Source organism: Paractinoplanes ferrugineus (assembly GCF_016862195.1).
Taxonomy (GTDB): Bacteria; Actinomycetota; Actinomycetes; order Mycobacteriales; family Micromonosporaceae; genus Actinoplanes; species Actinoplanes ferrugineus.
In genome coordinates this window covers 110185-167855 of sequence record NZ_BOMM01000049.1, presented here as the reverse complement: position 1 = coordinate 167855, position 57671 = coordinate 110185, and the positions used below count along the sequence as shown (strand labels likewise).

General features: G+C 65.2%; 51 protein-coding genes (2 of these 51 only partly in view). 15 read left to right on the top strand and 36 right to left on the bottom strand.

Features of this window, described 5'->3' with window-relative positions; genetic code table 11:
* The 3 genes from Afe05nite_RS26925 to Afe05nite_RS26915 all read right to left on the bottom strand — a co-directional run.
* Nucleotides 1–248, bottom strand: the 5' portion of a protein-coding gene (locus Afe05nite_RS26925) for a hypothetical protein (protein ID WP_203819997.1). It extends 193 nt beyond the left edge of the window; 248 of the gene's 441 nt are visible here — the first part of the coding sequence; it begins with the start codon at nt 246–248; its stop codon lies off the left edge, out of view.
* Between the two features lie 399 nt (nt 249–647).
* Nucleotides 648–956, bottom strand: a complete 309-nt coding sequence (locus tag Afe05nite_RS44655) for a DUF6444 domain-containing protein (protein WP_438868927.1) — start codon at nt 954–956, stop codon at nt 648–650.
* Between the two features lie 35 nt (nt 957–991).
* A complete protein-coding gene (locus Afe05nite_RS26915) occupies nt 992–3319 on the bottom strand; it encodes a tetratricopeptide repeat protein (protein ID WP_203819995.1) in 2328 nt (775 codons plus the stop codon).
* A 106-nt stretch (nt 3320–3425) separates the two neighbouring features.
* Between Afe05nite_RS26915 and Afe05nite_RS26910 the strand changes: the two genes are divergently transcribed.
* On the top strand, nt 3426–3797 hold the full coding sequence (locus tag Afe05nite_RS26910) for a hypothetical protein (protein ID WP_203819994.1): 372 nt from the start codon (nt 3426–3428) through the stop codon (nt 3795–3797).
* A gap of 624 nt (nt 3798–4421) precedes the next feature.
* Here Afe05nite_RS26910 and Afe05nite_RS26905 read toward each other — a convergent pair.
* Nucleotides 4422–4616, bottom strand: a complete 195-nt coding sequence (locus tag Afe05nite_RS26905) for a hypothetical protein (RefSeq protein WP_203819993.1) — start codon at nt 4614–4616, stop codon at nt 4422–4424.
* Nucleotides 4617–4852: 236 nt separating this feature from the next.
* On the opposite strand from Afe05nite_RS26905, the gene Afe05nite_RS26900 reads away from it, so the two are divergent.
* From Afe05nite_RS26900 to Afe05nite_RS26875, 6 genes are all read left to right on the top strand, one after another.
* Nucleotides 4853–5233: a hypothetical protein gene (locus tag Afe05nite_RS26900; protein ID WP_203819992.1), complete on the top strand. Its 381-nt coding sequence runs from the start codon at nt 4853–4855 to the stop codon at nt 5231–5233.
* A gap of 180 nt (nt 5234–5413) precedes the next feature.
* Nucleotides 5414–5746, top strand: a complete 333-nt coding sequence (locus Afe05nite_RS26895; RefSeq protein ID WP_239118217.1) for an ADP-ribosylation/crystallin J1 — start codon at nt 5414–5416, stop codon at nt 5744–5746.
* Between the two features lie 175 nt (nt 5747–5921).
* Nucleotides 5922–6296 carry a hypothetical protein gene (locus Afe05nite_RS26890; RefSeq protein ID WP_203819990.1) on the top strand — a complete coding sequence of 125 codons (375 nt, stop codon included), beginning with the start codon at nt 5922–5924 and terminating at the stop codon, nt 6294–6296.
* Nucleotides 6297–8124: 1828 nt separating this feature from the next.
* Complete coding sequence (locus Afe05nite_RS26885) at nt 8125–8505, top strand: hypothetical protein (RefSeq protein WP_203819989.1); 381 nt, start codon at nt 8125–8127, stop codon at nt 8503–8505.
* A 91-nt stretch (nt 8506–8596) separates the two neighbouring features.
* On the top strand, nt 8597–10048 hold the full coding sequence (locus Afe05nite_RS26880; protein WP_203819988.1) for an ATP-binding protein: 1452 nt from the start codon (nt 8597–8599) through the stop codon (nt 10046–10048).
* The gene (locus Afe05nite_RS26875) at nt 10045–12036 is read left to right on the top strand and encodes a Druantia anti-phage system protein DruA (protein ID WP_203819987.1); all 1992 of its coding nucleotides are present in this window, start codon (nt 10045–10047) and stop codon (nt 12034–12036) included. Before Afe05nite_RS26880 ends, Afe05nite_RS26875 begins: the two co-directional genes overlap by 4 nt.
* A 75-nt stretch (nt 12037–12111) precedes the next feature.
* Here the strand turns inward: Afe05nite_RS26875 and Afe05nite_RS26870 are convergent, their stop codons facing one another.
* The 19 genes from Afe05nite_RS26870 to Afe05nite_RS26780 all read right to left on the bottom strand — a co-directional run bounded on the left by Afe05nite_RS26870 (nt 12112) and on the right by Afe05nite_RS26780 (nt 38408).
* Nucleotides 12112–17679, bottom strand: coding sequence for a DEAD/DEAH box helicase (locus Afe05nite_RS26870; protein ID WP_203819986.1), 5568 nt, complete (start codon nt 17677–17679; stop codon nt 12112–12114).
* Nucleotides 17639–18736 carry a hypothetical protein gene (locus tag Afe05nite_RS26865; protein ID WP_203819985.1) on the bottom strand — a complete coding sequence of 366 codons (1098 nt, stop codon included), beginning with the start codon at nt 18734–18736 and terminating at the stop codon, nt 17639–17641. Before Afe05nite_RS26865 ends, Afe05nite_RS26870 begins: the two co-directional genes overlap by 41 nt.
* Nucleotides 18737–18750: 14 nt before the next feature.
* On the bottom strand, nt 18751–21474 hold the full coding sequence (locus Afe05nite_RS26860; RefSeq protein WP_203819984.1) for a hypothetical protein: 2724 nt from the start codon (nt 21472–21474) through the stop codon (nt 18751–18753).
* Nucleotides 21475–21698: 224 nt separating this feature from the next.
* Entirely contained in the window at nt 21699–23129 is a 1431-nt protein-coding gene (locus Afe05nite_RS26855) for a hypothetical protein (RefSeq protein WP_203819983.1), read from the bottom strand.
* On the bottom strand, nt 23126–23725 hold the full coding sequence (locus Afe05nite_RS26850) for a hypothetical protein (RefSeq protein ID WP_203819982.1): 600 nt from the start codon (nt 23723–23725) through the stop codon (nt 23126–23128). Before Afe05nite_RS26850 ends, Afe05nite_RS26855 begins: the two co-directional genes overlap by 4 nt.
* 279 nt (nt 23726–24004) lie before the next feature.
* The gene (locus Afe05nite_RS26845) at nt 24005–24661 is read right to left on the bottom strand and encodes an L-threonylcarbamoyladenylate synthase (RefSeq protein ID WP_203819981.1); all 657 of its coding nucleotides are present in this window, start codon (nt 24659–24661) and stop codon (nt 24005–24007) included.
* The gene (locus tag Afe05nite_RS26840) at nt 24661–25854 is read right to left on the bottom strand and encodes a hypothetical protein (RefSeq protein ID WP_203819980.1); all 1194 of its coding nucleotides are present in this window, start codon (nt 25852–25854) and stop codon (nt 24661–24663) included. Before Afe05nite_RS26840 ends, Afe05nite_RS26845 begins: the two co-directional genes overlap by 1 nt.
* Nucleotides 25855–25903: 49 nt before the next feature.
* A complete protein-coding gene (locus Afe05nite_RS26835; RefSeq protein ID WP_203819979.1) occupies nt 25904–26659 on the bottom strand; it encodes a phytanoyl-CoA dioxygenase family protein in 756 nt (251 codons plus the stop codon).
* Nucleotides 26660–26680: 21 nt separating this feature from the next.
* Nucleotides 26681–27466 (bottom strand): creatininase family protein, encoded by a 786-nt coding sequence (locus Afe05nite_RS26830; protein WP_203819978.1) that lies wholly within the window; start codon nt 27464–27466, stop codon nt 26681–26683.
* Nucleotides 27463–28254: a class I SAM-dependent methyltransferase gene (locus Afe05nite_RS26825; protein WP_203819977.1), complete on the bottom strand. Its 792-nt coding sequence runs from the start codon at nt 28252–28254 to the stop codon at nt 27463–27465. Before Afe05nite_RS26825 ends, Afe05nite_RS26830 begins: the two co-directional genes overlap by 4 nt.
* Nucleotides 28251–29387, bottom strand: a complete 1137-nt coding sequence (locus Afe05nite_RS26820; protein WP_203819976.1) for an HAD family hydrolase — start codon at nt 29385–29387, stop codon at nt 28251–28253. Before Afe05nite_RS26820 ends, Afe05nite_RS26825 begins: the two co-directional genes overlap by 4 nt.
* Nucleotides 29387–30433 carry an enolase C-terminal domain-like protein gene (locus tag Afe05nite_RS26815; protein WP_203819975.1) on the bottom strand — a complete coding sequence of 349 codons (1047 nt, stop codon included), beginning with the start codon at nt 30431–30433 and terminating at the stop codon, nt 29387–29389. The genes Afe05nite_RS26820 and Afe05nite_RS26815 overlap by 1 nt, the downstream gene beginning before the upstream one ends.
* On the bottom strand, nt 30430–32478 hold the full coding sequence (locus Afe05nite_RS26810) for a phosphoketolase family protein (protein WP_203819974.1): 2049 nt from the start codon (nt 32476–32478) through the stop codon (nt 30430–30432). The genes Afe05nite_RS26815 and Afe05nite_RS26810 overlap by 4 nt, the downstream gene beginning before the upstream one ends.
* Nucleotides 32475–33599, bottom strand: a complete 1125-nt coding sequence (locus Afe05nite_RS26805; RefSeq protein WP_203819973.1) for a hypothetical protein — start codon at nt 33597–33599, stop codon at nt 32475–32477. The genes Afe05nite_RS26810 and Afe05nite_RS26805 overlap by 4 nt, the downstream gene beginning before the upstream one ends.
* A 159-nt stretch (nt 33600–33758) precedes the next feature.
* Complete coding sequence (locus Afe05nite_RS26800) at nt 33759–34607, bottom strand: SAM-dependent methyltransferase (RefSeq protein WP_239118216.1); 849 nt, start codon at nt 34605–34607, stop codon at nt 33759–33761.
* 92 nt (nt 34608–34699) lie between these two features.
* A complete protein-coding gene (locus tag Afe05nite_RS26795) occupies nt 34700–35452 on the bottom strand; it encodes a GOLPH3/VPS74 family protein (protein ID WP_203819972.1) in 753 nt (250 codons plus the stop codon).
* Nucleotides 35453–35484: 32 nt separating this feature from the next.
* Nucleotides 35485–36513 carry an acetamidase/formamidase family protein gene (locus Afe05nite_RS26790; RefSeq protein WP_438868918.1) on the bottom strand — a complete coding sequence of 343 codons (1029 nt, stop codon included), beginning with the start codon at nt 36511–36513 and terminating at the stop codon, nt 35485–35487.
* Nucleotides 36510–37922: an APC family permease gene (locus Afe05nite_RS26785; RefSeq protein ID WP_203819970.1), complete on the bottom strand. Its 1413-nt coding sequence runs from the start codon at nt 37920–37922 to the stop codon at nt 36510–36512. Before Afe05nite_RS26785 ends, Afe05nite_RS26790 begins: the two co-directional genes overlap by 4 nt.
* A 153-nt stretch (nt 37923–38075) precedes the next feature.
* Nucleotides 38076–38408, bottom strand: a complete 333-nt coding sequence (locus tag Afe05nite_RS26780; protein WP_203819969.1) for a hypothetical protein — start codon at nt 38406–38408, stop codon at nt 38076–38078.
* A gap of 639 nt (nt 38409–39047) precedes the next feature.
* Here Afe05nite_RS26780 and Afe05nite_RS26775 point away from each other — a divergent pair.
* The 6 genes from Afe05nite_RS26775 (at nt 39048) to Afe05nite_RS26750 (ending at nt 44738) form a co-directional block, all read left to right on the top strand.
* A complete protein-coding gene (locus tag Afe05nite_RS26775; protein ID WP_203819968.1) occupies nt 39048–39929 on the top strand; it encodes a helix-turn-helix domain-containing protein in 882 nt (293 codons plus the stop codon).
* Nucleotides 39926–40126 (top strand): DUF397 domain-containing protein, encoded by a 201-nt coding sequence (locus Afe05nite_RS26770; RefSeq protein WP_203819967.1) that lies wholly within the window; start codon nt 39926–39928, stop codon nt 40124–40126. Before Afe05nite_RS26775 ends, Afe05nite_RS26770 begins: the two co-directional genes overlap by 4 nt.
* 54 nt (nt 40127–40180) lie before the next feature.
* Nucleotides 40181–41689 (top strand): XRE family transcriptional regulator, encoded by a 1509-nt coding sequence (locus Afe05nite_RS26765; protein WP_203819966.1) that lies wholly within the window; start codon nt 40181–40183, stop codon nt 41687–41689.
* A gap of 51 nt (nt 41690–41740) precedes the next feature.
* Nucleotides 41741–42808, top strand: coding sequence for an asparaginase (locus Afe05nite_RS26760; protein ID WP_203819965.1), 1068 nt, complete (start codon nt 41741–41743; stop codon nt 42806–42808).
* On the top strand, nt 42801–43271 hold the full coding sequence (locus Afe05nite_RS26755) for a PPC domain-containing DNA-binding protein (RefSeq protein ID WP_203819964.1): 471 nt from the start codon (nt 42801–42803) through the stop codon (nt 43269–43271). The genes Afe05nite_RS26760 and Afe05nite_RS26755 overlap by 8 nt, the downstream gene beginning before the upstream one ends.
* Before the next feature lie 180 nt (nt 43272–43451).
* Nucleotides 43452–44738, top strand: a complete 1287-nt coding sequence (locus tag Afe05nite_RS26750; RefSeq protein ID WP_239118215.1) for an NsdA family TPR-like regulatory protein — start codon at nt 43452–43454, stop codon at nt 44736–44738.
* Between the two features lie 21 nt (nt 44739–44759).
* Here the strand turns inward: Afe05nite_RS26750 and Afe05nite_RS26745 are convergent, their stop codons facing one another.
* A complete protein-coding gene (locus tag Afe05nite_RS26745; protein WP_203819963.1) occupies nt 44760–45476 on the bottom strand; it encodes an HAD family hydrolase in 717 nt (238 codons plus the stop codon).
* A gap of 117 nt (nt 45477–45593) precedes the next feature.
* Here Afe05nite_RS26745 and Afe05nite_RS26740 point away from each other — a divergent pair, with 117 nt between their 5' ends.
* Nucleotides 45594–47045 carry an NsdA family TPR-like regulatory protein gene (locus tag Afe05nite_RS26740; RefSeq protein WP_203819962.1) on the top strand — a complete coding sequence of 484 codons (1452 nt, stop codon included), beginning with the start codon at nt 45594–45596 and terminating at the stop codon, nt 47043–47045.
* Here the strand turns inward: Afe05nite_RS26740 and Afe05nite_RS26735 are convergent.
* From Afe05nite_RS26735 to Afe05nite_RS26685, 11 genes are all read right to left on the bottom strand, one after another.
* Entirely contained in the window at nt 47042–47914 is an 873-nt protein-coding gene (locus Afe05nite_RS26735) for a phosphotransferase enzyme family protein (RefSeq protein ID WP_203819961.1), read from the bottom strand. The two genes, Afe05nite_RS26740 and Afe05nite_RS26735, sit on opposite strands and share 4 nt — an antisense overlap.
* Before the next feature lie 220 nt (nt 47915–48134).
* Entirely contained in the window at nt 48135–48497 is a 363-nt protein-coding gene (locus Afe05nite_RS26730; RefSeq protein WP_203819960.1) for a hypothetical protein, read from the bottom strand.
* Nucleotides 48487–49494, bottom strand: a complete 1008-nt coding sequence (locus tag Afe05nite_RS26725; RefSeq protein WP_203819959.1) for a DUF4192 domain-containing protein — start codon at nt 49492–49494, stop codon at nt 48487–48489. The genes Afe05nite_RS26730 and Afe05nite_RS26725 overlap by 11 nt, the downstream gene beginning before the upstream one ends.
* A 228-nt stretch (nt 49495–49722) precedes the next feature.
* Nucleotides 49723–51015, bottom strand: coding sequence for a hypothetical protein (locus tag Afe05nite_RS26720; protein WP_203819958.1), 1293 nt, complete (start codon nt 51013–51015; stop codon nt 49723–49725).
* Nucleotides 51012–51725, bottom strand: coding sequence for a diguanylate cyclase domain-containing protein (locus Afe05nite_RS26715; protein ID WP_203819957.1), 714 nt, complete (start codon nt 51723–51725; stop codon nt 51012–51014). The genes Afe05nite_RS26720 and Afe05nite_RS26715 overlap by 4 nt, the downstream gene beginning before the upstream one ends.
* A 134-nt stretch (nt 51726–51859) precedes the next feature.
* Nucleotides 51860–52456: a hypothetical protein gene (locus Afe05nite_RS26710; RefSeq protein ID WP_203819956.1), complete on the bottom strand. Its 597-nt coding sequence runs from the start codon at nt 52454–52456 to the stop codon at nt 51860–51862.
* On the bottom strand, nt 52449–52871 hold the full coding sequence (locus tag Afe05nite_RS26705) for a hypothetical protein (protein WP_203819955.1): 423 nt from the start codon (nt 52869–52871) through the stop codon (nt 52449–52451). Before Afe05nite_RS26705 ends, Afe05nite_RS26710 begins: the two co-directional genes overlap by 8 nt.
* A gap of 32 nt (nt 52872–52903) precedes the next feature.
* Entirely contained in the window at nt 52904–53524 is a 621-nt protein-coding gene (locus tag Afe05nite_RS26700; protein ID WP_203819954.1) for an RNA polymerase sigma factor, read from the bottom strand.
* Nucleotides 53525–53653: 129 nt separating this feature from the next.
* The gene (locus tag Afe05nite_RS26695; RefSeq protein WP_203819953.1) at nt 53654–54115 is read right to left on the bottom strand and encodes a hypothetical protein; all 462 of its coding nucleotides are present in this window, start codon (nt 54113–54115) and stop codon (nt 53654–53656) included.
* Between the two features lie 767 nt (nt 54116–54882).
* Nucleotides 54883–55728, bottom strand: a complete 846-nt coding sequence (locus Afe05nite_RS26690; protein WP_203819952.1) for a TRM11 family SAM-dependent methyltransferase — start codon at nt 55726–55728, stop codon at nt 54883–54885.
* Nucleotides 55721–56260 (bottom strand): protein-tyrosine phosphatase family protein, encoded by a 540-nt coding sequence (locus tag Afe05nite_RS26685; protein WP_239118214.1) that lies wholly within the window; start codon nt 56258–56260, stop codon nt 55721–55723. The genes Afe05nite_RS26690 and Afe05nite_RS26685 overlap by 8 nt, the downstream gene beginning before the upstream one ends.
* A 304-nt stretch (nt 56261–56564) precedes the next feature.
* Between Afe05nite_RS26685 and Afe05nite_RS26680 the strand changes: the two genes are divergently transcribed.
* On the top strand, nt 56565–57341 hold the full coding sequence (locus tag Afe05nite_RS26680; RefSeq protein WP_203819951.1) for a hypothetical protein: 777 nt from the start codon (nt 56565–56567) through the stop codon (nt 57339–57341).
* A gap of 91 nt (nt 57342–57432) precedes the next feature.
* Here Afe05nite_RS26680 and Afe05nite_RS26675 read toward each other — a convergent pair whose 3' ends face one another.
* Nucleotides 57433–57671 carry the end of an NYN domain-containing protein gene (locus Afe05nite_RS26675; RefSeq protein WP_239118213.1) on the bottom strand. 586 nt of this gene lie beyond the right edge of the window, so only the last 239 of its 825 coding nucleotides appear in the window; its start codon lies off the right edge, out of view; it ends in the stop codon at nt 57433–57435.

The following is a 57671-nucleotide window of genomic DNA, read 5'->3' as shown; positions in this document are numbered from 1 at the left end:
CAGTACCGACCGGTGACACCGGCGCCGAGGTAGCCGACGTACGCTGAGTAACCGACCGAGGCGAGGCTGGTGCTGCCGGTCCGGGTGCCGACCTTGTCCATGTCGAAGGGCGTGGCGTTGCCGACGACGGCGCTGGGTACGGGCGCCGCCTCGGCGGCCGGTGAGAACGCGATGACGCTGACCGCGCCGAGGGCCGCGAGACCCAGCACGGCAGCGGTCATGGGCTTGCCTTTGACGATCGTCGTCATGATTCCTCCTGAGGTGTGTGGACTGTCTGGACGCATTCTGGCCGTCGCCGCGACTGGCCACCGGCGATCCTGGACAGCGTTGGACAGCACTGAACACGGCCGGCCGGCGTACCGGGTGCGTTCCGTCGGTCCGGGATCAGCCGCGCTGATTGAGAAGTCCGCCCAGGCGGAAGCCTGGCGGCCCTACACCTGCACCGCCAGGCCAGCGAAGCCGTACCGCTCGAAATCGCGGTTCGGGTTACGCTGCCTGCGAGTATTCGCCAATTAGTCCATTGAGGATTTCCTGCGGTGGACCCGGGCGCGTCCAGGTCGACGACGGCTGGAACGGTGTCCGCGGCGTTAGGTGGGCGCTGACGGCGGCGCGGCCGCCGTGGTGTGGTGCCCGCAGCCTGCGCACACCTACGGAAGATGCCGCATCACCACGTCCGGATCCGCGAAGCGTTCCAGGGTGACACCGTCCTGGCCTTTCGGCCGTCCCGGACCCCGGCCGGAACGCCCCCGCAGCGACTTCGGCGCCGGTTTGGCCAGCTCGTCCGACGGGGGAGGCTTCGACGAGTTCGACGACGACTGCTTCAACCGGGCTTCAAGATCCGCGATCCGGGCGAAAGCCCGCTCCAGCAGGGCAGTCAACTCCGCGACCTTCGCGGCCAGGTCGTCATACGACGGCGACGGCGAGGCGGAAACGATTGACCAACCACCAACCTCCACAACAGACAGCCGAGCCGCCCGACCCACCTATCCAGTCACGAGGTCCTTTCCTGGGTGTCTGACGTTCGTCGTAGACCGTCGAGCTTCGTGCGGATCTGCACTGCCTCCGGGTGTTGTGGCGCCGCCAGCAGCGTCAGCGCGTCCCGCCAGGCCGCGCCGGCGGCATCGTGGTCGCCGGTGGCCAGCAACGTGTCGCCCAGGTGTTCGAGGGTGAGCGCTTGATAGTGCCGCTCACCATTCGAGCGGAACAATGCGAGCGCCTTGGCATAACACTCCAAGGCTTCACGGTGCTGTCCCAAGTTATGGTGCACGTAGCCGAGGCTGTCCCACGCGGTGGCCTGATTGGTGGGATGCGCGTGCTTCTGCAACAGCGCGACGGCTTGTCGACAGTTGACCAACGCCTCCGTGAAGTCGCCGACCAGCGCCTGATACCAACCGACCGAATTGAACGCGTAGGCCACCCGCATCACGTCGTCGGTGCCCTGTAACAGGTCCCGGCTGCGCACGGCATGGTGCAGCGCCTGCCGGTAATTGCCCTGACGTTCGAAGGTCATGCACAGGTGGCGGTGGCACCGGGCCTCGCCGCCGACGTCGCCGACGGCGCGGCACAAGTCGATGGCCAACTCGGCGTGGTACACGCTCCGCTCGTGATCGCCGGTCCACGCGTGAGCGAAGATCAGGTTACGGTGAAACCACGCCTGCCAGGCGACGTCACCCAGCCGCTCGCTCGCGTACAGCCCCACCCGGAGTGTCTCCGCCCACGGCGCCCACAGCGCACGCAGGTTCTGGTACGCAGTGGCCGCCGCAGCCAGATGGCACGCACTCGTGTCGAACTGGTACCGCACAGCGATGCGCACGGTCGCGAGCAGGATCGGATACTCGGCGGTGAACCAGGCGAGCGCCTCGGCACGGTCGGCCAGCGGCTCGGGCCGCACCCCCGGAGCGGCACCCGGCGGATCGTCCACGTCCCTGGCCGGGTTCACCAGCGAAGCGGCAGCGTGCGCCGTGACGCAGTAGTGGTCGACCATGCGGCGTACGGCCATGGCACCGTCATCGGCGGCGGCCAGTTCGCCGGCGTAGGCGCGCAGCAGATCGTGGCAGGTGAAGCGGCCCGGGGTGTGCTCGGTGAGCAGGTTGGCGCGGGTCAGCCCCACCAACAGCGCGCGCGTCTGCGCCGGGGTGGCCGCGAGCATGCTGGCCGCTGCGGCGACGCCGAGGTCGGGAGCGGGGTGCAACCCGACGAGCCGGAACAACCGGGCCGCCTGATCGGGCAGTGCCCGGTACGACCAGGAGAAGACAGTACGCACATCGGAGGCGGCGTCATCGGCGCCGAGCGCGTCGAGCCGTCGACCGGCCTCCCCCAGTTCCGCTGCCAGGTCGACCAGTGACAACTCGTCGATGGCCGCGCGGGCGGCGGCGACGGCCAGCGCCAGCGGCAGCCGGCAACACCGTTCGATGATATCTGTTACCGCTTCGGGTTCGGCCGCCACCGGACCGCTGCCCAGCCGTCGCGCCAGCATCGTCCTGGCTTCCGCCGGGGACAGGAGGTCCAGTTTCACCGACCGGGCGCCGTTGGTGGCGACCAGACCCGCCAACTGGTTGCGGCTGGTGATCACCACGACGCTGCCCGGCATGCCGGGCAGCAGTGGTCGCACCTGGGCGGCGTCGTGTGCGTTGTCCAGCAGGAGCAGCACCCGCCGGCTCGCCAGCGTACTGCGGTAGAGCGCGATCAGTTCCTCGGACCCGACCGGAAGCCGCGCGGCCTGCTCGCCGAGCGCGGTCAGGAAGCCGCGCGCCACCGCGGCCGGTGACAATGGCGAGGCGTTCGTGTCGAAGCCGCGCAGGTCCGCGTACAGCTGGCCGTCCGGGAACTGGTCCGCCACCCGGTGAGCCCAGTAGACGGCCAGTGCGGTCTTGCCCACCCCGGCCGTGCCGCTGACGGCAGCGATGCGCGCACCCGGCGCCCCCAACAGCTCATCCAGCCGCGCTAGCTGATCGTCGCGGCCGGTGAAGTCGTACACCACGGCCGGCAGTTGACAAGGGACGTCGCGGGGCGGGCCGGCGGGCGCCGCGCCGGCCGCCGCCCGACGTTCGGCGACGCCATCTCGGGCGGTGGCCAGCGCGCCCTGCTCGGCGGGGGTCGCGCCCAGCAGCCGGACCAAGGTATCGAACCTGATCGTGGAGGGAAGAAACGTCCCGGAGAAATAGCCGCCGATAGCACCGACGGACCAGCCGGTCTTGACCGCAATCTCCCGATAGGTCAGCTCCGGACGGCACTGCTCACGGGCCTCCCGGCGGCGCAGCTGCCGCAATACCCGCGCAACGTCCTCCAATGACACGATGCCGGAAAGACCGTCGTCCATTGACTCATTCTCACACAGCAGCGCCATCGAAGGCCGTCATTCTGTTGACGAGCCCTGAATATCCGGTCGGCGACGTCCCGTCCGAGTGGACGGCAACGGTGAGGCTATGAGCGTACGGCTGTTTCCCGGCGTGACCAGCGGTGTCCGAAATGCGGGGCGGCCACCAGACTACGAGACGCCCGGCCTGGCGTTCAACCGGCTGCGCCGCAACAAGCCCCAGGCCGCGCATATCCACCGCTACATCCAGCTGCCGCCCGAATTATGGACCTCGGGCTGGATGGCCGTGCTCAGCCCGGCCGCGATCGCGATGCTCATCGTCCTGCGCGTCCAGGTCGGTGCGAAGGACCCCGACACCGAGGAACACATACTATGTGTTCGCCGTCACACGCCAGTTCTGGTACACGACGAGTGTGGTCCCAATATGGCGACTCGGCCAGGGCGTGCGCACGGTAGGATACCGAGACCGAAACGTGGATAAAGGTGCGCAAGAGACGTATCTGAGTACGTCCCAGGCCAACCGTGACGCGGCTGCCAACTGGGCCCTGAGTCACGTCGGCGAAAAGTACTCTTACAACTTCGCCACCAACCGGCGCACCAGTTGTTACGGTAAGACACTCGCCAGCGGGGCCGACGACAATACGGTCAGATTGTGGGGAGTCAATGGGCCTTCTTCAGCCCAGATGATTCAGCATATCTGCGCGAGCGTCGGGCATGACATCGGGTCCAACGATTCGACCACGTATTCGCTTGGTGAAAACACTGCTCCGATTTGCATCTCGTAGCGCGCATCTCTAGACAACTTGAGAACGCGCGTTAAAGTTAATAAAAAAAACCGAAAGTGAGCTACTGATATTCAAGCTGAGTGGACGCATTATCTTGGCAGATGAATGCGCTGGCGAGGCCGCAGTAGCGCCCCCGGTCGCCGGACGCACCGAGGCTTTCTATCGCCCGCTGGTGCGGGGGTCCGAACCGCCTTGGCGTTCGACCGTCTGATGCGTCACCCACGCAGCGCCGGGCACAGGTCGCAGCACGAGGTGATGGCGCACTGCCAATAATCCCGCGCTACCCGACTACGCGAGATTGCTTGATTGACGGAGCGTCATCAGGGCTCGGGCGTGGGCATCGCTGACGGCACCAATACGGTCCAGTGCCCGTTGCCGAGACCCGTGTCGGTGTGCCATTCACCGACCGAGATGATCGCTGCTCGGGTGCCATCGGCGTAGTCGACCGTGACACGGCTGTCGTCATTCGGAGCCGGCCCCAGGGAGGTCAGCTTGTTCCTCGACGGCGAGATCACTGGTCACTTCGGTATGTCTTCCGGCCTCGTGCAGACCGCACCAGCGGCCGAGCGACTGACCGCCTGGTGGAAAGCCACCGCCGGTAGCGCTCAAGCACGTCGGTCTGATTAGTTGCTCGCCTCGCGGCGAATCCGGAAAGCGCTGGGGCGCAGGTCAACGACCGGCACGCGGCAAGGAGCCGCCCAGCTCCGCCACGCGGTTTGGGAGCGCTCCCGGAACGGGTAAGCGGCCCCGCATGATCATGGCGCTCCTGTTGGACCTCGCCAACATTCTAGGCGGGCTGCTGCTCGCCACCGCCCTGCTGCGTCAAGTGCCGCGCGTCGGCCACGGCTTCGAACGGTTCGCCGCCCAGGTCGCGCCGTGGGGCTGGATCGTCGGGGTCGTGGCCCTAGTGGCGGGCGGCTATTACCTGCTGGTCCACCTCTTCTCTGGGCCGCACGTCTTCCACTTCGAGGTGGTCGGTATCGGCGTCGGCGTGGCCCTGCTGTGGCACCGGCTGACCGGCCGAGCGCCCTCCGCCGACCGCCCGGCACGCCCCGGCGTGGGTCTGCTGCTGGCCGTCTTCGGCGTCATCGCCGTCGTGGTGGGCATCCAGGGCCTGTTCACCCCAGACTGACCGGCCCCGTCGCCGTCCGGCCGGTCGTCCGGAAGACGCGCAGCGTGACCCCTCGCCAGCCGCTGCGAGCGCTATCAGCGGCAGATCCGGGCGGGGGTCTGATCTGGGCCGCCGGGTGGGAAATCGGTGGCTGGCGGCCACGTGCCGGACGATCATAAAGCTGTGGAGAACCTCGAGACGGTGAGCTTGTGGAGGCCGACAGGTCCGGAGGAACTGGCGTTGGTGGAGAAGTCGAACTGGCGTGCCTGGCCGCCACGGCTTCCGGACCAGCCGATCTTCTACCCGGTGCTGAACGAGGAGTACGCCTCCATGATTGCCCGGGACTGGAACGTCCCCGCCTCCGGTGCGGGATACGTGACCAGGTTCGAGGTCCGGCGCTCGTTCCTCGATCGATACGACGTCCATCAGGTCGGCGGACGAACCATCCTCGAGTACTGGATCCCCGCCGACGACCTGGCGGAACTCAACGCCAACATCGTCGGCACCATCACGGTTGTCGGCGAGTACCGCTGACATCACCGAAGCCGACCCCACCGTCGCGCGTCCGACTGCGACGCAGGACACCCAGACAGCACGCGGGGTGCCGACAGGTAGTACACAGTGACGCGCGATGGGTGCGGCAAAAGAGTAATTGATCTTGAGGGGTCCCGTGTACCTGTCGGGCGACATCCAACACTACGTTCGGCAAATGCGACCACCGGATCAGCGAGCCGACGAGCCTTACGAAAGTCGAGACCAGGAACTCGGAGACGCCCTTCGTTCCTGGACTCAGGCGAACGCGTCATTGCTGTCCATCGCGCTCGAAGGCCTTCTCGATTCGGCAGGCATGGACCCTACGTGGCTGCTGCGCATGTCGAGCGAGTCGCTCGATGCCGAGGTCTGCCTGTTTTACGGACCGCGTGTCGACGTTGCGGCCTTCCTGCCGAAGCAGCCGGCCGACAGGATGTTCGTCGGGAGCGAGGACGGCGTTACCCAACAGCGGCTCGTCGAGATCCTCGACGAGCTCGTACGGGTCAACGGCGGGGAGGTCATGCCCACGCGGCTTCGCTCGCCGCAACTTTGACAGACACCCAACCGCATACGATCGGCGGCATTGCGAACACTCCGGCTGGTGCCGGACCGCTGGCCTCGTACTCTTGATTGCGCCGGCGGGCGTTGTACCCGCAACCGCTCGCCGGCCCTCCGCCAGAGCCATTGCTCGCGACGCGCCGAGCGCGGACGGCGGCATGAGCGGATGTAGGAATTTCGTTCGCCGAACAGAACTATTGGTTGGCACGGGCAGCGGCCCTGGTCGACCCCGCCGGCAGCCGAGCAGGACCCGTCTTGTGCGGCCTTGGCAGCTTCGCCGCTCTGAATGCGCTGGCTGGCTGCGGTCTCGCAGAGGGCCGGCCACCACATTTGGTTACTGAAAGTAACTGCCTCTCAATGTGGCTCCGCATCTGTTTTAGGGAAGCGGGCGGGGTATCGCAGGTGCGGCCGTGGTTGGTCTGGGTGGCGATCGTTGGTGCTCGGATGGTGCTCGGGCGCCGTCGGGCTGGCTGGACGGCGTCACGCGCGGTGGATTCTGCGTCTCAGCTTCATGCCATCAGAGGTCAACTCATCGGTTGCCGTAGGGGGCCGCAAGTCTTCATCGAGCTGGTGGGGATGGTGCTCGGACGTCGGCTTACTAACTGGATTTGCCGGGCCTTTTCTGGACTTTCGCCTGCGTGTGCGTCCGTAACCGTGCCTGACCTGGGCTGGACCCACCGGCTGCGGCTGGACTGGCATCCCCCGTTTGGACTAGACGTTGCGTTCTGGACTGCCCTCACGACCACTAGTCATCTGACTACGGATCAGAAGCTCGATCGGGTCAGCTCAGACCGGCCTCCCCCGACTGCAAGTGGTAGCCGGTAACGCCGTCTCGGGGTATGCGTCGCGGCGATCTGAGTCTCCGGCCCACAGGCGCTTCCCAGCCTGAGCCGACCGAGCACAGGTGTTCGGTGCACCGGCGGCACGGGCAGCCGCAGCGCAGCAACGCCACTCCAATCAACCTCTCCGCGTCCTCGAAGCACAGGAGCGGCCACGCCCATCGCCAGGAGTCCAGCGTCCGACCCACCGGCTGGCGGAGCCTCGCGGAAACACCCGACCAGCCCGCTCGGCCGGACGCAACCATCGCACCCCGCGGCGGACATGATCTTGTGCTCCCATGGTAAGCACCAACATGGGAACGGCCCGTTACCCTCACTGCGGTAACGAGCCGTCGACCTGCGCGAACTTTGGTGGACCATAGTTGGCAGAATAAGAACCGCATACCCGCAGCTCAGGGCCCGATTGTGACGCTATCGGCTGTCCGTCGGCGGATACCCTGACCGGCCAGTGCATACCGCCCGTCGTAGCGCCGCCACGCTGAACCGATTCATCAGCACCGGCGCTGCAGCCCCTAGTCGTCCGACCACTACTGTTGAATCGCGATGGTCACCGCGTGCAGTCGGCCCTCTGCCACCGTTGGCGCGGTTCTCGGCTTTGGGTCATCGCAAAAGCGCATAAGGCGCTTAATTTGCGAACCGCATACGACCACGACGAACCCTTCACCCAGTAAGCGTGGCGCCAACGGGAATCGAACCCGTCCGCGTGAACCGGACGAATCTCTGAAGTTCTGCGCTTCGCGTTGTCGAACCACATCGGGCGACGGCCGGCGGCCGGCTCGGGGCGGGGACCGGCCGGAGTTGGGAACCGGGTGCTACGGCGGAAGACAGCCGCCGAACAGTCGAGCGGATCTGACGTGTTGTCCACAGAAAAACAGCGCGGAGGCGGGTCACATCATTGTCGGGCGACTAGGAGAAGGCAGCTGACGTCCGCCCCCAGCCCGACCGGGATGCCAACCCAGCTGGCGACGGCGAGATAATGCCTTCGTGACTGCCGCTCAGACTGTTGATGAGATTCAGGCGATTCTGGACCGCCTCCGGGGTGAGGTGATCGCGACCCTCCAGGTGCTCGGGATCAACTCGTTGAAGTCGACCTCGCCCCTCCCAGAGGCCGTCGTCGGCGATGCAGTCGAGAGGGCGTCAGTCGAAAGCCGGCTCGTCTCCATCTCTACCAGCCTCCACGTCATCGTCTTCGACCTCCAGCGGACGGGCAAGTTGGTCTGGTTGGAAAACGCTCAGCCGTACGTGATGGTTGCAGGTGCCTCGCGCCCCACAGTCCGCCTCCTACTCGCCAGCGGGCAGGGACTCGACCTGACCGAACCGGCCAAGACGAAGCGAGTCACAGTGACCGTAACGACTCGGGCGTGAGGCTGCGATCCAGCGCAGATGCCCCGTGTTCTGGAACCTCTCGAGCAGCTACTCTGAGGCCAGAGGGTTTCGCGTCAACGCACGGAGGATCATGAGCCGACAACATCACCCAGTCGACGATCTCGTGGTCTCCTCGAACTTCATCCGGGCAGTCCGGGAGTCTGGGTATCTGAGTCTGTCCACGGCGCTCGCTGAACTGGTCGACAACTCCTTGCAGGCGGAGGCGACGAACATCGCCATCAGCATCGGGTGGTCCACCGATGCCCTACCGGAGATCGTTGTCGAGGACAACGGCGTCGGTATGTCCAAGGACGAACTGGAAACCTGCCTGCGGTTCGGGGGATCGTCCCGGTTCGACGCTCGGCAGTCGTTTGGACGGTTCGGGATGGGACTGCCGGCGGCCAGCCTCAGTCAAGCACGACGTGTCGAGGTGACAACCTGGCGTGACGGTGCAGCCGAGCAATGGGTCGCGCTCGACGTCGACGCAATTGCTGCAGGATCCAGCCCAAACCTAACCGCCCGGCGCGGATCGTCCACGAGCATCAGTACGTCAGGCTGCCGCGTTCGTTGGATGCAGTGTGATCGGATTGAGTACCGTCGTCTGGCATGGCTGGAGCGCTCCCTGCACCGCGCCCTAGGCCGAATCTACCGGCGGTTTCTCACTTCTGGTATTGCTATGACGATCAACGGATCGCAGGTGGAGCCCGTCGACCCGATGCTGCTCAGCACGAAGGTCGAGCGCGCAACCGCGCGGCTCGAGTTTCAGCCGCTGGAGATCGAGTTGGAGACGAGTACCGGTGAGACATCCGCAGTGACCGTGCGGTTCGCGATGCTCCCCGTAAATCGATGGCATGGTTTGGACAACGCTACCAAGCGCCGTATCGGCATCGTCGGCCAAGGCGGCGTCTCAATCCTGCGCGCGGGGCGTGAAATCGCGAGCGGCTGGCACCTCATGGGAGCGAAGCGCAAGGAGAACTATGACGATTGGTGGCGCTGCGAGATCGAGTTCGAGCCCGTGCTGGACGAGCACTTCGGCATCACCATCAACAAACAAGGCGTCCGTCCGTCGGCCGCGCTACGTGAGGCGGTCGAGCCGGAGCTCGAGTCCATCGCCCGCCTGCTGAATGCCCGCGTTCGTCAGGCTTTTGAGGAAGTCAAATTTCAGACGGCAGCTGAGACTTCCTGTCGAATCGCCGCCGCGGCCGATCGCGATCTCCCCGTCATCACCTCCGGACGACGAGGCGGCGCGCTGACCTACAGGATTGGGTCGGAGCCGATGCCCGTGGAGTCGATGTTTCGATCGACCCTCACGCAGCGAATGCTCGACCTCACACTTAACGTCGACCATCCAGCTTTCGCAGCGCTGTATCGACCGCTTCAATCGATCGAAAGCGAGGCCGCCATGGAGCTTCGGACATCCCTGGAACTGTTCTTGCTTTCGTTCGCACGTAGCGCCGCTCAAATGGAGAAGTCCGGCCAGCACTTTGACGACCTGCTCCGAATCTGGAGCAGCAACTATGGACGGATGCTACGCAAGTCATGACCGACAACGACGCAAAGTACCTGCCGCTCGTTCTTCCACTGGGGGCTACCCGGAAGGAAAGGCAGGGATTTAGCAGGCTTTGCCGACTGCTGGCCGCGGAAAAATTCGACCCCGGCGCTCCTCTTGAGCACGCCTATTGGCTCAAAGCTGCTGAACTAGGCGACATCTACAACCAGCCAGGGCTCGCCGCTGCCGCGCATACAGTCATCGATCTCGTGGACCAGGGCTGGGCCATCGACATCGACAAGTTTGGTCCATTGCTCTGCCCGCCGCAGACACATGTTGACCGCGAGATAGAGAAGGCACGGGTCCGGCGACAAGAGCACATTCGACGCGATGCGCAACTTCGCCAGCCAAGCGTGCGGCGCTTCGTCGAGAGCATGGAGCGTACACATCAACGTGGTGACCGACTCATCTCAATCTTTAATCTTATGCGCGACGGTCGAGAACTCGCGGACTCTCTGGAAGCCAACCCGGATGCGACCGACACGATCCAGCCCTACGTGCAGATCGTGGACTCTTCGGCGACGTGCGAAATGACCGGCTTCAATCTACACGACATCTGGCGATACTTTCGCCACACGTGGTCTAACGCATACTCGACCATCCCTGGACGCTCGATGCCGATCCTAATCCGCGATGCGGCGACCGAGTACCACGCAGTAATCGGACTTGCGGCAATCTCCAGCCCTGTCGTTCAGATTGCGGAGCGCGATTCCTGGATGGGATGGGACACTAAGCAGGTCCTAGCCGCGATCGAGGATGACCCAACGGACCGCCTTGCCCGCTGGTTGGCGCGTCGGATCGACGCGCAGCAGGGTGAGATTTACGTTGACGATCTCCTGCGGGACGGCGTCCTGCAACCGGATGATCTGAAGGTGCCAACGAATGACGTGATCGCTCGGCTACGCGCCGACGCCGAGCGGCATCGCGCCAAACATCACCGTGGCGGACCTATCCGCGAAGTGCGGAACATCGAGACTGATGCATGGATTGAGCGGGCCGAAACCCATCTGTTCCGGTCGAAACGCTCAGCTCTGCTTGCAGAAACGCTGGAGATCAGGAGCGTTCTCGGAACTTACTTTGCCCCGAAGCCGACAGCCTCCCGCCTAAGGCGAGCTCTAGGCAACTCAAAAGCGAGGACGCAGATCGGGCGCCTTATTCGGCGGGCCCGAGGCGAGCGTGTCGGGACCGTCATCGCCGATTTGACCATCTGCGGCGCCGTTGCACCATACAACGCCTTAGCTGCCGGCAAGTTGGTCGGGGCTCTGGCTGTCTCACCTGTTGTGCTGGCGGCGTACAAGGACAAGTACCGCCGGCCAAGCGAGATTGCCTCGGCAATGGCTGGTCGGCCGATCATGCGCGAGGCTCGGCTGTCGGTCCTAAGTACGACCTCGCTTTACGGGACGGGGTCGAGCCAGTACAACCGTCTATTCTGGCCAGCCAGCGTGATGGGTGGGCCAGAGCACGCGCGCATGGGGTTCTCGGAACTGGGGCGTTCACGGTCGTTCGGCACGTCCCACTTCTCTGATGAGACCGTGGAGGCGTTGGTCCGACTCTCGGAACACACAGGTGGGCGTGTCCGTGTCAATAGCCTGTTCGGCGAAGGCGTCAGCCCTCGGCTTCGAAAGGTACGCCTCGGCCTTGCCTCTCTCGGATGGCCAACGAATGAGTTACTAAAACACGGGCGTGAGCGGATCCTGTACGGCGTACCTCTGGTTGCCAACGTACGTGACTACTCTCTTGGGATTGACAAGGAACCCTTGTACTTGGTTGACCCCGAGCCAAGTGACGAAGGACAGTCGGTGGCGCAGTGGTGGCTAGAGCGGTGGGGTCGCAACCGTGCTGCGCAGAAGCACGTCCGGGAGTCAATGCAACAGCACCGGCTGGTTCGCCCGATTAGGCACGGCGCACGCGTTCCACTTTCGATGGACGACGAGTTGCTGCCCGTGGCCTTCCCCGGAGATGCGATCGCACGCCAGGCTTAGCGCACCGCGACTGGCGGCTCAGGAAGCAGCGCCAGCGACGCCGCAACTCCTGAGCCGTAGTCCGTTTCTACGGACTCAGAGGAGCAACTTGAGCACCTGCTGACTCGCGACGGGTAGGTTGCGCACGACGATCATGTCGTCGACTGGGTGTATCGGCACACCGCCCAGTTCCTTGGCTTCCCGCAGCTCACGGGTGGGCGGAACGTCGCGGGTCAACGGGCTCTGGATGTAGAAGATCCGATCGCGCCCATTCGCACGAGCAAGGATCGGCGCGTTGATCGTTCCGATGCCCTCAATTTCGACAGGTTCGTCTTTCCTGAACTCGACCCCTCCAATATCTCGACTTCGCAGGTCGGCGAGCAGCTTGTCGATCGACTGGTTGACTCGCACAGTGTCGAGGGCTGGCATCGTGCCGTTCAGGACGTACTTCAGCAATGCCGCTCCGATCTTCCGGTCGAGCAAGCCGTGCTCAAATCGGTTTCGAAAGCTCCGCAAACACCTATAGCAGGACGCGTCGCAGTCCGATGGACATTCCTCCAATCGGTCGAGTGCCTTCTCGAAGATCAATCGGCCGTACCCATGGACTCGGCGAGTGAACCCGGCGCCGCCGGCCAGGGTGTCGTAGAGGTAGATTTCGGCCTCGAGACCGTCATTGATGGCCTGAGTTAGCGCCGGGCGGTATTCAGCCTGGAGTTCGGTTGCATCGACATCGAGTTCGCCGGTCGCTGCTATGGTGAGGGCTTCAGCGATCGTTCGTAGTGCTACTTGAGTGGACAGAAGCTCTGGGCGCAAAGTGAGAGGCTTCTCAACCTGGATCCGAACCAGCAGCACGTCAGAGATAAAGTCGGTGCCAAGCACCAAGCCACGAGATGATGCCGATCCCTGACAATCCGGCTCGCGCTCGTTGGGATATGGCTTTGGATGAGTGCCAGCCACAATGCCGGTCGCACCCTTTGTGGGCTCGATTAGGCCACAACGGGTACAGTAGCTGTAGCCCTCACTTTTCGGCCCGGTGTTAGTGACCAGCAGCGTGTCGCGCCGATAGGTCTGCTCAAGGCGATCCGTGACGCGATCCCAGGCATCCTCCTCCTCTGGGCCCTCTGCGACCAGCTTTGCTCTCGTTGCGTAGCTATTTGCCGGTGCATCGTCTGGGCTCGTGCCTGGATCATCGCTTACCCGGTGGGCAAATCCAGGTGGACGCATCCAATTCATTGCCTTGCCAAACTTGCCGACAGCATTGCAGGCTGGGCAATCACGCTCCTCGCCCCGCTCCGCTTTGTCATATGGGAAGTGCTTTGCGTAGTGGCAGACCTGGCACTCAAAGTAAAGCCATCTGTCACGCCACGCCTGGGAAAGTTCCTTGCGGAGTGGCGCATAAATTGCGCCCGATGTCCATTCTTTGTTGTCGATCCACACCACCTTGCCCGGCGCGTATTGGCTGAGCGCGATCGGCAATCCCTGGCTGGGCTCGTAGCGGGACACAGTGTGGAACGGCTCTGATCTGTCCCGGTCGAATACATGAAAGGAGACCACGTCCGTGGGAAAGGCGTATCGCGGTAGCACGCCTTTGTATAGCAGCCGGTCGAGCAGATTGGTTTGGCTTCGCTGCTCGGTCGGCAATTTTGCGCCGTCTTCCGTAGGGCCACCATCCTCGACTTCACTTTCTGCGGGCGCCGCGTCTCCCACGTCGGCCTGCGGGAGGCTGCCATCGGGTTCGAGGTTAAGAGCCTCGTCGATATCGCGCAGCGTCCTGGTGATCAAACCATTGAGGACAGCGTCGCGGTCAGCCGGCGCCAGTTCGGACGGTAGCCAAGAGTCGACATCGCCGCGCAGGGACGCTTCGTGCTGATTCAACCATTCCTCGAAATCAGTGCGGTTGAGCGGCGAGGTGGTACCAACGAACTCAGGCACCGTGCCCAGCACCTCGAACAACTGCGGTTGTTCCTCGGGATCGATGGTGGGTAGCCGGTCTTGGTTGTAGCGCTGAAGCAGATAGGCGGTGACGTGGCGCCGTGCGATCTCATCGTTGTCCAGTGTCAAGATCGGGTCGTCGACCTGCCCGCGGATCATTAGGTCGGGATTGCGAAAGTAGTGATCGTCGTGGGTGTCCGCGCTGCCGAAGGCGATCACCGTCGCCACCGCGTTCCCGCGACGCCCCGCACGACCAGCGCGCTGCTGATAGTTAGCGCGTGAGGGCGGCATGTTCCGCAGCGCCACCCCGGAGAGGCTGCCGATGTCGATGCCGACCTCCATCGTCGTCGTGCATGACAGCACGTCGATGGCGGTCCGCTCCGGCTCGCCTGGTCGTGGCAGGCCTACGTTTACGTCCTGGAACAGTAACTCGTACTCCTCGGCGCGTGAGAAGACATCGTCGGACTGCGAAACATTGAGCTGCGCAGTGTGCTCGGCTGCGATGATGCTCATGGGTTGGGCCGGTGGCGTCTGTAGGGCGCGAGAGGTACTCGCACGGTAGTAGCCCTTGCGCGCTTGGAAGACAGCGTCGGTGTCGGGGTCCAGGGTGCGGACCTTAGAAGTGCCACAATTGATGCACTTTTCCGATCCGGGGAATGGCCGTTGCGTGAAGCGGCAGCGTTCGCAGTATCCCCACTCGCCACCAGGAGCCAGGGCGACGTTGCCTGCCAACAGACGGAACTTCTGACCGCTGCGCTCGCAGAACTTGGTCTGAAGAACGGGGAGCCAGGTCTGCTTGAACGTCTTCCTCGCTGCCGGTGTGCCGAGCCAACTTTCGATGGCCTGAAAGTTCCCCGAGTGCGGTTTCACGCCGCCCTTCTGGCGCCACCATTCCTCGGTCATCGACGAGAACCAGATACCGCGGGCCGTGGTTCCCCACTGAGCTAGCCACATGCGCAGCAGGGCGAGCTTTTCACTTTCGGTGATCGCAATTCCATCAATGCGCGGAAGCTCTGCGACCAACTCGCCCGTTAGGCTCGTCTTCTCTCGCAGGGAAGCAAGTCCGAGCGAGCTTAGGCCGTAGTATTTATCGGTAAGGGTAGCGTAAATGGCGCGCAGTAACGCCTGAGGCGGGACAGCCGTCAACGTGCGAAGCTCCAACGTTGCGGCGAGGTTGCCGTTTAGGGCACCGTTGTCGATAGCCTTGCCGACGTCCCGGAGGACGTGGAGCGACTCAGCCTGTCGGAGCTCAGGTCGCAGCCGCACTTTGAGTTCCTTGGCGCCAACCAAAACGGCAAGGTAAAGCTGCTCCAGGCTCAACTGCGGACCTATTCCCTGCTGTGCCGTCAGGTCAGTCCACCCTCGAAGGATCAACGGACGAATTACGTCTCGCATCGAGTATGCCTGCAGATTCGGTGCCAGGCGCGCGGCAACTTGACGCGAGTCGGAGAACGCCAGCACCTTCCGACCTCGCAAAGGTGCAAAGTCCGTATATGGCGCGCTTGGTGGCTGTACCTCGATCTGCCGGGCGACGAGAGCCTGGAAAGGTTGGTCACCCTTAGTCTGATGGTCCTGGACAGACGAGCGACCAAAACCCGCAAGTTGGCCACAAACGCCACACGGCTTGAACTCTCCGTTCGCCTCAGCCTCGTCGTCACCGTCGTCTCCGTCGTCGGTCGTCACGGTCTCGCCGCTCCGCAGCTTCGGAATAAAAACGACCCGCCCGCGAGTCGGGGTATTCGGCGGGTTAAGGCGGCCTGTCACGAGGTCGATTTCGGCGACTTCTACCTGACCAGCCGAAGGCTCTTCGAGGAGCAAGTCAAGTGCAAATAGCTCCGGGATCGAGCCGGCAGTGCTCTGGAAAGCGCCCCCTTGCTCGTGCCAAAGGAACGATGGGTCTGCTAAGTCATCGGTGTAGCCACGCGCGTATGCCGAGCCGCAGTGGCGGCAGGTGTAGAACTCGAACACCCGAGCACCGCAGTCGCACGTTGCCTGGGGCTGAGCGTAAAGTTTCCCTATTGGCCCAAACTCGGACGGCAACGTACTGCGGTTGAGAGCATCGCACTTGTCGTCAAGGCAGGCCCACAGCCCAGGGAGTCCACGGAAGAAGGCGTGGATGCGACAAGGGAGCAGGCCCGGCTGGTCAGCCGTCCGCCTCGCAGCACTCCCCAGAGCAACGAGTGTCGTCACGGCTCGGTCGGCAAGCGAGGACTCAACGCCAGGAAAGATCACCCGACCAAGCTCGCCGACCGGCTGAGCCTTCTGCATGGTCTCGTTGACGAGTAGGTTCATCGGTCCGTACGACGCAAGTGCTTCATCGAGCAGTACACCGATGCCGCGACCGCCGTCCCTCACCCCCCGATACGTCAGCAGGTCGGCGATGGCCTCGGCGCGTTCTGCGTCAGTCTCGCCAGCGTAGAAGTCGTCGAGCGGAACGGCTGCGAGCGTTACCGCATCCGCATCGGTGCCGGCGCTGGCGCCAGCCCGGAGGGCCGACTTGCTGGTGACGGTACGGAAGTCGCTTACATCCTTGCCGGCAAGTTGGGCCGCAAAGTCGCGAGCGTACTCAGGACTCGTAAAGCTAGCGCTGGTACAGATCACCTGGAGACGCTCCGCTGGAATCTCCAGCCGAGAGCGCAGCCGACGCAGTAGCAGACTGACCTCTGCCCCAGCTGCCCCACGGTAGAGGTGAGCCTCGTCCACGATTAGGAGGAACTTCTCGTCGGGATTATCGCCCAGCCACTGACGTGTGGCATCGAAGATCGGCCGCTCGAGTGGCCGCATCAACATGTACTCCAGCATCGAGTAGTTGGTGATCAGGGCATCTGGTGGCGCCGTAATTACCTCGTGACGCGTCAGCAACTCCGCGTCGTCTGGCCGCGTGACCGCCCGGAGATAATTCTTATCCTTGTCCTGCCAGCGGGAGCCCTTTAGGCCGTACCAAGCCTTGAGGTCTGGCTTGGCCGGCCACTTGCCCCGCGCTTCGAGCTTCTCCTTCAGCGCCGTTGCCTGCTGATGCCAAGGTGATGCCGGGTCGGCTGCCTGGTCGATAAGGAGCATGTAGAACTCCTCGATCGAGTTGAGACGCTGCTGGTCCTTCTTCACCGTGCGAACGCCCGGATACAAAGTGCGGCTTGTGTACCTCGCGAATCGCGCTGGCCGCCCCGCCCACGCGTCGAACTGGGTCGTTACCCGCGGGTCGCCGAGCAGGAGTCGCAGACGCCCGAGTTGGTCGTTCACCAGGGCGTTCATTGGGTAGAGGATCAAGGCTCGGACGGCAGGCGCTTTAAAGGATGACGGCCTATGTGCTGCCTCGGCCGCCAGTTTGGCTAACATCGGCAACAGGAATGACTCAGTCTTGCCGGAGCCGGTACCGGTCGTAATTGCTAGGCTCATACCATCGCGCGAGGTCCACTCCAGCGCCTCAGCCTGGTGCGTGTACGGCGGGTCATAGAGCAGCCGATCGAGATCGCCAGCCTTCTTGGTTAGCATCCCCAGAAGCTGGTGAACCGCTGGATCAAGATCCAAATCTGCGAAACGCCGATTCGTCTGGTACCTCGGCGTGCTCTCGATGAACGGTGCTCTAAATAGCACGCCCTCGGTTTCCAGCAACTGACGACGCTGTTCAATGATTGCGGGGTGACCGACATGATACGTCGCTTCGATATAATCCCTCAACGCCGTTCGGATCTCAGCGATCGTCTCGGCGATGGTGAGCGTTTCGGACCCCACTCGCTTCCCCCTCTTGAGCCATCCACAGCATGTCAGTTAGAAACGCCGCAACCTCGCCGGCTACGGCGTGCGGCACCCGAAACGAGAACAGTGCACCTGCCGTCTTACCGAGCGAAAGACCGACAAGTTGCAGGTAGCGCTCAGCGAATCCAGGCAGGGGTAAGAAGAAATCGAAGGTGGCGTCACGCGTCACACCTTGCCGAATGCGGAATTGCTGCGGGGAGCCGCTTAACGCGTCGACGGCCGCCTGGTAGCGCCACGCTTCATCGCGTCCAGGAACCACGGAATCCTCGACCGGCAGGTCGATGATGCGTTGGGGGAAGCCCTCCTGCAGGCGGAGCAAGCACCACAGATCGGCACCATAAGCCTGTGGACGCCGCGCAACGAAGTCGCCTGTGTCAGAGGGCACCGGCACGCGCCAACGCCCCCGGTAGTAGCGGACGGACGACAACGGATCGAGGATGTAGAGGCCATCGAGTTGACCAGCCTCGCCCGCGACATCGAGGCGCGCTCGGAAACGACCGATCAACTCTTTTGGCAATTCCGGTGCAGGACTTGCCACCCAGCGTTTTCTCATGACGCGCTGAAGTCCGAGGGCCCCCAGTCTGGAAGTAGCCGTCGAAGAATCGAGTTTCAAAATACGAGTGTGATTCTCGTAGTCGATGTCGAGCGCGAGGTCGTCCTCAAGAAGCGGTGCATCAAACGGCCGGATGCCCATGAGGAGATATGTGCCAGGAACCAGCTCGATGTATGACGGAGGCGCTAGGTAAAGCAGCCGGGTCGATCTCCCGTTTTCACGTCGGAGCTCAAGCAGGTCGCCAGACGCCACTAGCAACTCAAGCGTATCAACGACATCATCGCGGCTGAGTTCACACGTGCGTAGAGGGCGCATCGCGCTAAACACGGCGTCGACCAGACGATTGGGACTGGTTGGACACATAAAAGACGCGGCACGGCGCAGCGACGCCGATACTCCTTCGCGCGACCCAAGATCGACGCTTTCTGCGTCCAATTTCAACGTCGCAACGGCGAGACGCGACGCTTCTTCAGTAGACAACTTTGCGAGCTTCACTAACACCCCCGCTGTCCGTCATTGGCATCGCTGAGTGCACGAGTGCCGAGCATTGCGAATCGTGCCACGCGGTAAAGTATTGGTGACTGGAGGACGCGATCTAGGATGAACTCCGCTTCCGACTTCTCCCACTCACTGATGTAGTCAGGGCGCCCGGCGAGCATCAGGAGAAATCGGGGTGTCGCTGGCCTGTCGATGATTCCATAGGAGGCAAGGAAAGGCAGCATGACCTGCTCGAAGCCGGTCAACAAACTTTCGGGCGTAAGCCACTTGTAAAGGCTCAAAGCGATGGTTGACGCGATCGCCTTATGCTGACCGATGACGCCAACCGCCTCCTGCATGGTTTGGAGGTAGTCGGCAGCCTCGCCCGCGGTGGCCAGTCGCCGCTCTAGGCGGGCCCAGTGACTGCCACCGACTGCGGTGCCAATGGATCGAGCGATCGCATCGCCGACTATCTGCTGCTCGTACATGGCGACGACGTCGGCCGGCAGATCAGCGTTGAGCCACTGTTGATGCGCTCGGGCAACGTGAAGGATCGAATCCGTTGACCGTGACGGAGGCGAAATCGCCGGTTGAGCAGGCGCAAGCTGAAAAACCGCGTTTGGATTTGTCGGCAGGACCACGGCAGCCGTCACATCTCCCGCTCGTGCGACCGCGAGGCCGCCCCTGGCGGGCACGTCGAACGGTTCAGTTGCTAACTTCGGAACAGCGATTAACGGCGCTTCTACGGCGAAAAAGTCGACCACGGTACTGCCCCCGTCAGTCCGGTCGACCAGACTAGCAACGACCTGACCATCGTGCGACCGCATGAAGTGCCAGCGAAGTGGCTGGAAGCCGCGTTCGCAGGTTAGAGCCGCAAACCCGACTCCCTCCCGCCTCACACTGACGACGCATGACTCGGCCTGGTCGTACGCATCGCGGAAACGCCTGTCGGCGCGGACCGCCTTCGCCGTTGCCTTCCACGATGCCGCGTCGACAGGCATGCGGATCGACCGCTTCAATACGGCCACGGCCTGGTCGTCACCGCCGCGAAGCGTAACCAGCAGTTCTGCGCTGGCTCCCGCCGGACCATCGATACTGATGGTTGCGCGATCATCCCAGAGGTCACTCAACGTTGGACGGGCAGGCGCAGCAAGCATCCGGATGCCCTCACCAACTGAAGCACCTTCTGCACGAACCTGCGGATCACGAATCGTTATGTCGAGCGAGCCAGCGGCAAGTTTCCGCCCGCCCTCTCCAAGAAGTACGGCGTTGAGATCGTGTGTACCAACGGCAAGTCCCTCTAGTGAGAACACTAGTTCGACCTCACCAGGCGACCACTCGAGGAAGTAGGTGACTCCGTCCACGCTCACCCGGCAACGCAGAGGAAGGAGATCAGATCTCAGGCCAAGCATGGCCGGCTCGCCAGCGAGCCACTCGACCTCGCCGTCGCCATCCCACACACTTGCGACGATCCCTACCGGGCGAATCTCGACGTGCGACATGACCGCAATGCCGCTATCACGTAACGCAGCCTCGTGAGACTCGCTGGTCTGCTCGGGAATCGATAGCTCGTAGGCGTTGACCCCCTGCACGTCGATAGCGACCTGTGACAACCACGGGACCACAGGCGGAGTTGTGGCCGCAGACGCGACGAGGAGGTAACGACGACCAGGACGAACGATCTTGCCCTTGACCTCAACTGCCAAGCCGGTGCCGTATAGTCGGAACACCCACCACGGCCCGTGGGTGATGACGCACTCGTCGGCAAGCACGCGGTTGGTCTTCCCGTCGCCCCGTTCCAACTGCAGAAACGGCCGGTCCGGCTGCGGCCACCTGGCGAGCCGCACCTCCTGTCCGCCGTAGAGTAACGCGCTCGGCGGTATAGCCCGCGCGGCTCCGTTAACGGTGCCGCGCGATGACCTGAGCTGGTCGTACACAAACGGCAGTTCCGCACTGAGGGAGGTCAGGTCGGGTAACGCCGCATAGGCGGTCCACGTAGTCTCGAGCCGCAGGAGAAGGCGCGGATCAGTGGCGCGCGATACGACTTTCGTCCTGGTCGGTGTGGTTGTCTCGCCATTCTGCAGCTGGAAACCGCGAACACGGCTCGCAGTCCTTTGAGCCGATTTAAGCCAGTGACGGGCCTGCCGTTCTTCGGACAGGCCTTCGACAATCCGCTCCAGGGTCGACGGCAAGAGGTACGGTGTCTGTTCTTCGTCGCCTGACAGGAGCGCGGCAGCGACTTGGCCGACAAGCGTCGTGTTCTCGCAGAAGATCCTGAATCTGTCCGTGTAGGCCGTAGCACGACGAGCCAACCGCGCGCCGAGGCTGGCCGGATCATCGAGCAAATCGGACGTAAGCGCGCCCCTGAAATCGAACAACAACTGGGCTAGCTGACGCTGGAGGTACGTGGGCAAAACCGCGTGTGTGATCGGCCATGCGATGATCGTAAAGTTGGATGCGAAGGCTCCAGTTGGCACGGCACCGCCGTATTCGGCTGCGAACCTCTGGAACGATGTTTTCACCCATGGTCGCTGGTCGCTGCGCCAACCGGGGGTCGACTGCTCGAAGCTTGGCCAATACTCATCGCCGACATAGTGGTAGCCGGACTCAGCCGCGTAGACGACGAACGGCAGCCACCATTGACGGCTACCGGCGCCGAGACCCTTCCGCACTGCGGAACGGACGGTCGACATTAGAAGATCGAGGTCGTCGCCAGACAGGCCATGTTCCAAGGCGAACACCGGTGAGCTCGTCTCCAGCTGTCGCCTCGAACGGTGAAGGCCTTGAAAATGAGTATGGAGCGATTCATGCAGGTATTGCAGTAGCTCGGCAGTACTACTCGAATTGACGCTATACATGGCTGCTGCACCTCCCTGCAAATCCCCCAAATTGTGACATCAACATGGCAGTGGAGTGCGACTCCCTAGTGCACATTGCGACCACTATGGTTATGTATTTTGAGATGCTACAGAGCTCCCCCTTCTGCCTTTTCGGAGTTCTGTGCCGACTCATTTTCCGCGGCACCGGAATAGGTTGCGGATCGAATGGCAATCAATTCGTCCCTGAGTATCGGACCGAGCAGCGGCGCGGCGACGGTGGCAAGTTCGGCCAGAAAGTAACGGGCACTACCATTCCCGGCGCCGGTCAGGGTTTCAAAAGAACATCGCACGCTTCTTGATCCAATGCCGATTCGCGCCGTCACGCTGGCAACGAATCCATTGCTGAGGAGAGAGGCGACGACGCTCAGGAAGTCGTCCTGGGCTACATCGGGTCGTTCGCTTGAGGCGTAAGTTAAGGTGGCGTCACCGTTAGATAGGCGCACCTCGGAGACAGCTACTCCTGCGACACCTGCTCTTCTCTTAAGCTCCGAAACCGATATCGCTGCGCGATCCGAAGTGTTCGCGGGTAACTCCATGACCGATCGCGGCGCGAAATGTATGCGATAACGAGGAGAATGCAATGTAAGAGTGCTTGATGAAATCGACCACTGAGGAAGGTTGTTGATCGGATTCTGCGGAGTCGGGACCACGCGACAAGCTTTGGCGGTGAGGCGGCGAGCGCAATTTTTCAGCAACCGTTGAAGATTGGCGTTTGCTGGGAAGTCAGCGAGTTGACAGAGCCGTTCAGTAGTAAGATTCTGACCGAGGCGGCGCCAGAAAGCGTCGTCCTCAAGGTCGGGCATTTCAAGAACGAAACGCAGTGCATCCTCATCGAGGGTTGCCGTCCCGTCGGTTACGCCGGGAAATTCACTGGGAGAAGCGCCTGAACCGATCCACAGCGCGTGAAGGAGGCGGTTCATCTGGGACGCCCTGCGTGGGTCAAGATTTGTTTCATTGACTGTCAGGGCTGCGCTGGTCGCTTGGTAGGAGGCATTGCGTGCGCCAGAGAAGCCAGCAGCAACTTGACCACTAATCTCGCGGGCCCGGCTTGTCGTGATAACCCCACGTCCGCCTTGAAGTATCGCGTGAGTAAATAGCGCTACGACCGGCGCGGTGTCACGTCTATCGGTGAAGGCCTCTAATCCATATGGATTGGTGACAAGAACACGGCTTTCTTTGGTACGTTCACGCAGTGCATAGTCGCCTTCGTCATCCTGCTCCCGCATTGGCACGAGCGGCATGAGGATAGGTTTATCGCCAGCGAGAAGGTCGACGTCACGAAGCAGGTCCCAAACGCGGTATGACGTGCGCAGGAAAACGCGGCGATTTTCGGTTTGACCCGGCCATGATAGAACGAGGTCCGGCACAAAGGAGTGGTTGAAGTGATCGGTTGTCTCGATCTTCATCCGGCTGTCGGCGGCACGTAAATTTTCGACAACCGCTGCCTTGATAGCACTGATCCGATCCGATGGACTCTCGCCCACCAGGCCGGTTATGGTGTCACCGAACTGGCTCACATTAGTCCTTTCTCGATGCGAGAGGACACGATCAGAGCGCGATCTTGGTCGGAAATCAAGAGTTGTTCTTGTTTCTCGGAGAGAACGACAACCCAAAGGCGATCCTTGAGTTCGTTGATGAGGGAAGTGTCGATATGCGCTTGCGCTTCGACCTCATCCTCGATGCCGAAGAGCCGGCGACGATTGGCGATGCACCCCTTGGCGATCGCATCTGGGTCGCGCAACTGAGTCCAGCTCTTGATGCGAAACGGGTGCCACGTTAGGAACATAAATTGATTGGCCCAACGAGCATTCTCCCGCCAGGTCAGGTAGCATTTTGCAAGGAAGTCGTCATAGTCATTTCCGAGGCTATCGCCAGAATAGTTCTTAACTTCGGCCATGAATGAATGATTGTCAAACGGCTTTCCGTAAAGAAATCCTCCAACGTCGAAGGAGTAGGGCTCCTGGCCAGCATGCGGCCAATTAAATTCGAGTCGGCCGCCGGCTATTTCGTCCTCGTTAGTCCATGATGCACGAGTCCGAGTGGTCGCGTCGAGCCAGCGCTTCGCGCGCTGCGCCCCGTCAGCACCCTTCTTGTGCATCGCTTCGCCGGGCATGGAGGGAGGTTACCGTGCGACAGGAAGCAACCACAGCCACGGTGTAGGGCCACGGCAACGCGGTCGGTTCGGGTCGCGGGCGTAGCGGCGGTTGGCCGCGGCGATGTTGGTGATGCCGGCGATGCAGAGCACCTGGCTGCAGGCGGGGTGAGCGGGTGGGTCAACTCTGGACGGTAGGCTGAGAACACCGGTAACCATCGATGACCCACCACCGTCCGAGTCGTACCGCTACTGGGTTGCGAGACATCGCTTGGCCCGACCGGGATCAGCCGTTCGCAATTATCCTGCTGCTGTCTGGTCCCGTCCGGCCCATCCGAGGACAGCGGCGACGGCCCGCGGGTGCACGACCCCTTCGCGGACTATCTCGGTGTCGCCTGCTGCGCAGCGGATGATCGTGAGGTGGTTGGCGATGGGACAGGCGCCGCCGTCTACCACGATCGGGAGGTCTGCCCTCGTGCTGGCGACGAAGTTGAGTACCTCCTCAAGGGTGATCGACGGCGCAGTACCTTCTGTTCCGGAAACGTTCGCGGACGTCGCTGCGATGGGGACGGCGGTGAGGTCTGCCAGCTCACCAAGGGTGCCCGGCGCGACGGTGACGAGCGCTTCCGGCGCGCCTACCGCTTGGTGGCGTTCCCCTTCGGCTGGGTCACGCCAGGGTAGGAGCAGGGCGAGGTCGCCTGGCCAAAATGCCGCGGCGAGGAACTCCGCCTCCTTGCTCACGTGGAAACGCTGACGCACGGCTTCCGGGGATTGCGCGACGAACAGGAGGGACTTGTCCGGCGGCCTTCTCTTGGTGGTGAAGATGCGGGCGCAGGCATCGGGGTTCGACGCGTCGCAGCAGAGCATGTACCAGCGTTGGGTGGGGACGACCACGAGTTCGCCAGCTTCAATGGCGTGCGCCGCAAGAGCAAGGTCATTTGGCTTCACTATTTGCATTAATAGCCTCCGACTGGGTTGAATTGCGTGATCGATACGAAGTTCTTGTCGGCGAGGCATGAACGAGCGATGCTCAGCCAAGCCGCTGGATCAGACGCACGTACGGCCGATGCGGTCAGCGTTTCTTGAATGCCGCTATGCTTCCCGTCCCACAGGCGAATCAACGGTGTTTGAATGCGGCGCAGTGCGGTAGCGAGTTGCTCGAGTCGGACCATGAGAGGGTGGCTTTTGGGGGGCCGCTTCCCTCGAACCACGAGGTCGACCGCAGCGAGGGGGATAAAGTCCTGGCAAATGCTGTCCAGAAGTGCGAATCCCGCGCAGACTCGCGGGTTTATTTTGTGGACGGAATATGCAGTGGTTGAGACGGCGCCGTCGGTGCCGAATGCGCCGGCATAGTCGATTCGTTGCTGCACCTGTCGTGCGGCTGCGCGGACGGCCGAGCGGCAGGCCGCCTCCTGCCCACCGAGGCGTACTGGACGGATGACGCCGGGCGCGTGAAGACGCCAGCTTCGGCGGTCCCAGTACACAAGGGCTTCGAAAGGGCCGAAGTCGACCACGTGATCCGACGTGAGGAATCCGTAGTAGGTACACGGAAGCCCGGCGTGAAGGGGTCCAACGATGAGATCGGCGCAATCCTCCGCGATGCTGGAAAGCAGTTGGCCGATCCTGATGGCTGACGCATCCTCCGGGAGGAGGTATGTGTGGCTAGCGCCGATCGCGAGTAACCCACGCGGTACGCCTTGGACAACAGTTGGGCCGCGCGTTACCTGCGCGATGATCGCCTCACGAATTTCGGTATGGTCCTCGAGCCTGAGCAGTCGACGGTCTGAGGTGGCGAGTCCGAGTAGTCGGTATTGGACGTCCTTTCGCTCGGCGGCGAAGTGTGACTCAAGTCGGGAGCCGAGCACCCGCCGTCCGCAAAAGCTGCGGACGGCCGTGTAAGAGCCGGCGTACACCAGTCCTCGGCCGTCATGGTCGAGTTCGTCGACCTTCCGGACGAGCGCTTCGGACGGATCCGCCAGCAGTTGTTCCGCTGCGGCCAGGCGTGACGCGAGCGTCCCTGCAGCCTCAGGAAGTTCGACGCGGTGTATGGCAGCAGCGCCGGCGTCGGCGAAGAAGTCCTTCATCCCCCGGCTGGTGGCGGCGTTGCCCGTGAGGAATACGACGTGACCGGAGACCAGAGGCCGCGCCATCTCCAGCGCTGCATTCCGCACAGCGCGACTCGCCTGGCCCATGGGGTGATCAGGCCGTGACGGTGCGGATGGCCGGGTATTCCAGCCAGGGGTCTCGGAGGGCCTCCAATCGTTGGCGTGCGTGCTGGGCGTGGCTGACCCGGAAGTAGGCCATGATGCGGGGCGTCGGTGAGGTGTTGCGGCCGACGGCATGGGGCACGAGGTGGTGCATGAGCAGCACGTCCCCGGGCGAGCCGAGCAGCGGGGTGCCCTGTTCGGCGTCGATGCGCGGGGGTACCTGGTCCGTCATACCGATCGACCATTCGGTCCGGAACCATTCCGCCATGTCCACATGGCCACCGGGTACGTACCGCAACGCGCCGCCGTCGGAATCGGCGATCTCGGAGAGCACGACGCCGACCAGAAGCGTGAAGGTCCGCAGTTCGCTAGCGTCGAGATGCGGGCAGGCTACGCCGTCGACGTGCATTGCCTTCTCGGGCTGGGTGATGCCGGTGTCTGACTCGGGGACGCGGATCTGGATCTGCGCCGTGACGACCGGCTCGATCTCGGGTACGAGCGAGGTCACCAGATCCGCGACGCCGGATTCGTGGAACAGGGCGAGGACGTCGTGGTCATTGCCGAGGTCGGGGGCGAAGGTGCGCTGGGTGTAGGAGCTGATGAGGGCGGGATCCATCTCGGTGCGGTACCAGCCGTCAACACTCGATCGGACGCGGTCGACGAGGCGGCCGGGGACGAAGGCTCGGCGGATGACGGCGCCGTCACGGGCGAAGGCTGCTGTCTCCTGCGGTGTCAGTGGGGTTTGCATGTGTCCTCCCGGGGGTGCGGATCACGGATCAGGCTTGTTCAGGCGAGCCAGGATGTCGGGGCAGCGGTCGAGGGCGCTAGCGACGATCTGTTCGCCGAGTTCGGCGGTCGCTCTCCTCGCGTTGCCGCCGATGATGCCGAGCTGGGACATGGAGGGGTTGTCGGAGTTCCATGGCCACGTGGTGCCTCGATCGAGGACAAGTCGGCGGGTGCCCTCGGCATGGTCAGGGTCCGGCTCGTAGCTGTCCGGCAGACGTTCCAGGTGGACGTCGTCGGGGGCCAGCGCCAGCATCACCGATGTCTCGCGGAGGCCGGCGTGGACTTCGGGTAGTTCGCTGTCGGCGCGTACGGTGGCCAGCGAGCTGGGGTGGATCACGCAGACGTTGACGTCGTGCCGTCGGTGCAGGTCGTAGATGACGGCTTCGAGGATGCCGCGGTTGCCGCCGTGCCCGTTGACGATGAGCAGGTTGCGGGCGGGCGTGGATCGGACGTATTCGCCGCAGGTGGAGTCGATGAGGTCCGTGAGCACTCTGACGGGGAGGGTGATGGTGCCCGGTGCCCAGTCGTGCTCGGGCGACAGGCCGTACGGGATGGTGGGCAGCATCCACAGGTCGTGGCTGTCGCCGTACTGGTGGACGAGTCTGGTGGTGAATTGCTCGGCGATCACCGTGTCGGTGTGTAGAGGCAGGTGGGGTCCGTGCTGCTCGTACGAGCCGATCGGCAGGCAGAGCACCGACGCGGAGGTCAGCGCGTTGGTGATCTTGTCAGTGGTGAGCCGGCCGAATTGCCGGTCGAGGACATGGCTCACGCCTGGCTCCGACGGCCGATGCGGATGAGGAACTCGTTCTCCTCATCGAAGGTGTCGTCGCTGCTGAATTCGGTCAGCGTGCGGGTGACGGTCGCCTCGAAGTCGGCGAGCCGATCCCCGAACAGGTGGGGAGCGGCGAACGAGGTGGAGTAGAGGTAGCCGAGGATGCTCTCGGTGGACCACACCCGCTGGACGGGTACGCGGAACTCCTCGACCTGGTTGAAAGCGGACTCTTCCATGATTTCGCTGTAGGGGCGGTTGTGGTGGTTGAAGACGCCCGCGCCGGCCCGGCGTTGTTCGCCCAGGAAGTCCTGGATGACGGAGCGGACCGCGGTTTTCCAGGGGCTGGAGGCCACCCAGAAGCTGTTGTCGCCGAAGATCGCCACCGCGCCGTCTTCGGCCACCTGGGATTCGAGGCGTTGCAACACCGCGGCCTGGTCGAGCCAGTGGAACGCGCGGCAGATGGTGACCAGGTCGGCACGCCAGTCCTGCGGCGGCGTGAACTCCTCCGCGGAGAAGCGCTGCAGAACCATCCGCGTTCCTTCCGGAACCATGGGGCGCATTGCCGTCTCGGCGGACGCCAGCATGTCGGCGTCGTTGTCGATCGCGATGATGTCGTCGAATCGGGTGAGCAGCGCCTCGACGACCAGCCCAGTCCCGGTGCCGATGTCGAGCAGACGCCGGGGGTGCCGGTCTGGCACGGCAGCGGCGAGGATGTCGGCGACCTCCTGTGGGATTCCTGGGCGGTACTTGCGGTAGTGCTCGACGGTTCCAGCAAAGGTGCTCATCGGTATCTCCCTGCGCAGATTTCCCTGACGTGTCCGGTGGCAGCGGCAAGGTCCGTTGCCACCAGAACATTGGATTTGACGGCCTCGGTCGCTTCGGGCAGGGGACGGCCGCCGGAGATCCAGATGGCGCGTGCCCCGACCCGAGTAGCCCCGAGGATGTCGCACTCCCAATCATCCCCAATATGCACCATCTGCGTAGGATCGATACGTCGCTGGGCGGCAACAGCCTCGAATGCGCGGGGGTCGGGCTTGGCGTATCCGATTCTGCTGGACGGGAAATGGTCGTTCACCCACGGCGCCAGGAGCCGCCTCAGCTGCGGCAGGTCTGCCTCCACGCACGTGACGTTAGACAGCGTCACCACCGGCAGCAGGACGCTGATCTGTTCGAGTGCGGCAGCCGCGAACGTGAACAGACGTAGCGGCGTGGCGGTCGCGTGGCGTGGAAACGCCGTGACCGGGATCCGTAGTGCCCGGCACACCTCTTCGACTACCTGATCGGTGATGGCGGGTGCCGTGTGCAGTCGTTCGCGCAGCAGCCGTACGGCGTCGCGGCGTGCCAGCGGCGACGCGGCGACCAGGGCAGCCGTGATTCCGGGGCTATCCGTGGTGCCGATCGTGCCGCCGACGTCCACCGTGACGAGCGCTGGTGCAGCGGCCGAATGATCGCCGTCGTTGCTTTCAGGTTCTTCGGAGGCAGGGCTGTCCACTGAGGCGACGGCGTCCGCGATGACGGCAATGCGGGCTTGGCGGATCGTTTCGGTGGTGGCTTCTTCCAGGAAAGTCAGCGCGTAGCGCAACTCTGCCTCGTCGAGTAGGTCGAGCGTGCGGTGCCGCCGTGAGACCTCCAAGGCGAGGTCTTCAGGAATCGTGCGGCGCCGCGACCCGTGCGACAGGTGCAGAACCCCGGAGTACGTGTCCGTGGCGCCGGCCAGGGCTGTTGCTTCCACAGGGCGCAAGACGGTCACGTCGTCGAGAGTGATGATTCGTACGGGGACTCGCTGCTGACCGATGTCCAGAACGCCGGTAAGGAAGGTGTCGTATCCGACGAGTCGTTCGGTGAGTACGACCTGCGGGGTCCCGTCGCCGTCGCTGATGGATCCCTTGATCGGCAGGCTGTGGACGGTTGCGGGCATCAGCGTCTCCGTGGGGTCGGGCCAAGCCCGGGTGCGCTCGGCACTACTACCTGCCCGCCCTCGCATTCGAGCGGGTCGGTGAACAGGAGCTGTCGGTGGCTTTCCCATTGCAGCTGGTACTCGACGGCGGCAATCGCCTCGGGGAACGCCGCCGCGAGGTGCACCGCCGGAAGTAGCGAGCGACCGTGCGGGTACACCGGCACGCTGGCCGCTGCTGCCTCGGCCACCAGCTCAGCCGCGGCGGTGAGGCCGCCGCAGCCGACGACATCGATGGTGAGTGCGCCGAGGTTGGGCAGCGCCAGCAGTTCTTTCGGGTCGTCGCCGAGATGAAGACGCTCTCCCAGTGCGATGGGCGGACATTCTGTCGCGATATCGCTGTATCCGTTGCCGTCATGGGTCCCGAGCGGTTCTTCCAGCCAGATCATCTTCGCGTGGTCGACTTGTTCGCTGAATCTGAGCGCGAGTGCCGGGTCCCAGGTCCAGAGAGCGTCGAAAGCGGCAGGTGATCCCGTTGCCTCGGCGACTTGGTGGACGACGCCAGCCATGCGCTTGGCGTCGTCTGCGATGGAAAGGCCACGGCTACGGCGCAGGCTCCACTTGGTGAATTGCCAGTCCTGGCCGGCCACCCGCCGGATCGTCTCTGCGTCAGCCAGTTGTACGTCCAAGGTGAGCCAGGACGCGTACGCCGGGACGTGGCTCCGTGCCGTGGTGGAGAGCAGGGTTGCGACGGGTCTTTGCTCGATCCGTGCATGTACGTCCCATACCGCGCAGTCGAGGGCGCCGACGGCCCAGGACGTGACGGCATCGCCCGACTTCGCGGAAGCTCCGTGGAGCGCGGACAGCAGGCCCGAGTGATCGGTGACGTCCATGCCGATAGCCGAGGCCGCCAGGCTGCCGTCGAGCGTGGTGGCGGCGGCTACGCCGACGGGTCCGTACCAACCGATCTGACCGGCAGCGTGAACAGCGACGAGGTGGCCGTCGTCTCCGGGCCCCACCAGATCTGTGCAGTCGATGATCTCGACCTTGTCGATGTTCACGTCGTTCATGTCCGCACCGCCTGGAGGCGGTCTGCCGCAGCGCACACACCGGCGACGTCCATCCCCATCGTCTCGGCCATCTCTCGCTGGCTCATCGGCCGCTCAGGCTCGTGCCATCCGATGACCTCGACCGGTCGCCGGAGCCGATTCTCGATCAGCCCCCAGACGGCGGCCGGGTGGCCGAGCGTGACGATCAGTAGCGGCGTACCGGAGCCGAAGTAGCGATCGATCTCCTCGGTCGACAGGCCCGCCGGCCATCTGCTGGGTTGGCCGAGGACCGTCAGGTCGTGCACGGCCACGACGCGAACGCGTGTCCCGTTACGGCGTCGTATCTCCGGAACAGCCTCGCTGATCACGGCGGCCGGTAGATCGCCGACTATCACCAGGGTCAGATCGGGTTCGTCGAGGTCGCTCAGGTGGGGCCAGACGGCGAGGCCACGTTCGAGTTCTTCGTCGATCGTCTCCATCGGTCGATTCGTAACGGTGTGTTTGCCCGCGAGGATGACATTCAGCTTTCCGGTCGAGCAGAGTGCGTCGTCTACGGCCGCGGCCAGCCTGCTGGGGTCGGCGGGCGTCAGCACCCGCACCGCCGGGTCACCGGTTGCGAGCAGTGCGGTGATCAAGGAGGGGTCGCCGTGGGTGTAGACGTTGTTCCAGCCGTACGAGGTCAACAGCAGGTTCAGGCTCGGTCGGCTGGGCGATGATCCGTTGATGAGGCGGCGCTGTTTGAGTAGTTGGACGAGCCCGGTCGTCAGCAGGGGCGCGAACGCTTCGTAGGAGATGAGCAGACCGCGTCGGCCTGTGGCGGTCCAGCCGGCCAGCCAGCCCAGGAGAACCTCCTCGGCGAGGATTTCGCTGACCCATGGTTCGTCAACGACTTCACCGAGCCGGTTGGATGCCATCTCGTCGGGACTGAATACGTGGAGATCACCGGTGGCAGCATGCCGCCGCAGGACCGTGGTCACCGCCTCAGAGAAGCTGCGGCCGTCCTGAAGGCTTACCGACCTGGCTCTCGATACCCGGGGGCAAACGACGCGAGGGTGGGCGTCACGCCGGATCAGGTTGAGGGCGTCGGCCAGCATTCCCTTTGGCGTGCCGTCCGTGTTGAACAGTTCAGCGGGCCGGTACGAGGACAGCCAAGCGGCAAGCGCAGCGAACTGTTCGGGCCGGTGTTGCGGGTCGGTTATGGGCGTCTTGTGGGCATTCGGCGAGTTCAGGATGGGACGTCCGGATACTTCTGACGGCCCGCTCCATCCCTTGACGCATCGCAGGAAGATCACCGTGCGTGTGCCCGCGGCGGCGGCAGCCGCGGCGGCCTGGAGTACGCGATGAAACTCTTGGTGCTCGTCGAAGCTGGCCGCGTCGACGCTCACCACGGCAGGTTTCCAGCCGAGCGCGCCCGCGTATGCGCACAGACCGGCATCGTCCATGCGGCCGAGTTGCGACCTCCCGCCCATCCGATAGCCGTTGACGTGCACCACCGGCAGGACGGGGCATGGTCCGGGCAATGCATGCGCGGCCAGCCAGGAGGCTGCGGTCGTCGGCGTCTCGCATTCGCCGTCGCCCAGAATCGGCATCACCACCCGGTCGGGAATGTCGAGCGCCATGCCCTGCGCGAACGCGAGTGCGCCTCCAAGCTGTCCGCCGAGATAGGACCCGGCCGGCAACAGCGGCGACACCTCGGCGCCGAGTCCGCCGACGTCGGGGAAGGAGCGCACCAACCGGCTGAGGCCATCGGCGTCAGGTGAGAACTGGGGCCGTATCGCGGCCAGTTCTCCGGTCAGCCAGGCCATCGCGATCTGGACGACACCCGCGTGGCCCGCGCCGAGAATGGGCATGATCTCGACGGAACCGCCGAGTGAGCCGATGGCGGCATGGCTCAGCGCGAAGGCGGTCCCGGGGACCGTTCCCCAGTGGCCAGCAGGATGGGGCTTGACCTGCTCAGGTGCCAAGGGCTCCAGCGACAACGGGTTGGAGTTCAGATGAAGCTGAGCAACGCTCACGTAGGTGACGGCGCGCCACAGGGCGTCCGCGAACCGGGCGGCATCCCTCATCTCGCGCTACCGGCTACGGTGTCGGTGATCAGCGCCTCGTCGCCGAACGTGAAGTACCACAAGGGCCGGTAGCACTCCCAAGCTACGGGGCGCAGGCCGGTCGGTCCGACACTCGTCTCGATGGCTCGGCGAGCCTCCAGGTAGAAGGCGAGGTCATCGGCGGCCGGTGCCCGCAGGCCTGCCATGATCGAGTTGTGGGCTTGGTACACCTGGAAGTTCGGGAACTCGGTGATGTGCGGCGCAAGAGCGTCGATGCCCTCCGTCATTGTCGGCAGCGAATCCAGTCCGACGATGTAGGTGTAGGAAGTATCAAGGCCGGCGCGGCGGGCCAGCGCCAACAGATCCGGCATCTGCTCCACGAGCAGGGTGGCTTTGCTCGCCTTCAGCATCAGGTCACGCCGGGTGAAGCACTCGGCGGTCAGCCGCAGAACGAACGGCGCAACATCTGCGGCGATCTGCTCGAATGCCTCGCCACTGCGGATGACCGAGGTGAGGAATCCGATCCGGGCCGAAATCCGATGACGAGAGCAAGCTGCCCGCAGCGCGACCAGGTGCTCGACAGCTGCCTGCTCCCGCTCGAAGCAGCCGGTGGATACCGTCACCTCCGCCAGTTCGGCGAGGCTTCGTCGGGGATGCTGCTCAACGAGCGCCGCGAACAGTTCATCCAGAGCTCTGTCCTCGGCCAGGCGCGGATCAGCTGCGGCTTCGAGCGTGTTGGGGCAGAAAGCGCAACCTGTGCAACGACTGCGTGCGTTCGGGTTGAGCGTGGCCGCCCGCCCACCGTCGCGGAAATAGCCTCCCACCGCCTCGTCGGCATCGATGCGCTCGACGTGCCCGATCAGCCGGCCCTGTATGACCAGGTCTTCGCCGGACAACTCGAACGGTGACTCCTGAGCGTTGAGCGGCACGATGACCTGCCAGGGGACGCTGGGCTCGCTGATGAGCCGTACCGCGACTCTCGCCCGGTGCCGATCCTGATCTGATGAGATCCCGTACAGGTTGATGGCGATCAGCAGCACGTCCTCAAGGGGCACCCGATACTCCATGGCGAGCTGTTCGATGTTTCGGATGTCAGTTACCGGGTTGCCGAGCGGTCGGAAGTTGCGCGTGACAGGCACCATCTCTGCTCCTCATCTAGTCGCGAATCGGCCAATTTCTGCGGGGCCCAGCCGGCATTTCTTGGCGCCGGAAGGACAGCCTCTGGTCCAGGCGACGCAATGCTTTGCAGGAAATTCATCTCCTCTCTGGGGCACCGTTACGTCTCCTGATTGAAGGTGTGCTCAAATTATCCGAGCCATCGATCCATACATTGCGGCGTCAGCCACCGAGGCCGCGGCTTGTGGCGATCTGTCGGGCCGCCATCGCACGATCGGAACTACGCCGGGATCTATCAGGTCCAGTCCGTCAACGAAGCGCGCAACGTCAACTCGCGTACGTGGCCGGAAAGTGCCTTGGTCGCCGCCGGTGCCGGCAAGCGCGGTCAGTTGCTCGATGACGTCTTCGGGAAGTGGGTCCAAGGTGGCATGCGATAACGCTATGTAGCTGCCGCTGGGCAGGGCATTGCCGAGCCGCGCTACAAGGTCGTATGGGCTCTCGTTGTCGTCGAGGAAATGCAGAACGGCGATGAGTAGCAGCCCTACGGGTTTGGTCAGGTCGATTGCTGCTCGAACGGCGGGGGCGGCGAGGATGGTGTCGGGTGCGCGCAGATCCGCTTGTATGCAGGTCGTTGTGCCCTGCGGTGAACTGGTCATCAACCCCCGAGCGTGACTTACCACCATGGGGTCGTTGTCTACGTAGACAACCCGAGACGCTGGAATTATCTTCTGGGCGACTTCGTGAACGTTAGGCGAGGCGGGAAATCCAGTGCCGATATCAAGAAACTGTTTCAGCCCGACTTCGGCGGCCATGAAGGCGACTGCCCGACGCAGAAATCTGCGGTTCTCCTGCACAGCTGTGCGGATCTGCGGAAATGCTTTGGCGATCAAATCGGCCGATTCGCGGTCGGCGGCGAAGTTGTCTTTACCTCCGAGCCAGTAGTTGTACATCCTGGCAGGATGAGGTCGCGAGGTGTCTATCGTCGCCTTTGGCATGCCGCCGTTGGCCAGAGCGCCGGACTCTCGCATCGTCATCTGGTTCTTCCTACGATCTCGTTGGTGCCGCTTCCGATGGAAATATCCAGCGGTTCTGGGCGACGGGCGTTTCGGGGTGCGGTTTGTGGACGTCAGTGCATGGCGGCCACGGCCAGGTCACCGCGGCCTGCGTCGACGGCGCGTACTACGGCGCTGATGGCCTGGTTGTCGTTGTTGTCGGCAACGTGCTCGAGCCACGGGTTCAGATCGCGGACGGGCATGGCGTCGTACAGGAAGTCGGCCAGCTCCAGTGCTGCGACCAGGCCGCACAGGGCGGCGCATTCATCGCCGGGTGGGGTGGGCCGGTAGCGAGCGGTCTCGGCGTAATGGGCGACAGCGTCACGGATGTGAGCGCGCGCCCGTACGGCGAAGCCGTAGTGCACGGGTAGATGAGTTTCGGTCTTGACCAGTCCGGCCAGTCGGCGCCGCGTGGTTCGTTGAAGAAGCCCCACGGTGACCAGCGCGGCCCGGACCCGCTCGTACAGGTCAGCGGCGGCGAAGGACCGGAGGACGGCGCGTAGCTGATCATCGTCCCGATGGGTGCGGATGACCTGCTCGACGGTGGTCAGCGCGGCATCCCACAGGGTGTTGGCGGTGGGGCCGGTCTGACAGAGCGTCAACCGGCCGGGCTGGCGTTGCCATTGACGGCGGAAGTCGTCGTAGTGATAGCCGACCGCGACGTACTCCTTGAACGCAAGTTCGAGCAGGAGGGCGCCGGCCAGACCGAGTTCGAGGGACTGCTGGTTGATCAGCAGGTTGCCAGTGTCATCGTCGTGGGCGAGTAGATACAGCTCAGCGTGCAGAGGCAGGACGCCGCGTGGGTCGAGTCGAAAGGTGGTAGGCACGGGGTTGGCCTTGTCAGCAGTCGCGAACATGGTCATGGCGCGCCGGTCCCGGTGGCATCGGGGTGCGGCGTGGCGCGTAGCCGCTCGTGGGTGCCGCCGTAGAGGTCAGCGCCTCGGAGAAGGTGTTTGGGAAGGCTGGCGAGCATGGTGTAGTTCGGATCTACGACGTTGCCGACCGGTGCGGTGCCGGCCTGCGCGACGAGCTGGTAGGCGTCGAGGGTGTCGAGGCCAGTCAGTTGGGCGGTCCAGCCGACCAGATCGTGTTGGCTGATCCGGAACGCGTCTTCGAGAGGGCGGGCACAGCCGACGGACATGATCGCGTTATCGGACTCGATCCGCGGCCACAGCGTCGGCACGCCTTTGATCACTTCGATGGCGATGGTGGTCGTCATGGCGATCTCGACCGCGACCCCGCTGGACTCTCCTTGGCCCTGCCGAGCGTGTCCGTCGCCGAGGCCGAGCATCGCTCCGTGCATGTTGACGCCGAGGTAAAGGGTGGTGCCGGCGCGTAGCTCCGGGGTGTCCATGTTCCCGCCGTGGGCGTCGCAGGTAATGGTGCTGCGGGCTTCGAAGGCGGCCGGGGCGACACCGACAGTGCCGTGCATCGCGTCCAGCGGCAGGTCCGCTGTGAAGTCTGAGTTGCGGGCACGGTAGCGCACCAGTCCGGCCTCGGCGTCGATGTCGTAGAGCCAGACACGCTCCTCCAACGGCGGTTGCAGGGCGGCCGTGTGGGAGGTGGACGTGAGCGCCCCGAAATGCGGGAACGTGCTGGAGACCCCGGTCTTGCGGGCAGGCACGATCGACAGGAAATGGACGGCGAGGGTATCCCCGGGCTCCGTGTCCTCGATGAAGAACGGCCCGGTGACCGGGTTCAGGTATGGAAACGTGCAGACCTGGCTCGGAAGGTCGTCGACGGTGGTGACGGCGCCGCCGAAGCAGTCCTCGGTGAACAGCGTCAGCACGTCGCCGGAGCGTAGGCTTGCCACCGGCGGGACCCCGCCGAACGTGTAGGACAGGTCCTTTGCCGTCGGGGTGTACGTGTGTTCTCCCATGAGCGTCACACCTCCTGACGTGCCGGGGTCGCCGGCTGTGACACGGGCGCGAAGCCGGATAGCTCCGGTCGACGCCCGGCCAGGTACAGACCGATGAGCACCAGGACGCCGAGGCCGATCCACACAAACCCGAGGCGCTGGGCGGCGACGTTCGCGTTCCAGACCACGAACCCGAGGATCGTCGCGCCGACCAGCGGCATGAGCAGGTGGGCGACCAGGTTGCGGCTGCGTTTGCGGATGACGTGGTAGACGATCACCGACAGGTGCAGCAGCAGGAACGCGGTCAACGCCCCGAAGTTGATCAGACTCGACAGCAGGGCGATCCCGTCGCCGCGCTGGTTCATGTAGAGGCCGAGCGCGAGCGAGACCGCGGCGACGAGCCAGATCGCGTTGCGCGGCACGTTGCGCTTGCGGGACACCTTCGCCAGAAACGCCGGGAGTTGCTTGTCGCGGGCCATCGCGTACAGCAGCCGGGAGATCGCGACCTGCGCGACCATCGAGTCCGGTAGGCCCCAGGCGATGGCGGTCGCGACCGCGCACACGGTGGCCAGCCACGGTCCGGACGCCACCTGCGCGGCTGTGTAGAACGCCGTACCCGCCGGATCTCCGTTGGTGATCAGCGCCTGCGGGTCGGGGGTCAGGATCGCCGCCACCCACGTTTGGGCGATGAACAGTAGGCCGGCGACGAACAAGGCCCCGGCCATCGCCCGGCCGATCGCTTTCGAGCCGCCCTTGGCTTCCTCGGCGAGCATCGCGATGCCGTCGAAGCCCAGGAACGACAGCACCGCCACCGAGGTCGCGCCGAGCAGCAGCGACCAGCCGAACGTGTTCGGGTTGTACAGCGGCTCCCAGGTCCACCGGCCGGCCCCGGTGATGATCGCCCACACCCCGAAGCCGAGAAAGATGAACAGGACGACCAGTTCGCCGATGAGCATGATCCAGGTGAACCGGGCGGTCATCCGGATCCCCATCGAGTTCACGATTGTGTTCGCCGCGACGAAGCCGATCAGCCACAGCCACACCGGGATAGCGGGCAGGGTGGCATTCATCGCGACCGCGGCGACGAGGTACAGCAGCGAGGGAACCAGGACGTAGTCGAGCATGATCGCCCACCCAGCCACGAACCCTACCGGGGCACCGATGCCCCGGCCGACGTAGTTGTAGACCGACCCGGACAGCGGGAACGCCTTGACCATCTGCGCGTATGAGAACGCGGTGAACACCAGCGCGACCACACCGATCGCGTACGCACCGACGACCATGCCGCCGGAGGCGGAGAACACCGCCCCGAAGATCGCCATCGGCGCGATCGGGACCATGAAGATGAGGCCGTAGGCAAGCAGGTCACGGAACCGCAGCGCGCGCCGCAACTCCTGCTGATAGCCGAACCGCTGTAACTCCTCGACCGGATACGACACCGGGGATGTCCCTTCATTGACTCTGTATGGGGGTTTCGAGTCCGCCCTCGGGAGAGACGGCGAACGCAGGTTCCAGGGGTAAGGGGGCGAGTCACACCAGGTGGGCCGCGCTACCCGCCGCCGCGCTCCGCTGGCAGCGACGGCGGGCGCGGCCTACATGCGGCGGACGAATCGCACGTCGTCGACCGTCCCGCCGACCTCGATCCGGGAATACAGGTGGGACAGCGCCTCGGGCGGTTTCATCGACCCGCCCAGCGTCGCCGCGCCCGGAGCGCGAGAAACCGCCTCCGCACGCACGAGCCGCTCGATGTTGTCCGCGTCGAGCGGCCAGAGGCGGCATCCGCATACCGACAGGTACTCACGCTTCGACGCCGGCGAACTCGAGCGACAAAACCGGGCACCACAGCGGCAGAAGAGCAGGCCACACAGCGGATACGACCCGGTCGACCCGGCTCGCCACGTAATCTCGTCATTGGTCGCGCGCACAGTCGACTCCTTCGCTGCCGGCGCCAGTGCGTACCGATGAGGCACCTGGGGTTCACGGCCGCGCGGCTGATCACGCCGTGAAGAGGCGGACCAACCGCGCGGCCGGGTCCGGCCATCGCGCTCGGGGGAAGGCTGTGACCGGACAGGAGTGGAGAACGCGACCCCTGCCGTTGCGCACCGGCCGACTACCGCAACGTGCGGGCCGTCATTGCCGAAGCGCTGGGGCATGTCATCGCCAGCCGGGTCGACGTCGGGTACTACGGCACCGATACGACATGCGGTCGGCGCCGGTGACCCGCTGGCAGTCATCACGTCCTCCTCGGTGGCAATCGGATCTTGGTTTGCGGTGCTGCGACAGTCCGGCGACTACTCACTCAACAAGCCATCGATATGTCGCGTGTGGTGTGCCTACGATCACCGACAGTCGACAGACTCGGAACCCCGAATTACTGGGAGTTTTAGTAGGAGAGTTACCGGGACAACGGCCCCTGAGCTGCTCGTTTGCGGCATGGGTCAGACCCGCTTAGCGCTCCTACGCGGAAATCCAGGGTTACGCTCTGGCCACACCGGACGATGCCGCACGGCCCCGACAGTCGCGGTGTTGTTCACGTTGCTCAGTCCGCGCCGGAGGAATCCTCGATGGTCAGCCCCTATGTTCGACGGCGTCGCCTCGCAGCTGAGCTGATCCAATTGCGCGAGGAACACGGCTACTCGACGGTCCGGCTTGCCACGGCCGTCCGAATGTCTCGGCAACGCATCAGCCAGCTCCAGAACGGGCACGTCCGCCCGGCTGACGACGAGATCGCCCGCATCCTTGACGTCCTCCGAGTCGGCGAACGCCGCCGGGAACAAATCATGTCCATAGCCAGGGACGCCCGGGAACGTGGCTGGTGGGAGAAGTTCCGCGACGAGATGGGACCGCAGCAGGCTCTGTACGCCGACTTGGAAGCTGGCGCCCGCTCGATCGCCGAGTACCACCTGACGCTGCTGCCCGGCCTACTCCAGATTCCGGAGTTCACCGAGGTTCGCGCTCGCGCCAATCGCGGCATCCGGCCCGAGGCGTTCGATCCGACCCGCGCATTGGAAGCCCGCGCTGTCCGGCAACGCATCCTCGATCGAGCGGACGGGCCCAGCTACGAGGTCATCATCGATGAGCTTGCGATACGCCGACCTGCGGCACCGCCTGGTGTGACCAGAGCCCAGCTTCTTCACCTCGCTCGGATGGGACGTGAGCGGCGGAAGGTCACCATCCGAGTCCTGCCGCTGCCGGCCGCCTTGCCTGGGTACGTTGTGCCCAAGTCGGCCTTCTTCACATATCGCTTCCCGGACCCGAAGGATCCGACCGTTGTCGCCGTCGACACCGACGGCGAGGATCTGGTCCTCACGACACCGGCCCAGACCGGCCACTACGTCGACCTGTATCAGCGCCTTCAACAGGCGGCGCTGGACCCCACCAGCAGCCTTGATCTCCTCGCCGCAGCGGCCGAGGATTTGTCCGACCATGCAGGGAGCAGACCATGAGTCTCAGCAAGTTCGCGAACTGGTTCAAGAGCAGCTACAGCGATGGCGCCAGCAACTGCGTCGAGGTGGCCTTCGCCGATGACGGGACGGTCGGCCTGCGCGATAGCAAGAACCGCAAGGGCCCCGTCCTCGAGTTCAACCGGGGCGAGTGGGCCGCATTTATCGAGGGAGTCCAATCCGGAGAGTTCGAGCGCTGACGGTCCCCGCAGGCCGGAGAGTTGATGCGTCATCTCGTCGAAAGGTGAGACGTTGTGGACGACGGAAGTAGCCCCAACACCAAACTGATCGATGCTCGGGGCCGTACGAAGTCCCCAACTGGCTCCGGCCGCCCCATGTCGCGGCAGGAGCTGGCGGAGGCAGTCAACGCCTGGCAGTGGTCCAGATACGAACGCGACGATCGGCTGGACGAAACCGACATCGGCAAGCTCGAACGCGGTGAGATTCGCTGGCCTGGCCGGACCCGCAGGGAAGGCTTCCGAGCCGTCCTCGGCGCGACGACCGACGCAGAACTGGGCTTCTTCCGAGCCAGACGCAACCGCTCTTTGGATACGGCCGTATCGGTCGCCCAAGTTCCGTTGCCGCCGCCCTTGATGACCAGCACAGCGCTGACCCTGCGTGGGCCTGGATCACCCCCGGCCATGGAGAATGTGCTGCGGTCCGCCGGTGGGCAGTTCTTCGACGGAGAGTCGATAGACACCCGGACCTACCCCGCCGTCGATGACGGACGGATTTTGGCGGCGGTCCCGGCCGACTTCGCGGCGAGCCGATTTCTCACCCGAGCCCGACGGGGCCTGGTGGTCGGAGCCATTGCGGATGACGGCGGCGCTACGGGCTACGGCCTTGACACCCGGCAGGCTCGTCGACGCCTGGCGAAGGCCGGTCCTGGATCACGCCTGCTGATCCCGCCCGCATACGTTCTGGATGACGTGACAGTCGGGATTCTCTGGGCAGTGGTCAACCTGGACGAGCCACTACTCAATGACGACTCCCTGCTTCATGATCTTCAGCAGGATCTCCTGCCCTACGAGTCAATGCCGAGCTCGTCGCTTGGGCGAGATCTCGCCTCGGAGTTGACCGCGGTGTCCCAGATGTGGATAGGCAGCTACTTCTGCGCTCACCACATCCTTCGCCACCTCGACGGCCTCGCCGGCATCCCGGAGTTCTGGACACGCGAGCAGCGCGGCGAAGAGGCCAGTACCTGGCTTCTGTTCAGGCACAAGTACGACTATCTACGGTCGATAGCCGAGCGGTTCGCTGGCGGACCGATGACCCGCGCGTTCTGCATCCCGCCGGACGCGGTCGCGGCCTCGCCGCCCGGTGAACGCATCCTGCTCCTTCTCAGTGCCGCCCTGATGGAGTCGTTCGGCATCCAGGTCAACGTCTGTACTGAGACGGAGTACTCGGCGGTCGAGGGCTTCGTTCTCGACCGGGGCCACGAGGCCATCGTGGCGAACTGGGTCGGTGCCGACGGGATCTGGCAGGTCGGTGTGACCACCGACCGCCCTTCCGTACGGGACTACGGCGAGATCGCCGCTTACACCGGAGCGCACTCCGCCATCACAGGCCCGTCCACCGGCCGTCGACTCCGGATGCTGGCCGACTACCTGGAACTGGACTGGGCGTGGCTCGTCGAGCGCTGCCGACAGTTGGGCGAGCACGGATGCAGCGGATTTGCCGCGCCCCGAAGCCGACTACTTTCTGTCGCAGGCGTTGACCGTGCCTGCCAGTACGTGGGCGAAGTCGGCATGATCAGCCGATAGGCTCCGATTATCCGTTCCTTGAGGTGGAGGACAGCCACTGTGGGTGTTGAGATGCCCAAGCCACGCCGAGTCCTGGTGGTCAGCCTGGGCGGCACGATCACGATGACCGCCGCAGTGAGTGGCGGTGTCGTCCCCGCTCTTGCAGCACATGACCTGCTGGCGGCAGTTCCGGGACTTGCGGACCTCGGCGTCGCTGTCGAGACCGTCGACTTCCGGCGACTACCGGGGGCGTCACTGTCCCTGGCGGACGTCACGGCGCTGTCCCGGCTGGTGCGCCAGCACCTCGCCGATGGTGTCGACGGCGTGGTCGTGGTGCAGGGCACCGACACCATCGAGGAGACCGCCTACCTGCTCGACCTGTACCACCCCGGGCCGGAACCGGTCGTGGTCACCGGCGCGATGCGCAACCCGACCCTGGCCGGGGCTGATGGCCCGGCGAACCTGCTCGCCGCCGTCCAGACCGCCGCCAGCCAGACCGCCCGCCGCCTGGGCTGTCTGGTCGTGTTCGCCGACGAGATCCATGCTGCCCGGCGCGTCCGCAAGACCCACTCGACAGCAGGGTCCACGTTCCAATCCCCGAACGGCGGGCCGCTCGGCTACCTGGTCGAAGGCCAACCCCGGCTCCTCAACCGGCTCGGCTCTCGTCATGTCGTCCCGCTGCCCGGCGACGGGCCGCGCCCCCGGGTGGTGCTGCTGACGATCAGCCTCGGCGACGACGGCGTCCTGCTGGACGGCCTCGCTGACCGGGCCGACGGTGTGGTGATCGCCGGGTTCGGCGTGGGCCACGTCCCACAGGATCTCGTTCCGACGCTGGCGGATCTTGCCGACCGGATTCCGGTTGTGCTGGCCAGCCGGACCGGCGCCGGACCGGTGCTGACCACGACTTACGGCTTCCCCGGCTCGGAACGGGATCTGCTGAGCAGAGGGCTCGTCCCCGCCGGATTCCTCGACCCGTACAAGGCCCGCATCCTGCTGAACGCGTTGCTTGCCGCTGGAGCCGATCAGAAGACGGTCACTGCGGCGATCACCGCATCCGGCGGCTGCGGCGACCCCGAGGCGTGGCCGTGGGCGACCGGCGCCGACAGCGCACCGGCGAAGCCGGAGGTTCAGGATGCGTAGTCAGCAGGTCGACATCGGCCGGAGCTTCGTCGTCGTGTTCGACCACGGCGACGACTTCTTCACCGCCCTCGCCGATTTCTGCCGCGAAAACAACGTCCGGCACGGGATCATCCCCACCTTCATCGCGGGATTTTCGCTGGTGGAGGTCGTCGGCACCTGCGCGAAACTCGACAACCCACAGGCCCCGGTCTGGTCCGCCGTCCACCTGAGCAATGTCGAGGCCCTCGGCGGGGGCACCATCGCCTACGACGAAACCGAGCAGCGGATCCTGCCGCACATCCACGTGTCCGTCGGGCTCAAGGAGCACAGCGCCACCGCGCACACCAGCCACCTGCTCTCGGCCACCGTCCAGTTCCTCACCGAGATGTACCTCGTCGAAGTCTCCCGGCCGGCCCTACACCGAGAGCGCGATCCCAACCTCTACGACGTCCCGCTCCTGCGTTTCGACACTGCCGAAAATTGAGGAGCGACAATCTCCTGGGTCGGCTCAAACAGCCACGGACCAGAGACCTGCCGCGCCAATCGACCATTGGCAGATAGGCCATCATGGGGGTGGGCCGCATGAGGCGCCACCCTGTGCCAGGCCAGAGCCACCCGAAGAATCCCATCGGATGCTTTCCGACGTGCGGAGGATGGTGCCACGGTGAACCAAGGCAAGCCGGAGCCCAATTCGCTACTGATGCAGGCGCGACGCCGGCGTCCGTCTCCGTCCGGGTCAGGGCGGCCGATGTCGCGGCAGGAACTCGCCGAGGCCATCAACCTCTACCTCTGGCAGCACCACCAAATCGTCCACCAGTGGGACGAGACAGACATCGGCCGACTGGAGCGCGGCGAGAATCGCTGGCCCGGCAGACGACGCCGGGAAGCATTCCGCGCGGTCCTGCAGGTGGCAGCCGACCATGAGATCGGCTTCTACATCAGGCGCTCATCAACCGCCACATCCGATGCCACGGCGGTCGACCAACTCGTCCTGGCGCAGCTGGAGCCTTCCGCCGAGGAACTTCTGCACGGGAGCGGCGTGGGACGCGGCGAGTGGAGCAGTTTCGCCGTGGTAACCAGCATGCTGGCCCAGCAGCGGCAGGCAGTCCCGCCCTCGGCCTTGCTGAGTCTCGTTGAAGCGCACCGCGACTGTCTGCTGACGCTGTACCGCAAGGCAGGCTCCGACTCGATCAAAGCTGATATCGGCGCCATGCTCGGCGAGGCATCGATCGTCGCGAGCCGACTGTGGAGCGCACAGGGCAACCACGCCATGGCTCTCGCCCACTGCGGCTACGCCCACACGCTCGCCGACCGGTCTGGGGACGTCCGCCTCGCCGCTGTCGCCCGGATCTTCGAAAGCAACCTGCACTCCGGCGCCTCGACGCTGATTCACGCCGACGGCGACATCATGACCGGCCTGCGCCTGCTCGACGAGGCCAGCGCCGCCGGCCCGCAGTTGACGGCGGCAGCGCGAGCGAGAATCGCGGCGGAACAAGCCCAAGCGTACGCGGCCCTGCGCCTCCCACGTCAGGCCAAGGCCGCCCTCGATCGGGCACGACAGCATGCCGCCGCGATCACCGACGACGACCGGACTGGACTGTTCAGCGATTGGAACACCACTCGCGTCCAGGTCTACGAAGGCACCTGCTACCTGCTGCTTGACGAACCCACAGTCGCCATTGAACATCTTGAAAACGCCGCCGCCGCCCTCGGCGAGGACGAAGGGAATCTCAACGTCGCCCTCGCCGCCCGTGTCGACCTCGCCGCCGCGTACGGACTTACCGGTCAGCTCGACGCCGCATGCACCAAGCTCGGCGACGCCTACGAACAGCTACGCCGCATCGGCAACCTTCGTGGGATCGCCCGCGCTCAGCGAGCCCGCGAAAGCCTCAGCCCCTGGAACAATGAACCGGCAGTACGCGAAATGGATCAGCGCATCGCCGCAGCCTGAATCACGAAAGGTCGGTTCTCCTCAATCAGCCGACGTGAGGCCGGCGATCGTCGACACCAGCAAGTCAGGGTCCAATCGGTCGAGCACCGCGTCCGGCTCGTAGCCAGCCAGTTCCTCCCGGCTGGCCCGGTGAGCAACCACCACAGCCCGGAACCCCGCGTTCCGGGCGCAGGCGATGTCGTTCGGCGCGTCCCCCACTACTACGGTCCGCGCCGGAAGCAGCGGCGTGCCGTACTTGTCGCGGTAGCGACGCGCCACGACCGCCGTCAGCTGGAAGCGGTCCCGATCATCCGATCCGTACGCGCCGATGTCGAGGTCCAACTCGTCGCCCACACCCAGCGAAGCGACCTTGACCTCGGCCGCGTGCCGCAGGTTCCCGGTCAGCACCGTCTGCACGAAACCACGCCGGTGCAGCACGGCGATGCTCTCGACGACCCCTGGATACGGCGGCTGAACCCGGGCCAGCTCGTCGCGGCCGGCATCCATGACCTCAGCCAAGACCACACCGAACCGAGGGACACCGGCTTCCGCGTCCGCCGCGTTGATGCCCGACGTGACAGCGGTGTCGACAACGATCGACTCGTCGGTGTAGCCGTGAACCTTCTTCTCCGGAAACGTCACAGCCGACTCGTCGATCCCGTACGTCCGGGCGATAGCACGCCGCAACCAGCGAAGATCCGCCGGAATCAGCGTGCCATCGACATCCCACACCACCACGCCTGCATCCCGACTATCCACCAAGCCATCGTGCCACGTCGACGGAGACCTGGGCTCAGGACCGCAGCAGAGCCTTACAATCTGATCCCGCGTCTGTACGCCTCGTGCGGTATCCCTGTTTCCGGTTGGGGTTGATTCATGGTGGATCGCGCAAAATCCACGCCGAACAGGCTGCTCGTGGAGGCGCGCCGACGGCGCCTATCTCCTTCCGGCTCGGGCCGTCCGATGTCTCGGCAGGAGCTTGCAGAAGCGGTCAACTCATACCTAGCGGATAGGTATAGCGCCATAACCAGTCTTGACGAGAACGACATCGGGAAGCTGGAGCGCGGCGAATACCGGTGGCCCCGTGAGCAACGACGCGAGGCGTTGCGAGCTGTGTTGCACGCACGGAGCGATCAGGATCTCGGGTTCTACATCGTCCGCGGGCCGCGAACGGCACCGATCGACGAGCCCAGGAACGAGCGGGGCCCCGACGCCTCACAGGCCGTTGCTGCCCGCCTACAGGAGATCAGCAGTGGTGCCGTCGACAGCAAGATCGATGTCGGCCTGGTGCGGCAAGCGGGCGCAGCGTGGTTCGGGATGCTGCCCGACGACCTGTTGGACCTGCCGGGCCCTTGGTCAACGCAGATGGAAGCACCTCCCAAGATCGAGAAAGCGCATGTCGAAGCACTCCGTCGCAGCACGGTCCTGTTCGAACAATGGGACCATCAGTACGGCGGCGGGCTCGCGCGGGCCGCGATGAGCGGCCAGCTGGAGTGGGTTTGCCGTGCAGCCCGCACGTCGACCATGTCCGGCGCCACACGGCGCAGTTGGCAGGCTTCCGCCGCCCGCCTCGGTGACCTCGCTGGTTGGGCGTGCTTCGACGCCGGTGACGCGCCCCAGTTGGTGGAGCGCTTCTTCCTGAAGGCAATTCAGCTCGCGGGAGAAGCCGACGACGTCCAGCAACGTACCCACACGGCTACGTCCATGAGTCGGCATCTGACCTATCTCGGCCGAACGGACGAGGCGCTGGAGATGTCCAGCCTCGCTCGCCTCGGGTGGCGACATTTGCCGCCGCTCGGCCGTGCGGTCATCGGCATTGTCGAAGCCCGCGCACACGGCAAGATCGGCAACACTGCCGCATGCCGGGAGGCGGTGGAGCTTTGCGATCACCATTTCGCGACCAGCACTCCGGACGGGCTGCATGACGAAACGTGGGGCTATTACGCCGATGAGGGCCAGATTCTCGGCGATGCCGGCCACGGCTTGTTCGACCTGGCCCTTCGGAGCGATGACCACATCCAGGCGGAGATCACCATCAGCCGACTTGAAGCTGCCTACGCGCTGCATCCTGCCGATATTGCTCGTTCGCGAGCGCTCACGATGATCAGGATCGCATCGTTGAAGGCCCGTCACCGGGACATCGACGAAGCGTTGGCTGCGGCCGAAATCGCCGTTGCTGAGGCCGGTCAGCTCCAGTCACATCGCGTCACCGATGACCTTAGGCTCCTCAGCAGAATCCTTGACCGCGCCGTCACCAGTCGTGGCGATCAAGAACGGGTCGAGACGGTACGAACCGACATTGCGACCCTGGTCAATACCTCCGCCTAAAACCCGGTCCACCCCGCTGGCGCGGTCCCATCTCGAAGGCTGGCCAGGCGATGCCGCAACTGCCGTTCCCGTTCGGGATAGTCTCCGGCCGACTGTGCGAGCCAGGTTGTCATCCGCAACATGCGAACTCCCCGCAAGATCGGCCACGCGGAGCCCGTTCGCACGTCGTAGCCATAGGCGTCGGCGAACTGACGGTACTGATCGAGCGAGAACCACCCGCATTCGTGATAGAGCGCGGTCAGGGTCAGATCCCACTCCGGTGGACCGACGGCCACGGTCTCCAGGTCGATGAAAGCGACCCGCCCTTCAGGGTTCTGAAGAAGGTTGTCCATGTGCGCATCGCCGTGAACCACGGCCAGGCCCAGCGTGAAACTGGCCCGACTCCACTGGTCAGCGAGCCGACTGCGGAACTCGCTGAGGAATTCCCGATCCTCCGCCCTGAGGGCGTCGCCGAGGGCCAGTCGATCTTCGAAACCACTGAACGGATCGACCTTGGGAAGCAGGTTGTCTACCGGCATGGGAATGCTATGCAGCTTGCGCAAGCAGTGGGCGAGTGTGACGAGGTCAGCCGGCCGCCCGTCGGCCAGGTACTCCCAGAACGACACCACGAATCGGTCGGCGACGACCGGGACCGGCACCATCGGCCGGGCGATCGGTACGCCCCGCGACTGCAACCAATCAGCGGTGCGCAGCTCCGCGGCGACTCGCTCCACCGCGTCCCGGCCTCGGACGATCCGCGCCAGGGCGCCAGCGGCGGGAAACACCACGACGCCGTTCTCGCCGACCCGAAGGACACGGGCGCCGCTGATGGAGAGGCCCTGCTCAGTGGCTGCTGCTACGGCAGCATCAGTCGCCTCGTCGGTCCGCACCCCTCTATCCTGCCGCACCCGGGCGAAAGCCGCCTGCTCCAGCCATCAGGCGACCAGACCTCTCCGGGAGTAGGGCACACCAGATCTGGATCACCGCGACCATGAATCCCATAAAGCACAAAGGCCCACCTCCTGCGGTGTTCGGCTGCTGGTGGGGGGCGGAGCGAGCCGTCTTGGCTCGCTCCGCCGAGGCGGCCGACGGGTCGGGCGCGGTCCCGATCTACCGGCTATCCATGATCTGTAGCAGCTTCTCGGCCAGCCACTGTCGTCCGTGCGGGAGGGCGACGATGTGGGGTGCGTTGATCCTGGTGGCGTGGTCGATGGCGCGTCGGTCGTCGGGGGCGAGTGTGGCCACGACGACGATGCCGCCGCAGTACAGGGGTTTGCGGACGCGTCCGACGAGGTCCGCACCGATGATGATCATCGGGCGGCGGCGAGCGTTCCTGCGGCTGTCGGGAAGGGAGTCCGTGACGTCGATGTCACATCCCGCTTGCTGCTCGACTTTTTCTACTTCCTGGCGGATCCAGGGACTGGCGGTGATGGCGATGGCCGGATACCAGAGGGGCCGGGACCTACTTGCCATGGCCGTCCTTCGGGTCCCCTGTCGTTTCCGGGTGGGTGATCGACCGTTCGATCTCTGCCGGGCTGATTCCGGACTTCACCGCCCAGAGAACGGCTGTGGCGTTCTCGTTCGCCGGGTCGGCCCTCAGCGCGCGGCGTGCGGCCAGCTCGGCGAGCATGCCGTCGCCGAATCCCCACGCGGTGATGGCGAGCAGCGTGGCGGGGGCGGGGACGAACGGTTCGGGTGCTCTGCGGGTGACTTCGATCCAGAACCCGAGGTGTTGCGGGCTCGCCTCGGTGCGGCTAAGGACCAGACTCCATATCGATGGGCGCGACAACAGGACCAGAAGCCAGGCCAGTTCGGTCTCATCGGGCGAGACGCCGTCGGCATACCGGCGGAGAGCCGCGGTAACGGTCGATGCCGCAGCCTCGCGGTCGTCACCCTGCATGTCGAGGCGTGTGATTGCCTCGATGATCGCCCGCTGGATCGTTTCGCCGGTGGCGGTGGGGTCCGGTTTGAGCAGGGCGGCCTTGGCGTCCCGGCTGGGTAGAGCGACCACGCCGGCGTACGTTGCCTCGGCCGGGATCGGCGAGGCGCAGGGGTCGAAGGGTGTGCCGTCCGCCGGGCAGTCGGGGTAGGTGCAGCCGAGGTGGTGGATGCGGTTGTCGGTCACGCGCAGCGGTAGGCGTACGGGTAGTCCGTCGATGGCGAACACGGCGGCGACAGTGTGCAGTGCCGGGTCGAGGTCGGTGGCGGGGCCGTAGCCGATGAGGACCATGGTGGGATTCGGGTGGGCTCGGCGGGCGACGTCGGCGATGTGGTGGCTCATGTCGAGCAGCGCCGTGGTGGGATCGTCGGGTCCGGGAAGGTCCAGGCGTGCGCCGAAGACGACGAGGTTGTCGGCGACGGCCATGACGACGATGCTGCCGTTGCCGGGTTGGAAGCCGAGCAGGTAGGGCACGACGGCGACGAGGTCGACGTCGCTGCGGATCTGTAGTTGGAGTACGGCATCGGACATGAAAAGGGCTCCTTGTCCAGGGTCTGGTTTCGCTGCTGGTGGGGTGTTCGAGTCGGCTGACCACCGGGGCAGCACGCAGGGCGGCGTGGCGCTGTGCGTACCGGGGCAGGTCGGCTCGGTGAGGCGCGCACCGGTAGGGCGGCGTTTGTCCGGCGGGACAGCCGCCGTCATGCACGGGACCGCTACGCCGTGGTGGGTGAGGTTGGGCCTCACCCACCACGTGCGGGATCACTCGGGTGTGCTGTTGCCGGTGTCGGGGCGTCCGCGCAGGACGCGGACGGTGGTGCTCAACTTGATGGGCAGGTGTTCCTCGCCCTTGAGGAAAGGCTGGATGTCGACGGGCCGGCGCAGGCTTCGGCCGGGGCCGTACGCCTGTTGGCGTTCGTGGCCGGAGACCCAGAACCGGTGGTCGGGCTTGGCCCGTGTCCGCGTGCTGCCGCGCCTCTGATCCGGTTCGGCCGGGGTGGTGGTGCGGGGTTTGATCCGTACGGTCCTGACCTCGGGTGCCGGGCGTCGGCTGCGCTGGTAGGCGCGGATCGTGCCGTTGGGCAGTTTCGTCGCCACGGTGTCGGCCATCTGCTGGTGAATCAGCAGCCAGGTGGTGACCATTGGGCTGAGCGGGTGGTCACCGTCGATGGCAGCCCGACGGGTGAGATGTTCGGTGTGGATGGGCAGCAGCCAGCCGATCTCATGCCGCAGTTGCGGCATGAGGGTGTCGGGGACGGCGGTGCCGATGCTGCGGTAGCCAATGAGCTGCCAGCCGTCGGAGTTCTGGGTCCAGGAGACGGCGGCGAGTTCCTCCCTGGTGCCGACCGGCTCGGCCCAGACGATCAGGCCATCCGGGGTAGGTGCGATCTCGTCGGTGAGTCGGGCGGTGGGCTGGTCAGCGCTGACCGCGGTGACCAGGCCGGTGAACTCGTCGTTGACCCAGTACATCGGTGCGACGTCGAGCTGGTCGGCCAGGTGCCGTCGACTGCTCGGCTCGTTGATCGGGTCGGGTAGCCGCACGCTGCCGCGGAGCAGGCCGGTGAACCGGTCACGGATCTTCGGCAGCATGTCGGCGGTGATCCGGGCCGGTGGCCACGGCGTGGTGGCCAACAGGGTCCGGTCTTCGCGGCCGAGGACGATGCCCCGGTGCAGCAGGTTCAGTTGGGTGTACTCGATGCTGCCGGGACGCCATCCGACCAGGCCAGCGCACCGGGCCGTGAGAGCGTCGATGTCGTCGGCTTCGACTATCTGGGCGCACGGGTAGCAGATCTGCCAGTGGTCGTTGTAGGTCTGCACGACACCGGCATCGACGGCCAGGAGTTGGATGAGGCCGGTTCGGTAGTCCCAGACCGGCAGGCCGTCGGAGCAGGTGTGACAGCGGTGGAAGACGTCGCGCAGCAGGGCGGCGCTGATGGGGGTGACCGGGTGGTCCTTCTCGGCGACCGGGTGCCGGTAGCTGATGTGCCCGCCGTCGTGGTGTTCGGTCAGGGCTTCGCGGCAGAGGGCGCAGGCCATGAGGGTGGCGAGGTTCATGCTTCGCCGCCGTTCGGGGTGCGGCGCTGGTCGCGCAGGCGGGGTCCGCGGCGTGGCGGCCGGGTGGGCATCGTCATGCCGGCGCGGTAGAGGACGTGCTGGTTCCCGCCTTGCTGTTTGGCGTGGTACATGGCCAGGTCGGCGTGGTGCAGGGCAACGCCTTCGAGCAGGTCGGCGCTGGCGGTTACGGCGATGCCGAGGCTCGCGGTTACCGTGACGAGGGTCGGCCCGTCGTCGGTGCGGACCTCGACGGATTCGGCGATGACACTGGTGAACAGGAGTGCCATATGGGCGAGCCGGGGTGCGTCCAGCGGCGCGATGACGGCGAACTCGTCGCCGGCCAGCCGCGCGGCGTGCCCGCTGTAGAGGGCGGCGAGTCGCGCGATCCGGGCGGCGGTCGCCTTGAGCAGGTCGTCCCCGGCGTCGTGGCCGTACGCGTCGTTGACCTGTTTGAACAGGTCGAGGTCGATGAGCACGGTGACGATCTGCCGGTGCTCGGATGCGGCGATGGCGGTGTGGATGGCCCGCAGGCCGCTGCGGTTGTGCAGGCCGGTGAGCGGGTCATGGGTGAGCTGCCAAACCTTGTCGGCCAGTTCGTCGCGCAGCCGGGCGATGATCTGCCGAGTCGCCCTGCGGCTGGTCAGGAAGCCGATGACGGCTCCGATCGTGGCCGCCACAACGGTGGCGATCACGAGGGGTGTGGTGAACACTGGGTTCCTCCATTCCGATGGAGAAACCCGGGACGCGCGTTTTCCAGGCGAGGCGTCCCGGGTTCCGGATACGACGACGGCCCGCCGAAGGCGGGCCGTTTTTGTGCTTCGGGCGCCGTGGACGGCGGCCCGGGTCAGGTGGTCTCGGGCGTCGCGATCGAGCCGTCCCAACTGAAGGTGGCGCCGACACGCGCCGGGTATCGCCCGGCGGAACCCTTCACGCCGGGCCGGTCGGGCGGGCGTGGCTCGTCGGTGCGGGGCCGCCGGCCAATTACCTGTGTGGAGCCGGGCGGGGTCCCCTTCGGGCGCAGTTCGTAGCGCTCGCGGACGCCTCGGACGTAGTCGATGTCGGAGTCCAGCGGGTGGTATGCGCCGCGCAGGATGGTGCCGCCGAGCCGGTCACAGCAGCTGACGGTGACCGGGTACCAGCCGGTGAGGGCGATGACGACGGTGTGGCCGCAGGACAGGTCGAACTCGAACACGCACAGCCGGTACTCCACGAGTTCCCCGGTAGCCGAGCCGGCGGGTCCGGACGGTGTGCAGGGCTGGCAGATCGGGCCGAGGTCGGCCTGGTATCCGCCGTCGCATTGTTCGCAGACGATCCGGAGGCAGGCGCGGCATTCGCCGGAGGCGACGTCGGTGAGGCTGGTGCCGCAGAAGCCGCAGTCGCCGGTCAGGCATGCGTCGGTGTGCTGGCCGGGCCGGTGCTGGTGGCAGGGGTGCTCACGCATGGTGGCTCCGGCGCAGGTGCATGTAGACGGTGTCGGCGGTCAGTGCCTGGCCGGTGCGGTTGGTCGGGCTGTCGATGCGTCGCCACCCGACGAACTCGCACGCCAGGAAGGTGGTGGTCTGCTCGCTGGTGATCCCGAGGATGTCGCCGGCCGACAGCGAGCGCAGCTTCAGCAGCCGGTAGGTGCAGGCGAGCAGGAAGTCCAACTCGCCGCCGTCGGGGTATCCGCGGCGGCGCTGCAGAGTGTCGAGGTCGGCGTTGAACAGGGCGAACGCCCAGTCGGCGATGTCCTCCGGGCTGGTCTCGGCGGGCAGGTCCCGCCAATGAGAGATGACCTTGGTGAGGGCGTGGCCGGACTCGTACGGGAAGAACCGGCTGTCGGTGTTGTGGTACACGGCGATGTAGAACAGCGTCATGATCGTGCCTTTCGCTGGTGTCTGAACGGGATTCATGCCGTGACCGGCGCAGCGGTGAGGGCTGCTTGGAGGTGGCGCAGGCCGCGTCTCTCCAGGTCGCGGACGGCTTGGGTGCTGCGGTCCATGAGCCGGGCGGTGTCGTCGCGGGGGTAGCCGTCCAAATAGCGCAGCTGGATCGCGCGGCGCTGGGCGGCGGTCAGCCTCGCCATCGCGTGAGCGAAGGTGATCCGCCCGAGCCGGTCAGGCGGTACGGCGACGGCCGGGGCGGTGGGCGCGGGCTCGTGGTCGCGGACGGCGTACGCGGCGCGGACGTAGCGGCGTCGGGACCAGTCGTGCTGGTTGCACGCCTTCGCGGCGTGCCAGATGAACCAGCCGCGCACGTCGAGCAGCGCGGTGTTCAGGTCCGCCAGGGCCCCGGTGAACGTCTCCTGCACGAGGTCGGGGATCGCGTCGCGGTCGCGGCCTCGCAGGCGCACGGCCACATACCGGGTGACCGGTTCGCGGAAGGTGAGGTAGAGCTGCGCGAAGGCGTCGCGGTCGCCGTGCTGGGCGCGGTCGAGCAGCGCGAGAACCTGCGGGGCGACGTCCGGACGCCGGTGGTGCGAAGGCACGGCGGGGCGGTGGCGTGGCGTACCGAGGTCGGGGTACGGCATTGGATTCCTCCATCCATCAGGTGGAATCCGGGCACGCCAGATCGGCCGTGCCCGGAAGAGTGCGCGGGATTCGCGCGGTCGGCCGGGCACGGCCGAGGAGGTGATGCGAGCGGTTACGCGGGGAACTGGCTACTGAGTGAGTCCGTACAGCCGCAGGTGCGCCTCTTTGAGGTGTCCCGCGACCAACTCGCTGTTGGCGCCGGCAGCGCTGAGGCTGTCGATAATGGCGCGCAGCGCTGCGGCCGGTGCATCGACGGAGCCGGGGAAGGCGCGCGCATCGGTGTTCGAGGCGATGCGCTGGATCGTCTGGGTCACGTGCGCCTGAATCAGGTTGAGGCCGCACACCAGTCGGGCCAGTTCGGCGAGGTCGTGGAGTTCGACGGCGTGGGTCATGATGTCGCCGAGGTGTTCAACAGCGAGCAGGATGATGTAGGTCATCGCGACGGTGACCGGCGGATCCAGGCGCGCATTATCGCCGAGCATCTGAGCGAGCATGTTCACGACGTCTTGGCCGTCATCGTCGATCCCGGGACGATCCGGGACCTGCGCGTACCAGTCGGCACCAGGCAAGTACCAGGCGGGTTTGAGCATGTCGTCCTCCTCCGGACAGCAGGAAGGCGGCCATCGGGTGATGGCCGCCGCTGGAAAATTGGGTGTGCGCCACCGCGCCCTGGCCGTGTCAGCGGAGGGCGTCAGCAGATGGGTGCCAGATCCGAGGCTGGCGGCGGCGGCCGACCGTGATGGTGGGCGCGATGCCGTCGCGCGGGCAAGGGATCGGGACACAGAAAGAAAAAGGAGAACCTTCAGCGTATGAGGGACCGGCAGTCCCGGTGCTGGGCTGTCAGATCGGCCGGTCTGGCAAAACCTGTCAGCCGGGCAGTCCCGCAGTCCCGGTCAGGTCCCCCGCTCGAGCGGGGCTGTGCGGGACATCGGCGAAGTCCCGCTCGACGGGACTCCTCCAGCCGGCGGGTCCCGCTTCGGTCGCCGAGGCGGAGCGGGACCCGCCGCCGGGACTCGTTCGGCGGCGGCCGGTACGGCAGAGTCCCGCTCCGCCGGGACGTGCCGGGTAGCCCCACCAGTCACCGGCTATCGGCCAGTGACCGGTGAGACCGGGACCCTGACACGGGGCAGCAAACGGCAGGCAGGACAGCGCCGGGTGGCCCTGTCAGGTTGGGCACGGCGGCCAGCAACAGCCCGACGACCCCGGATGATGGCGATGCATTCCCGAACGCCCGCCCCGAAGCCGTGTCAGGCCGGTCAACGATGACGAGACTTGCTCCGAGAAACAGTTCCTGACCTGCATGGACCCCAGGATTGGCCGGACGAACCCCTTGGATTGCTACGGAACTTCAGCAGGTTCAGCAGCGGCGCAGGACCAAGACGTCCTCGTGCGCGATGAGGTGGACGGGGACGCCTTCGGCGCGGGCTCGGCGTACGGCCATGAGCCCGAACATGGAGGCGCGGTGGACGATCTGCCCGTCGCGGACGGCGGCGAGCATCGCCGCGCACCGCTGGACGGGGACCAGTCCCGTTGACCGGGCGACGGCGAGGAGTTCGCCGGGCAGGTCGATGAGGTCGTCTCGTTGGCGGCGTACCGGTCGGCAGGTGATCACCACGGTCCCGCCGGGACGCAGCAGCTGATACGAGGCGGCCAGGATGGTGGCGAACCCGTCGAGCAAGCGGGACCATCCCGCATAGGCGAGGTTTCCGCGTTCCCGGTCCCCATACAGGTGGTCCCGCTTGCGTACCCCGGTACTGTCCGCCCGCACGAGCCCATGAGTCCCGCGCCCGTACGGCGGTGAGGTCAGCACGAGTCCCACCTGACCGACCGCGGACGCCGGGACCAGATCGAGCAGTCCGGTGGCGTCGCCGGTGACGACCTTCGCCGTGCCGGCCGCGCCCTGCGACGACGCCAGGGCGACGTTCTGCTCGGCCAGGGCGGTGAAGCGGGGCTCGATGTCGATGCCAATCGCGTCGCGGCCCAGATGCATGGCCTCGACCAGGGTGGTGCCGGACCCGGCCATCGGGTCGAACACCAGGTCGCCCGGCGCGGTGAACGAGCTGATCGCGTGGGCCGCCAGGTGCGGCAGCATCTTGCCCGGATGGGTTGAGGTCGCCGGGACGTAGCGGCCCCGGCGCTGGTCACGCGCGGGCTGCTGGCAGGTCAGCCAGACCGAGGTGACGGGAAGGGTGTCTTCAGCCATCATTGCCTCCGTTCTCCGTCGCGCTGCGAGTCATGATCAACACGTCGGTGTGGATGTCGAGTTGGGTGTGCTGGCCCCGGCGGGGCTGTCGGTCGGCCGCCACGATGTGCTGCAGGTACGCCAGTCCGGCCTTCTTGGCCGCGGTGATGACATCGACGGGCAGGACGACGTCACCGTGGGGCAGTAGGACAGCCACGCAGCCGCCGGGCACGAGGCTCGTACGGCAGCGGTCGAAAAAGTCCCCCGGCTCGGCGGGGTCGTCGATGGGCCATCCGGTGACGACCAAGGTCGCGGTATGCCACTCCCAGCCGAGCCGCCGGGTGTACTGAAGGTGGCTGCGGCGCCGGGCGGCGATGATCGCGCGGGCCAGCTGCGGCCCGGCGGTGAGGTCGGTGATCAGGTCGGACGGGTGGGTGAGGTTGTGGACCAGCCGTACCCCCATCGCGTTGGACATGGTCTCGCCCGCAGCGGGGGCGGGAACCGGCCAGACGGTGATCGGCACGGGCGGGTCGCCGGACACCGTGTCCCCCACGGGAACCGGTGCCTGCCGGTGTTTTCTCTCGGTCATGGGCTGGGTGGCCCCCGGACCGGCGGGCGCGCTGACGATGCATAGATCCCGGTTGTCAGGTCGATCGAACTCGGCCCGTCCTGTCAGGACCGGACATCGCAGCGTGCTGACAGATTCGGCGCGCGGGGCGGCAGGGCGGCGAATCTGTCCGGACCGGTCACGACCTGTCCGAAGCTGACAACCGCTTCTGGTGTCAGGCCGGGCTGTCCCAATCGGTGCCTCGGAGCGTTCGCACCCGGCGAGGCGCTCCCCACCGAGGAGACAGATCATGGCGACGACGACCCGCACGAGAACGACCGACACTGCTTTGTCCAGCGCGGAGAAGGCATTCGCGCTACTGACCTGCGAACCGGCTCCGCTGGTGTTCGACGCCCGGCCTGTGCCAGGCATGCCGAACACGACGATGCCGCTGGACCGGCTGCGCACCCTGCTGGTGTACGAGCGGTACGACAGCGACACCACCGACATCCTGTGGCGGCAGCTCGCCCGCCACGCCCGTGAATGGGGTCCGGCCTGGGTCGTCGGCGCGATCGGCGTCGCGCTTCCCGCCCTGACCCACCTCGCGGCGAAGATCAGCTCCGGTCGGCCCCGGCTCGCCGACGACATCGACTCCGAAGTCTTGACCGGATTCCTGTCGGCGCTGCGCACCACGGATCTCGACCGGCCGCGGCTGTGGCTGCGGATGTGCTGGACCGCCTGGCGGGCCGGGGCCGCCGTGATCAAGGACCAGGAGGGCGAGGAGCTACCGCTGGATCTGTCCAGCGGCTCCCGCACCCCGCGCATGCCCTACGGCCACCCGGACCTGTTGCTCGGCCGGGCCGCCGCCGCCGGCCTGATCACCGCCGAAGCCGCCGAGCTGATCAGCGCGACCCGTTTCGGTGACGCGCTGATCGAGCAGTTGGCCGCCGAGCAAGGCACCACGGCCCCGGCGCTGCGGATGCGGCGCCGCCGCGCCGAGCGAGTCGTCGCGGCCGCGGTCAGGCGCGGCGACCTGTCCGGTCCCTTCGCGCCTAATGATCGCGGCGCCAGCACGACGGCAGCGTAAGGCGCTGCTGACATCAACCGGTCGAGGCCGCATCGAGCATTCGCTCGGTGCGGCCTCGATCCGTTTCAGCCGACCGTCGTCACACGGCCGCTCACGATGGTGAGGCGATATGGCGCACGGTGATGTCGTTGCCGGAACGCCCTGCGGTGGCAACCCGGTGCGGCAGGCGGTTGAGAAAGTCGCGGAAGGTGCGGCAGCCGTAGTTGGCCTGGTCGAACGACGGGTCCAGCACGAGCATCTTGTTCTTGACGGTGCCGGCGGTGGGTGTGTCGGTGGGGATCTGCTCGAAGGCGCGCACCAGCAGGGTTTCGGCTGCCGCGATGTCGAAGA

Bases quoted from the DNA above. Each gene is read 5' to 3' on its own strand.
- Afe05nite_RS26760 (WP_203819965.1), top strand. From the start codon at position 41,741: ATGCCCAAGCCACGCCGAGTCCTGGTGGTCAGCCTGGGCGGCACGATC.
- Afe05nite_RS26730 (WP_203819960.1), bottom strand. From the start codon at position 48,497: ATGGCAAGTAGGTCCCGGCCCCTCTGGTATCCGGCCATCGCCATCACC.
- Afe05nite_RS26900 (WP_203819992.1), top strand. From the start codon at position 4,853: ATGATCATGGCGCTCCTGTTGGACCTCGCCAACATTCTAGGCGGGCTG.
- Afe05nite_RS26880 (WP_203819988.1), top strand. From the start codon at position 8,597: ATGAGCCGACAACATCACCCAGTCGACGATCTCGTGGTCTCCTCGAAC.
- Afe05nite_RS26690 (WP_203819952.1), bottom strand. From the start codon at position 55,728: ATGGCTGAAGACACCCTTCCCGTCACCTCGGTCTGGCTGACCTGCCAG.
- Afe05nite_RS26845 (WP_203819981.1), bottom strand. From the start codon at position 24,661: ATGCAAATAGTGAAGCCAAATGACCTTGCTCTTGCGGCGCACGCCATT.
- Afe05nite_RS26890 (WP_203819990.1), top strand. From the start codon at position 5,922: ATGCGACCACCGGATCAGCGAGCCGACGAGCCTTACGAAAGTCGAGAC.
- Afe05nite_RS26850 (WP_203819982.1), bottom strand. From the start codon at position 23,725: ATGCCCGGCGAAGCGATGCACAAGAAGGGTGCTGACGGGGCGCAGCGC.
- Afe05nite_RS26835 (WP_203819979.1), bottom strand. From the start codon at position 26,659: ATGCAAACCCCACTGACACCGCAGGAGACAGCAGCCTTCGCCCGTGAC.
- Afe05nite_RS26770 (WP_203819967.1), top strand. From the start codon at position 39,926: ATGAGTCTCAGCAAGTTCGCGAACTGGTTCAAGAGCAGCTACAGCGAT.
- Afe05nite_RS26810 (WP_203819974.1), bottom strand. From the start codon at position 32,478: ATGAGGGATGCCGCCCGGTTCGCGGACGCCCTGTGGCGCGCCGTCACC.
- Afe05nite_RS26805 (WP_203819973.1), bottom strand. From the start codon at position 33,599: ATGGTGCCTGTCACGCGCAACTTCCGACCGCTCGGCAACCCGGTAACT.
- Afe05nite_RS26910 (WP_203819994.1), top strand. From the start codon at position 3,426: ATGAGCGTACGGCTGTTTCCCGGCGTGACCAGCGGTGTCCGAAATGCG.
- Afe05nite_RS26720 (WP_203819958.1), bottom strand. From the start codon at position 51,015: ATGAACCTCGCCACCCTCATGGCCTGCGCCCTCTGCCGCGAAGCCCTG.
- Afe05nite_RS26740 (WP_203819962.1), top strand. From the start codon at position 45,594: ATGGTGGATCGCGCAAAATCCACGCCGAACAGGCTGCTCGTGGAGGCG.
- Afe05nite_RS26875 (WP_203819987.1), top strand. From the start codon at position 10,045: ATGACCGACAACGACGCAAAGTACCTGCCGCTCGTTCTTCCACTGGGG.
- Afe05nite_RS26680 (WP_203819951.1), top strand. From the start codon at position 56,565: ATGGCGACGACGACCCGCACGAGAACGACCGACACTGCTTTGTCCAGC.
- Afe05nite_RS26825 (WP_203819977.1), bottom strand. From the start codon at position 28,254: ATGAGCACCTTTGCTGGAACCGTCGAGCACTACCGCAAGTACCGCCCA.
- Afe05nite_RS26695 (WP_203819953.1), bottom strand. From the start codon at position 54,115: ATGCTCAAACCCGCCTGGTACTTGCCTGGTGCCGACTGGTACGCGCAG.
- Afe05nite_RS26725 (WP_203819959.1), bottom strand. From the start codon at position 49,494: ATGTCCGATGCCGTACTCCAACTACAGATCCGCAGCGACGTCGACCTC.
- Afe05nite_RS26840 (WP_203819980.1), bottom strand. From the start codon at position 25,854: ATGGCGCGGCCTCTGGTCTCCGGTCACGTCGTATTCCTCACGGGCAAC.
- Afe05nite_RS26705 (WP_203819955.1), bottom strand. From the start codon at position 52,871: ATGACGCTGTTCTACATCGCCGTGTACCACAACACCGACAGCCGGTTC.
- Afe05nite_RS26755 (WP_203819964.1), top strand. From the start codon at position 42,801: ATGCGTAGTCAGCAGGTCGACATCGGCCGGAGCTTCGTCGTCGTGTTC.
- Afe05nite_RS26815 (WP_203819975.1), bottom strand. From the start codon at position 30,433: ATGAACGACGTGAACATCGACAAGGTCGAGATCATCGACTGCACAGAT.
- Afe05nite_RS26700 (WP_203819954.1), bottom strand. From the start codon at position 53,524: ATGCCGTACCCCGACCTCGGTACGCCACGCCACCGCCCCGCCGTGCCT.
- Afe05nite_RS26800 (WP_239118216.1), bottom strand. From the start codon at position 34,607: ATGACGATGCGAGAGTCCGGCGCTCTGGCCAACGGCGGCATGCCAAAG.
- Afe05nite_RS26915 (WP_203819995.1), bottom strand. From the start codon at position 3,319: ATGGACGACGGTCTTTCCGGCATCGTGTCATTGGAGGACGTTGCGCGG.
- Afe05nite_RS26710 (WP_203819956.1), bottom strand. From the start codon at position 52,456: ATGCGTGAGCACCCCTGCCACCAGCACCGGCCCGGCCAGCACACCGAC.
- Afe05nite_RS26775 (WP_203819968.1), top strand. From the start codon at position 39,048: ATGGTCAGCCCCTATGTTCGACGGCGTCGCCTCGCAGCTGAGCTGATC.
- Afe05nite_RS26820 (WP_203819976.1), bottom strand. From the start codon at position 29,387: ATGCCCGCAACCGTCCACAGCCTGCCGATCAAGGGATCCATCAGCGAC.